Source organism: Endozoicomonas atrinae, from assembly GCF_001647025.1.
Lineage (GTDB): Bacteria > Pseudomonadota > Gammaproteobacteria > Pseudomonadales > Endozoicomonadaceae > Endozoicomonas > Endozoicomonas atrinae.
This window is the reverse complement of sequence record NZ_LUKQ02000019.1, coordinates 1-42,256: the sequence shown is the minus strand read 5'-3', so window position 1 is coordinate 42,256 and position 42,256 is coordinate 1. Positions and strand designations below refer to the sequence as shown.

The following is a 42,256-nucleotide window of genomic DNA, read 5'->3' as shown; positions in this document are numbered from 1 at the left end:
TCCTCTCGATTGGTCATGGCGCTGCTCCCTGCTTGATACCAACAGGAAAACAATCGGCCAGAAAAGGGTTAATCGGGAGGTCAAATTAAACTGGTGTTTTGAAGACTTATTACATCGGTGATGACACGGCTCAACCAATGAGTGAAAGCATGCTTCAGTACTGGTACAACCAGGCAGATGAAACCACCCGTGAACGATTCCTTAAGTGGGTTTCAAAAAGTAAAAAAATTGGGAAATAATACCAATTAAAATTTCTAAACCCGCTATGAGCATGATGGACGGAAGGGCATAAAGGCAAAGTGGCGAGTCATAGCCGTAGCGATGGTGAGGAGCTTCAACGCAGGAATACGCTTCAGGCCGTTGCCGCAATAGAGGGTTAGAAAGTGCAATTGGTATAATCAGGCCAGATCCTGATTCTGTGATAAACAGGTCTTGCCGCCCTGAGAAAATGAAGCTTCCGCTTTGATTGAGGATAACTGATGTACATCATTAGATATGGCTTAATACTCAGGGAAGGCATTATGCCCTTAATAAAAAGCCCTCATTCTGGGGATATGCATATCGACTATGCTTTTACTTGCTTATGTTCTAGTGCCATTTCAACATACGTTGCCAGCCAGATCATTTAATTTTTAGAAATTTTTCGAGGCTTTTTTACCTTGCCCATAGGCGCTGGAGGAAGTGGCCGACCTATATTTACAGTAGAATCTTCTTCTTGGAAGGCTTTATGCCTTGGAGTCTTATCAACACGATTTTCCACTTTAACTTTGGGCGCTGGAGGAAGTGGCCGACCTGTATTTACAGTAGAATCTTCTTGGAAGGCTTTATGCCTTGGAGTCTTATCAACACGATTTTCCACTTTAACTTTGGGCGCTGGAGGAAGTGGCCGACCTGTATTTACAGTAGAATCTTCTTGGAAGGCTTTATGCCTTGGAGTCTTATCAACACGATTTTCCACTTTAACTTTGGGCGCTGGAGGAAGTGGCCGACCTGCCTTTACAGTAGAATCTTCTTCTTGGAAGGCTTCATGCTTTGAAGTCTTATTAACACGATTTTCCACTTTATCTGCTTTATTTACATTTTTTTGTTTTAAACTATTATTTTTATATTCATTAAAAGAATAATCGAGATCCGATACCAGATATTTTAGCCTGTGGATCCTACCTCTCATCTTAGCTACTGTTTCTGAGAGGTAGATAGCACTGTATAATTGACCTAGAGCCTGACCTATGCGCACTATATAACTCCTTTTAAACGGTCCATGGTACTATTATAGGTTATATTCCCCCCTGCCACCTTTATACCAATCAAATTCTCTAACCCCATTGAAACCATATACCAGGACAAAGCGAAGTGACGAGTCATAGACGAAGCAATGGCAAGGAGCTTCAACGCAGGTCTACGCTTCAGGCAATCAGCGAAATAGGGACTTATAAAATTTGATTGGTTATTAAATGTGCCTCAGTCGATCAACTTCATAAGAACCTTTGACTGCCTTTTGGGGTTATATTTTGCTTTAAGCTCTCCCGGTAAATCATCATAGGCAACTTCAGCAAATTCTCGCTCAATAAACCAATGGGTAGTCTGGGTTGTCATGACGTAGATTTCGTTAATACCCTGCTCCTCCGCAAGCGCTTCAATATGCGCAAGTAAACGATCACCGCGCTGTGACTTGCGATATTCAGGATGAACGACAACACACGCAAGTTCTGCCCTGCTGATACCATTTTCATAGTATGGGTGAAGAGCAGCACAGCCGATGATCATGCCATCCAGTAAAACAACACTGAACAGCTTAATTTCCCGTTCCAGCTCCTTCCGAGAGCGACGACGCAGTATACCTTTTTCTTCAAATGGCCGGATCAGTTCAAGAATACCACCCACGTCCTCAATGGTTGCCCCACGGACTTCCTCGTAGTGATCTCTGGAAATGAGTGTACCAGCACCATCTCGGGTAAACAGCTCCATCAGAAGTGATCCATCATCCTGATAGCTGATGATCTGAGCCCGTTCGACACCATCGGTGCAAGCCGTAACCGCTGAGGAAAGCAGCCTTCTGGGCTCACCTGCCTGCGATTCAAGTTCTTTCTTGGCTTCATGGGGAGAAATTCGGTTGATCAATTTACCCTGATGATCAAAAATCCCCTGCTGCTCACCATAGAGTATTAATTTTTCAGCTTCCAGACTAATGGCGGTTCGAGTAGCCACTTCCTCGACTTCAATATTGAAAATCTCTCCGGTCGGTGAAAGCCCGAGACAGGAGAGTAACACCACATAACCGCTGTCCAGCAGATGATCGATAGCCTGACTGTCTATCTTTCGGACTTCGCCAGTATGCTGAAAATCGATGCCATCAAGCACCCCCAGGGGTTTGGCCGTCACAAAATTACCACTGACCACTCGAATCCTGGCACCATGCATTGGAGAGTTAACCAGACCTACCGAGAGCCTTGATTCGATCAAGGCTCTCATATTTCCTACGGCATCTTTGACACACTCAAGGCTCTGTCTATCAGTGACCCGTCGTTCATTATGCAGCCTTCCATTGCCAAGCTCACCTTGGTGAATAACCGTTTTAATGCCTCGCTCGCGTAAACGCTCATCAATCTGAGGGCGAGCACCGTGCACAAGCACCAGTCGGACACCCAGGCTGCTCATCAAGGCAATATCACTGATGATATTACCGAGGTTTAGGTGAGCCAGCGTTTCACCACTGAGCATGATCACAAAGGTTTTCCCCCTGTGGGCATGAATATAGGGTGACGATTGACGGAAAAACTTCACGTACTTTTCTGCGCTGTCTGCTGAATTATCCTTTTTTTTCACGCAAGCCACACTTGTTTACCCATTAAAGTCAGCCCTGAGAATCATATGCTCAGGCTAAGAGAACATCGCGTACTGCTTTTCTTCAAGATAAGCAGTACTGTCTGATCAACGATTTCAAAATATCAATCATTGGGTTGATTCGATCATGTGAGAGGTATTCATCTGGCTGATGAGCCTGATCGATGTCACCTGGTCCCAACACCACGGTATCCATGCCCAATCGGCTAAAGAATGGGGCTTCTGTTCCAAATGCAACACTTTCTGCCTGATACCCTGTCAGTTTCTCACAGGTAGCGACCAGCTCCGAGTTCTCAAGGCCTGCATAAGCTTCAATAGCAGGCGTAATCGATTCGAGCGAAATCTCAACCTGATCCGCTTCAGCAATTGGCTTAAGCCTCTGACGAATTTGCTGCCGCAGTTGTTCACTGTCCATACCCGGAAGCATACGAATATCAAAGTCCAGCTGGCACTGTCCACAAATCCTGTTAGGGTTGTCACCACCATGAATACACCCCAGATTCAAGGTAGGAATGGGAATGGTAAAGCCATGGTTCTGATAACGCTCTGCCAGCTCTATACGGAACTGCATCAAATCAGTAATCACCTTATGGGCTGTTTCCATGGCATTTCGACCCAGTGCCGGATTACTGGAATGACCTGATTGCCCAAGAATCTGAATGCGCTCCATCATAATACCTTTGTGCATATGAATAGGTCGCATCCCGGTCGGCTCTCCAACGACAGCATATCGCGCTTTAGGTCGACCGAGTTCAGCCAGTGCACGAGCTCCATTCATTGAGGACTCCTCATCAGCCGTGGCCAGAATGATCAACGGTGCTTTCAGTGGTGTGTTTAGAAAGCCTCGGACTGCTTCCATTACCAATGCAAAGAAGCCTTTCATATCGCAGACGCCCAACCCATAAAATCGGCCATCCCTTTCTTCAAGAGCAAAAGGTGAGCTTTTCCAAAGGCTTTCGTCATAGGGAACAGTATCAGTATGCCCTGCAAGCACCAAACCTCCCGGGCCACTGCCCAGGATTGCAATCAGGTTTGCTTTGTGAGGTGCATGAGGCAGCGGTTGGATCTCGCACTGAAAGCCCATCGCTTCAAGCCACGCTGCCAGCTCATTGATAACCGGCAGGTTACTCATATCAAGATCAGGAAGGGTTGAGCTGACAGAAGGTATCTCTATCAATCTTGAAAGTGCATGCTGAAATGTTGGCTGCTGGCTGCTCATAACCCTGATTATCACCGTCTACTGAAGGGAGTATCTATTGATGATAAACAGGGCAAGCCTTCTTGGAAACTAAATCTGGGATTTGTTGGCCTGTGAACCTAACCAAAAATCAACTTGAGGCAGTGGAAGAAAATAATAGCCAGAATCGCTCCTGCTGGCAGAGTAATCAGCCAGGACATGAAGATGGTACTGATAACACGGAGATTCAAAGCACCAATCCCTCTGGCCAGTCCAACGCCAAGAACCGCACCAACCAGCGTATGGGTAGTGGAGATCGGCAAGCCAGTGCCTGATGCCATCACAACAGTAGAGGCTGCAGCAAGCTCTGCAGCAAACCCTCTGCTGGGAGTTAACTCTGTGATATGAGAGCCTATCGTAGCCATAACCTTATAGCCCCAGGTTGCCAGCCCTACAACAATACCTACAGCCCCCAGCAGCAGAACCCAGGCAGGAACGGAAGACTTACCTACAATTTCACCACCGCTGTGAACCACACTGACCACAGCTGCCAATGGCCCCACCGCATTGGCCACATCGTTAGAGCCGTGGGCAAAGGCCATGGAACAGGCAGTAAAAATCATCATTACACCAAAGACCTTCTCCACACTGGAGAAATGAAATGATTTATCCGCCTGAACATCTTCTTTTATTTTTGAAAGCGCCATCTGGCCAATAAACATAATGACCAAACCGATAATGAGTGAGAGCACAATGCTTTCTGTATAATCCAACGGTAAGCCAATGTGCTTCAGACCTTTAATCAGCGTCACCATCGACATCATGAAGCCAACCAGAAACATATAAAGGGGCATATAGCGCTTGGCGTTTCTGAAGGGATTCTCGGTATCCAGAATCAGCTTCTGCACACTGACAAAAATCAGGAAGGCGAACAGTCCCGACATCAGGGGGGAAACAACCCAACTGGCAACAATGGTTGCAACTTTTCCCCAGCTGACGGCATCAGCAGAGATACCAACAGCTGCAAAACCAACAATAGCCCCGACAATTGAGTGAGTAGTGGACACTGGCCAGCCGTAATGAGTAGCTACCAGTAACCAGGTTCCAGCGGCCAGCAGCGAGGCCAGCATGCCATATACGAGCAGATTGGGGTTCTCAACCAGAAGGGGCATGGAGGGATCAATAATTCCCTTGCGTATAGTCTCAGTAACCGATCCCCCAGCCAGATAGGCTCCGGTAAACTCCAGCAGGATAGCGATAAAAATAGCCTGTTTTACCGTCAGGGCACCGGACCCAACCGAAGTCCCCATGGCATTGGCAACATCGTTGGCCCCAACCCCCCAGGCCATAAAAAACCCAAACAGGCAGGCCAGAATCAGGAGGACTGTGCCATATTCAGCGATAATACTCATCAGTCTGCATCCGGTTCAGTTAACGGGCCAGCAACAACTGGAGGTGACTACCAACACGGGAAGCCCGATCCGCAAGATCACCCACCCAGTCGATAATTTTGTACAGAAACATGACTTCAACCGGTGGCAGCGTTTGCTCAAGATCAAACAGCATACGGCGTATTTTCACCTGATCCTTGTCCGTCTCACTCTCAATGTTGTCCAGCTCTTCAACCATTTTTTCCACCAGATCCACTTCCCGCCCCTGAAAACCCGTTTCCAGAAGCTCATCCAGCTCATGAATAGCTTTCAATGCCTGTGCAGATGTTGCAATAGAACGGCGTACATAGGTAATAAATGCTTCGTGCATCGATTCAGGAATAACCATCTTGCGCCCTACCACGAGGCCTGCAATATCCTTGGCTCGGTTAGCAACCTTATCCTGAACGGTTACTATCTGCAGCAGATCGGTACGGGGAACTGGAAGAAAAAGGCTTTTAGGAAGGGACAGGCGGATACTTCGCTTGATTGCATCCGCTTCGTGCTCAAATTTGATGATTTTCTGCTGAATGTCATAAGCAGTCTCCCACTCTTCCGCAAACACTGCCTGAAAGAATGGCTCCAGCTGTGACGCACATTCATGAACAGTGGTGATATGCTTTTGAATAGGTCCTATTGGTGAGCGGCCAAAAACGCTCGCCAGTATGTTGCTGGTAGGCATTTTTCAAATCCATCCGGTTGAACGCCTGATTATAGAAGGCACTTTCACTTCTTGCACACATGCTCATAATCTGGCGAATAGAGCACATAGAACCGTTCACTCATGACTCTCTGATTTTTATATAATTTCTCAGTCATATAGAATTTAGCCATCATTATTGTGGATAAGAAAATGAGCCAGGAAACCGAGCTAAAGCTCTCTGTGCCTGCAGATCAGATTGAACAACTGAAAAGTCACCCCTTCTGGCAGGAACATGCGGTACAGCCATCAGAAACGCTTCACCTGGGAAATACCTACTTTGATACGCCAGACCTGAGGCTCAATAAGGCCAAAGTTGCCCTGCGGATTCGTGAAGTAAATGGACAATTTATCCAGACTCTGAAAACAAAGGGGGAGAGCGTTAATGGCCTGACCCGCCGTGGCGAATGGGAATGGTCACTGAATAGCAATGAACTGAACGGACAGGTTCTGTCTCCTGTCTGGCCTCCTGAACTCAGCGATATATCCGTAGAACAGCTCAAACCTCTATTTACTACCGACTTCTACCGTACTCGCTGGTTACTGGCCTGGCAAAGCCCCTGTGCCAGGGTTGAGGCCGCACTTGATCAGGGGTCTGTAAAGTCAGGAAATGCTTCAAGCCCTATTTGTGAGCTGGAGCTTGAGCTGATTGAAGGGGATGAATCTGCATTGATAGAAATCGCATCTGCACTGCAGCACTTCTTTGAGCTCAGCCCGTCTGACCAGAGCAAGGCTGAAAAAGGTTTCAAACTGATAACTACCAAGTAGCCTCCCAGCACTGAGCAGTACAATCATTGAGTCATATGGAATATTACCGACCGGGGAGAAAAACACTTAGTGCTGATAATTGTCATGCAGATTTACTCAGGAATATTTAAATAGCCTGCCCCAAAGCCCATCACCTCTACGCATTCTATGTACTCATTCCTGACATAGAATGCTTGAATGAGTAAATTTGATACTCCAGCCATATTCCTGCCAATGGGCTATGTTGCTTTACTGACTTGAGATAAGTTTTCCCAATCAGTGGGTGATAATTGTGAAAGTGATCTTTATTCACGGCAACGGTGGCGGTACTGCCGATATGAACTGGTATATTTCAGCAGAAGAACGGCTTCAGGAAAAAGGCTTCAATACCATAAGAGAAACCCTGCCAGACAATGACATCGCCCATGAACATATATGGATCCCCCATATTCGGGATACCCTTGGTGCTGATCAGAATAGCGTTTTGATTGGACACTCATCCGGAGCCATTGCCGCTTTACGATATGCTGAGCAGTATCCAATAACAGGCAGAGTTCTGGTCAGCCCGTACCATACTCACCTGAATCTAAAGGATGAAAAAGCTGGCGGCTGGTTTGATCGCCCCTGGAACTGGCAAAAGATCTCAGAAAACCAGCGCTGGATCGTTCAATTTTCTTCTGTTGATGACCCATGGATCCCTATAGAGGAGGCTCAGTACATCCACTCTAAACTCAATACAGAATACTTTGAGTTCACGGATCGCGGGCACTTTCTTCAGACGGATATTGACGACTTTCCCGAACTGGTGACAGCTCTGCTGGAAAAAAAGCAGCATTAATAGATTATTGATCAGTCTTCAAATTCGTCATCATTCATGACTTGGTGGCAGCACTATTTGCAGGTAGACATAAATCCATTTGTCCCCACGCCGAAAAAAAAGAGAGAATATAAAGAAATTCCACCCCTGCAGCTTCAAACGGTATTTCAAGTGAGCAATGTGAAAGCAAATGGCCTGCAACACAGGGAACAAATGCTGGATCTGGCAATGGTTGTGTCTGATCTGGTCAGAAGCATGCATATAGATCGGGCAACAGCTGATGATATTCTCAGTCGCACACGCACACCTGAACAAGTCCGCTTGCACCCTCTGGAATACCTTGCTCATCTGGAGCTGGATGACCCTGGTCGTCCGGGTAAAAAACTGGATATTGAGTACCTGTGTCAGTGGCTCGCCGAACTGGCTGGTCAGGAGTACTTCCACATTGATCCTCTTAAGATTGATGCTACGGCCATTACACCAATCATGTCCCATGCCTTTGCCATGCGACACCAGATCCTTGCTGTAGAGGTGAACAACACCGAGATTGTGGTAGCCTCTGCCCAGCCATGGCATCGCACCTGGGAAGACAACCTGCGCCATGTTAATCGCCGGGAGATCAAGCGGGTTGTTGCCAACCCAACCGATATCCGGCGTTATACCGTCGAGTTTTATCGCCTGGCCCAGTCAGTAATGGGGGCCAGCTCGGATGCTGGCGTCACTGCGACATCGCTCAACAGTTTTGAGCAAATGCTGGAGCTTGGCAACATGAAGGCTCCAGATGCTAATGATCAGCATATCGTGAACATTGTTGATTGGCTGCTCCAATACGCTTTTGAGCAAAGAGCCAGTGATATCCACATTGAGCCCCGTCGTGAACAGTGTAACCTCAGATTTCGTATTGATGGCGTACTCCACTCGATTTATCAGATGCCGACCAAAGTCGCAGCAGCCATGACCAGCCGAATTAAAATTCTTGGCCGTATGAATGTTGCCGAAAAGCGAAAGCCGCAAGACGGTCGGTTGAAAACTCGTAACGCCGATGGCTATGAGGTTGAGTTACGTTTGTCCACATTACCGACTGCGTTTGGTGAAAAGCTGGTCATGCGGATTTTTGACCCGGAAGTGCTGGTAAAAACCTTCAGCGATCTAGGCTTTTCCAGAGAAGATGAAAGGCGCTGGAAGGAGATGTCAGGCCAACCCAACGGTATCATTCTGGTTACAGGCCCCACCGGCTCTGGTAAAACCACCACACTCTATTCAACGCTGAAGCAGCTGGCCACGGATCAGGTGAATGTCTGCACTGTCGAAGACCCTATTGAAATGGTGGAGCCTGCATTCAATCAGATGCAGGTACAACACAACATAGACCTGACCTTTGCTTCAGGGCTTCGGGCACTGTTAAGGCAGGATCCTGACATTATTATGGTGGGTGAGATTCGAGACCTTGAAACAGCCGAGATGGCAATTCAGGCCGCCCTGACCGGTCATTTGGTCATTTCTACGCTACATACCAATGATGCCCCTTCTGCCTTAACACGTTTGCTGGAGCTTGGTGTTCCCCCTTATCTCATTAAAAACACCGTGCTTGGTGTGATGGCACAACGGCTTGTCAGAACCCTTTGCCCAAATTGCAAAGCAAAAGCACCGCTGGACAGCAGCGGCTGGAAAGCCTTAACAAAACCCTGGTCAGCCTCTGCGCCATCTGAAGTCTATCAGCCTGTTGGCTGCCTCGATTGCCGTGAAACCGGTTATCGTGGGCGTGCCGGCCTTTATGAGATTTTAACCATGAGCCCGCAAGTCAAAGCTCTGGTTAACGAAAGCCCTGACATTACACTACTCAGCCGGCAATGCATCAAGGAAGGCATGTACAGCCTGAGGCTATCAGGAGCACAAAAGGTTGCCGCTGGAATTACGACCATAGCAGAAGTGATGCGGGTCACTCCCGAGTGATCACTGACTGATAAATGCAACGCTTATGGAGCCTGTTGGACTTAGGGGCTATTTGATTTGACGAAAAAGATAGGATTTTCAGTACAGCCTTGAGCCCATCAGACTCCTTGGTTACTCTCAGGAAATGGCTTTCAGGGAAAACAATAACAAATCATTAACTCGGGGCCTTTAAATACATGAAGAGACACTCTTTTCTTTTACTGTTTTTAATCTTTCCTGCTTTTCTTAACGCGAGCAGCAAACAGTCATCGACGACAGCTATGTACTCCAATAAGGAAGGCCTGAAAATTATCGTCACAGAGGAGTCTGATTCATTTGCCCGGCAGATCACGGCAAACACGCCCAGCCAGGGCCGCAAGCAGGCGCTGCAGAACTATGTCAACAGCCTGCTAAAGGCCCACGCAGTCTATAGACAAAGCGAAAAGAATGAGAACCCCAGGCTGGTCTATCAAATTCATGCCAATCAGGAAGGCACCATCGTTGCTACCCGCAGTGAGCAGGGCCAATACGGTATGCAGATAGGTAACCGAAGTTTACCGGTATACGGCATTCACTATGAGCTTGAATCCGACTGCTCATGGCAGGAGCAGCTTTGCTGGGTGCTTTATCCTTCTTCCAAGGAACAAAAAGAACGGTGGCTGGAAATTGCTTATGCTCCCCATGCCATCGGGGAGTTGACTGAAGGTGTCAGTTTGCTGATACGAAACCTTCAGAAGTAATTACAGGCATCATTTTTTCATTAAGTATCGACAGGTAGTTATTGACAAAAAACTCTCTGTCAATTTCAAAGCCAAAATCAATTTATCGCAATGGATTTTTACCTGCCGTGTTATCGGTTTTGCAGTTGCTCGAAACGGTGCATTGCAACATTTCTGGATTCAACATTTGGAATTATGTTTATGTTATCTCTCAGGTCAGTAATTTCTTCAGGCGTTAAAGTTTCAAAACGATCCATCTCTACTTGTACGATGTCTACTAACTTCTCATATATTGAGTCCTTGAGCATTAGAGCAAGTTCATCAGAGTATTCTGCTCGATCATCCTGAAGTTGCTCCATCAGGTTTTCAAGCTCTTCAACAGAATGACTACGCTCAGTGCTGGCTCTGAGTTCAAGAGCCTTTTCTGGGGATTCTCCAACACCAGGATCTTGCTTTCTCATTTCATCACAAATGGCCGTCTTTAGACTCTGCCTTTGATCTTGCTCCAACCGATCCTCAATAACTGCGAAGTTTTCAAAGAACTTATCAAGCTTACCTGGTGACACCCCTTCTTCGTTACTGAGTTCAAGCATCATGACATCAAAATGTTTTAGTTCTAGCTGATCTTTTAAGCGATCAGAATCTTGACCTAAAATCTCATTAAGCGAATCGTTTTTATCATTCAGATCAATCAGATCCTGTGAGCTTTGTGCTCGTGAAATATCACTGGATAACGTTGGAGCGGCTAAGCGTTCAAGCTCACCCTCATAGCGCTGAACATCGTCAGCGGAGAGAATGTTTGACATATCTTCCCGCAACTCTGTGTAAAGTTCTTCCAACTCCTTCATGTTCGACGCATCATTGATTTTTTCTACAAATGCTTGAACAGAAGGATCCTCAGCTCCCAGGCCACCACCCCCAGAATCTGCTGAGTTACTGCGTTGGTTGACATAAGATACCGGATTGGCAGAGCTGGAAGTACGCTGAAGCAGAGTTTTTCCACCACTCGAATCTGAGCTTGGCAGAAAATTGCCATTATTTTGAGTTTCTTCCTTAGTCTCTCTGGTACCAAAAGCATTTTTTTCTGCTACATTGTCAGCCTCTGGAGTGGAGTCAGGGCGATCTGCTGACCAGTCCAAAGACACTGATTTTCCTACACTTCCCATTTCGCCTGACATCCCTGTCTCCTTGCGACGTTCGAACCTGCATTAAGAATAGCTCATTAACAGATTACACCGGCCTTTTCACTTTACTCTGTATTTGATTTTACTGGGGGAATGACCTCATGTTTGAACACTCCCATGAAAAGTCCGTACACATCACCCTCCAACAAATATCAACACGTTATCAGAAATTGGCGAAATTTAGTGGTAATAAACGAACTTTTTATAACAAAAAGACCTTTTTAATAAGCCTTTCATAAGCACAAAGCTGATACCCAGCCCTAGGCAGGGAACTATTTCCAACCAGATTCGTCAAATTATTAAAGTATGGCCCTTCAAGAAGATAGCTCGAAGTTTTAGATACCCACATCCAATGAAAACGCTGCAAGGACAGGCACGATGACACCACCAGTCATGCAAGCTCCTCAAACACATGGAGCCTATCTCCAAAGTGCTGTAAAGCAGGATGGAGATGGAGTCACAGCCAAAGTTCCCTGGTATAGAACCCGAACCTGCAAAGTCATTATGGTTGGCTTGGGTATTCTTGCTGCCGCAGCTGCAGTGGCTGCCTACATGGCAAGCGCCTTTGTTGCCACAGGAATACTGGGAGCTGTCGGGCTGGTTTTCTGGGGCATTCCGCTTTACCAAACTATTTTTGCTCCTAAACCTCTTGCACAGCGTACTGTTTCTGCTGCGCCGCAGCCACTACCAAAACCAATTCCGCCTATAGCCCCATTTATCAATACGTTGACGGATTACCATGGTCACACACTCAAACATTATGACCTGACCAGCGGTGGAGATCGTCAAATTCTGCAACATGTGCAGCCCTGCCGCCCAGTTCATGATCCAGCAAGACCAATAATTATCTCTCATCCTGAGGGGGCTGCTGGGCTCGCAAGAGATTATCTACTGAATAATCCAGAGGCTCTGATTGCTCTAGGCATTGCTGGAAATTCTGGGAAACCGGGCGGGGGTCTGCAAAACGCCTACTACCAATTTAATTCAGCACAAGTGAACAGGAAAGCCAAGGGTCAGGAAGAAGCCTTATTTTCAGAGTGGCTGATCAATGAGTGTGGAGCGGGGAACTCTGCAGACCAGCGAGATTTATTTGAAAATACAGTTCAAGGGCAGTGGGGCTTTACATATGGGCAGACAGGTAAAATAACGATACAGGGACGAGACTACACAACTCTCAATAACCCTGCTGGGTATAAGGATGCCTGGCCGCTGTCCAATATTCCGATTGACCAGTCCGGCCGAAAAGTTGGATACATTATTGTGGCTGGCCCTAACACATGTGCAAATGCAAATGACAAAACTGGCGAAGGCTCCATGGCCAATACGCTCAATGCACGGGCACTGACTGACTATGCTTTTTTCAAGGAATGTGTCAGACAAACATTAATTACTCTGTTTATTTCTGCCAGAGCTGAAGGCTATGATGTCATGCTTGTGCCACAGATCAGCTGTGGTATTTACGCAGGCCCCTGGAAAGATGCCATGACCGGCACCTGGCAAGACCCTGTAACCGGTATGATCCACAGCGACTTCAGTCGGGGAGACTTCTTCCGGGAAATACTACCAAGCGTGCTTAATGAAAAAATTGACAATAGTGGTCTTACCATAGGGCATCTCTTTAACGAGGTCATAGTTCCGACACTACCTCCAAAGGCTCCTAAAGCTCCAAAGGCTCGTGGCGGCAGGAGAGCTGCCGGTGCAGCAGGAGGGCACCATTAGCGGTTGCTCTCTTGCACATTGCGCTGTGTATAAATTCGATTTTATATATTTTTGATAAAGCCTTTATGACATTTAGCCTGAGTAGATAGCCACCTTAAGTGAACTTTAAAAGCACATTAGTATTTTAGTCCACACCAATAATACCTTATCCTCTGCAGTACCTCGGCCTATAACCTTTCCGGGCGGATCATTCCAAAATTAATCAGGGAGCAACTCATGAACGTGCGCCGCTTCGCACAATCAGCTATTGCCATGACAGTAGCTGGCTTTATCAGTCATTCAGCCATTGCCCAGGAAGTTGTTGATAAAGGCATTATATTATCGATTGGTGCAAGTTATAACGCACTGGACAGCTACCGGGAACTCGATAACTCTTTTGCCCAGGAAATAGGTGCAGGCTATCGATTTAACGACCGTTTTAGTATTGCTGGCGTCTACTCTCAGTACACAACTGATCATAAAAATAGTGGAGATGTTGATTTAAAAAGCTATCGACTGGATGCTTTTTATGATTTAACCCCATTAAATAATGAGTTGACCCCTTACCTGGTTTCCGGCATTGACGAGCTTCAGGAGAAACCGGATGCTGGCGAAAAGCGGGATGATACCCGCATGAATTTAGGGGTGGGCGTCAGAAAAATACTAACATCTAACCTGTCGCTACAGGGTGATGTCAGGGCAGTAAGAAGTCTGGATTACAACCAGACCGAGAGTATGTTTACTGTCTCACTCAACTGGACATTTGGCCGTGCTTCACAGCCAGAACCACAACCGGCTGACGTCACTCCAGTGACTCGTGAGCCTTTAGCAGCCAAAGAATCAGCAGCCTCTGTAGATAGCGATCAGGATGGAGTTATGGATACCGTCGACCTGTGTCCAGGAACGATACCCGGAGCAGTTATTGATCAGACAGGTTGTGTCCCGATGGAAGAGATTAACCTTCTGGTCACCTTCGGTTTTGACTCAGATAGTATTAGTTCTGGCGCTATGGCGATGATCAGTAAGATGGGAGATTTCATGAGCCGCCACCCAGATGTGAAGATTCGTATTGAAGGTCACACCGATAGTAGAGGACGTGAAGAGTATAACCAGATTCTCTCAACAAAAAGAGCTGACTCCGTTCGCCAGTTATTAATCGAGAAATACCAGATTGATGGCCACCGAATTGAATCTATTGGATTCGGTGAAATTGATCCGGTTGCTAGCAATATTACATCAGAAGGAAGGCAACAGAACCGTCGGGTAATAGCTGAAGTCATCCAGTAATATTAGCTCACTGAAAACACCAGCAGGCTGATCAATGTTATCTACTTGATAACCAGTCTGCTGGTTAGCTGACAATCGTTAACTTTCCGATTTGCTTTGCCTTCCTCCAAGAGAAAGAAGAGAAAAAATAATGGGAGCCCCTAATGTCAGCCATAATCCTACTATTGAATTCACGATAAACATGACCAGATAATATTCTCCATTCTGAACCTCTGGAAAAAAACTTCTGCTAGCCTTTAGATAAAAAACCAGAACAATCAGTCCAACCGCACTACGTAATAAGCGCTGCCAGATATTTCCAGAGCCACTGTAATGCAGGAATTGGGACGTAATCATATACCCCATGCCAAACCCAAGGCTTATAGCAACAAGCCCCGTCATGATTGGCATATCTAACATCCAATAAAGAAGATAAAGCCCCCCCAAGAACAACCACAAACCTCCAGCCAGAAACCAAAAAGTTTGCTTCTTCAACCATTGCGTAACCCTGTCTCCCCACACATAGTTCGCCCATAGCAGTAATGCTGCCAGAAGCCAACCTCCGAGAATATCTCCCGGAAAGTGGAGACCAAAGTAGACTCTTGAAAACCCTATCAGTAAAGCAATTGATAGGGCCACAGCCCAGAACCATCGTTTAGCGACGCTGATAGCCAGCATAATCCATAATAGTGCTGAGTTTTGAGAGTGACCACTTGGCATACCATAACCCCACTCCCTATCAGGTGTAATAGCTGGATCAACATCAAATGGCCTTGGTAAAGCGAATAAGTCCTTGAAACTGACATTGATAAAAAATGACAATAAAAACAGGGTGCAAACACGAACCATAAAATGAAAATTCAAACACCAGAGTAGAAACGGGAGGAAATAAATATAATACTTCCCCCCCAGATCCGTGGTGTGCTGCATGAATGTATCAGCTACTGGATTTCGGTATTGTTGTATCAAGGCAACAAAATCCAACCCCCACTGGAGTAAATCAGTCACAAACAGCTCCTTTCTTATTTTGGTTTGCAGCTTAAAAACAGAGCACTCATATCAGTCAATAACAAAAACGGCCTGAAGTTGCTCCATGAATCTTCTTTTATTTAAAATAAAACCATAAACTTACAAATTATTTCTATAACAATCTCCTGATCATACTCAATTGTTCGATAGTTAAATATCAGGATATTGCCTTTGAAAAAGGCTCTAGCTTGAATCCACCTAATGAAGTTTTGAAATCGACTAGCCAATTAACAAACATTACCATTTGCTTACTTAAAGCATTACCAAAACAAACAATAAAGGAGCATGGACAATCATATTTTCAACATCAACATTATTGTAAATGTTCCTACCACTACATATAACGACAAGGCAAAAGAGTATTGCTTGAAAGTTATTATCTACTGGTTTTCTATATAAAACTTCTGACGTATGGAAAGGTAGCAGTGAATTTCTTCCGAGTCACAGAAAACAACAAACAATGCTTTTATTCTAATAATTCAAGAGGGATATTTACCTATAAAGCAAAAGAAAACCGATAACCAAATTATGATTAGTAATTATGAATCACTTCATTTATCAAATAGCCTAATTAGCACATAAGCCTTTCCAAAGACCATCTATGGGGTGATAGCCACAGCCTTCTCCCTGACTATCTTTCTTTAATATTTCAAATTTGACTATAGGCTCAAAATCAAGAGCTTTAACATAATTATAATGCTCCCTTGAATTGGCAAACCAGCGCAGCTGGCCTCTCTCTGCATACTTGCTACCCTTTCCCTGAGCAAAATACCATCTCTGGGAAACGGCACTACCGGGCAAACAATGCTCCAGTGTTAATTTTCCCGATAACCAGCTTAAGCAAAACTGCTCCCCTGCTTGTTTATTAAACAGTTTTTTGGAAACAAGGTCATAGCGCCAGGTCTGGTGACTTACCGAGCTACAGGCACTTACCTGAACCTTTGCTCCACCAAAACAGTCGTACTGCCCAACACTATCCACATGACATTGCGTTACCGCAAGACAATGATTGCTTCTGAAATCACCAAGCTGCAGGTCTTCTGTCAGTTTTATTTGCTTTGACTGCCATGGCCAATGACCTGACCAGCTCCAGAATTCAACTTCCTGTTGTTGCAGAGTCTCTTCATCAACTTCAAATTCTGAACACTCCACCCTACCTGTAAAAGGGCTCAGATAGCATTGATCATCTCCAGTTTCAGAGCCAATAAAGCTAAAAGTGACAGGTGAAGGAGCATCAGTATTACTTTGCAATAGTTTTACAAATGCAAGAGTATCAAGAAAATCCACTCGACTGAAAAAATGATCCTGTTGATTAAAAAACCACAACTGCTTCAAACTTGCTGGCTGACAAATATCCATAGATAAGCTTTTCGACAACCGGGTCAAACACAGATCTGCCCTTCTTTCCAATGAGTGAATTCGTTTATTTTGAAAGTCGAACATCCACCTCTGCTCAGAATTTTGTTCGTTACACTCCTCGAGCATAACCCTATTGCTGTTAACACAGCCATCTATCAGCCTATTTTCTTCAGAGCTGCAGCCTTCCAGCTCTTCCTTCACCACGAAACACTGGCCTGTATCTTTCTGTTTTAAAAGAAAGTTATTGGCATGTATCTGAGGTTTAACATCATCAATCCCATAGGCGTGATTTCCGGAGATCATGATCAATAGATAGAAACATACCTGGTATAAAGGTCGATAGGCTGAATTGAGAATCATGTGTATACCCGAAATTTATTTCAGTAAAGATTCCGCGAACCAGTAAACACTCATTCAACGGAGAACCAGGATTTATCTATTTTTATTGGCCATGATCCTGAAAAATTAAGCCCCAAAAAACAAAAAAACCCCGCAAAGCGAGGTTTTTGGCAAGAACGATTGCTGCTTTCTATTAGAATTGATCAGGAGATAAGGTAAATAGTTCCTCAGTTCCCGAAAGGGCAGCTGCAGCTGAACTTTCAAAGCGAGGCATTAAACGCTTGAAATAATAACGAGCAGTCACCTGCTTGGCTTCCAGCCAGGATTGATCGTCACCACCTTCCGCAAGCTTGTTTGCTGCCGTTTTAGACATTAATGACCACATCCAACCATAGGCAACATAAGCAAAAGCATTCAAGTAATCGACACAGGCTGTATTAATGACGTTAGGGTCATTTTTGGATTGCGACAGAAGGTTGCGAGTAAGTTCCTCAAGCTTATCAACAGCAGTCAATAGTTCTTCAGCAAATTCATCATTTGAATCAACTGAAGCCCGAACTTCACACAGGAATGTTTCAAGGTAGGCACCGCCGCTCAGGGCTATTTTACGTCCAAGTAAATCCAGTGCCTGAATGCCGTTAGTTCCCTCGTAGATCTGAGTGATACGAACATCCCGAACCAGCTGCTCCTGCCCCCACTCTCGAATAAAGCCATGGCCACCAAACACCTGTTGACCTGCAACACAGCTTTCCAGACCAGCATCGGTCAAAAATGCTTTAACCACAGGGGTTAATAATGCCACCAAGGCTGAAGCCTTTTCTTTTTCATGCTCATCCTGACTGAACTTGGCAGTATCCAGTTGCTTGGCCACATAAGTGGAGAAAGCCCGACCACCTTCATTCAAGGCTTTCATATTCAGTAACATCCGCCGGATATCCCCATGAACCATGAGAGGATCCGCCGCTTTATCTTTTTGAACAGAGCCACTGGCTGAGCGTCCCTGGGTACGATCCTGAGCATATTCCAAGGCATTCTGGTACGACATCTCACTACTGCCTAGCCCCTGGATCCCAACAAACAGACGCTCGTAGTTCATCATGGTGAACATGGCATTCAAGCCTTTATTCAACTCACCAACCAGATACCCCTTAGCCCCATCAAAATTCATGACACAGGTTGCTGAGGCGTTGATGCCCATCTTATGCTCAATCGAACCACAGGCCAGAGTGTTCCTTTCCCCCAGAGACCCATCCTCATTCACCAGGAACTTAGGCACAAGAAACAGAGAGATACCTTTTGGCCCGGGAGGCGCATCGGGGAGCTTAGCTAACACAAGGTGGATAATATTCTCGGTAAGATCGTGCTCCCCACCGGTAATAAAGATTTTGGTACCGGTGATAGCATAGCTGCCATCTCCATTATCTTCCGCCTTGGTACGAATGATCCCAAGATCACTGCCAGCATGAGGTTCGGTCAGGCACATGGTGCCAGCCCACTCGCCGGAATACATTTGGGGCAGGTATGATTCTTTAAGCGCATCGGAAGCGTGAGCATCGATAGCCAGACTGGCACCGGCCCCCAGACTGGGATAGAGGGTGAATGCCAGACTGGCACTACAGACCATTTCATCAAACTGGGCAGCCAGCACCTTGGGCATCCCCATACCGCCATAAACGGGGTTACCACCAAGCCCGGTCCATCCACCTTCAGCAAACAACTTATAGGCCTCTTTATAACCTTCTGGAGTAGTAACCTGGCCGCTATCCCACTTACACCCTTCCTCGTCTCCCGAGCGATTCAGCGGTGCAATAGTACGAGATGCCAGTTTGGCGGCTTCTTCCAGAATCGCATCTGCAGTTTCCTGATCAACCGTTTCACTGACCGCAGGCCACTGAGACCACTGCTCTGCCACGTTGAATACGTCATACATTACGAAGCGCATATCACGAAGGGGGGCTTTGTACTCGGCCATTACTCTCCACTCCTGGAATTATTCTTCTTACTATAGGAATACAGCCATTATCCTACTGAGTTATACGCAGAAAGACCCAAAGTGGCTCATAGCTGTTTTACTGGCAACCTGTCAGATTTGAGTGTTCATGATAGTGTTGAGAAACGGTGATAAAAATGTCTGCTTCTGAAGAAAATAGCAGGGCTACTTGACGAAGAAGCGGGAGATTCAGCCCCATTTATCGCAACTACACCAGAACAGCTTTTAATCAAACAGGCTGTTGAGTTCCGTGGTGCTATTTTACCCGAAGAGTGCCTGTTTTTCAGCAAAAGACTGTGGTTCTTTGTGTTTAATTGTCGTATTTAGAAATTAAAGAAAACTTCAATGCCGAAGTAGCGGTCATCAAGGTCGAGTGACTTTTTCCGATAAGAGGAAAAGCTGAAAGCTGGAGGCATAATACTTAAGCGAATCGACAAGTTTTGTATTGCTCCTTCGTCACTGTCACCTCCGATCCACTGACTGATTTTTCCAACCGGGTCGAGCAGAAACAGAGCGGTAGAACCCAAAGTCCTGGAGCCCATCACTTCACTGTCATTATCCAGAATGTTCAGTTTTTTCTGATAAGCCCATTCTCCATATAGCCAGCCACCAACAGGCGTGACGATGATATCCTGAATAGAAGGCGGCTCACACATCGCCTCAATGCCATATTCATACAGAAATGTGGACATCAAAAAAGAGTAAACAAACGAGTTCCACTGGTTATACCCTGATGAACGAGCCATTACATAGTACACGCCACCAAAATAAGGGTGCCCGATATAATTGACGTACCATTCATCGGTGTCCCATACAGGTCCTGATTTTACATTGCTCCACCACTTTTTGATGGGTCTGATTTCTGACTTATCCCATTTGGAAACACTTTCTGGCAACAGAGCGATCACCCCCAGAACACCCAACGCCAATCCGAACGTTACTTTTGTTTGGTACCAAAGCTTAGCTTGATTCTCTTCCGGATACTTATCAAACAGCGTGATATCCCAGCCTTTGTCTTTATCTTTCAAAGACCAGCGCCAGTCGTCGGACGGCAATGGAGCGTGCTGCTCAAATGATTGAGGATAGTTGGCAAGATCATTTTGTGGCTGACGACGACTGTATAGTTCTGCCTTAGAGGCTGGTATTTGATCATCTGCAGCAGACAATGGAACCGAGAGATCAAGCTCCCTTTTGAAGTCATTAGAAAAAACAGGCTCCAGAAACCCCGAGAACAAAAAAAAGATGACAAGAAGAATCAACAGGCTTTTTATCGTTTGGGTATTCTTCTTCATAATGATGCGACATCAACACAGCGTTATTTGCTGAATTCAGCTCCAAGGTCTTAGAAAACAAACCCATTTGTATAGACCATATTCTCATAGCTGGCAAAGCACATAATGCTTCTTAATAACTGAACCCACACGCACCAAAATAGTGAGAAAGGGAGAAAAAACCATTTTCTGCTGTAATCTCCATCAACATCCATCATAAAAAAGTGCCAATTGCCGATGAAGTAAGCTAACTTAATTTTGATGTCTTCTTTATTGTTTGATCGTTTATCGGATCAAATCGTGTTGATTCGATTGCTCAGTCCAGGAAGATAATACCAATTAAACTTTGTAAACCCGTTATGAGCATGATGGACTGGAGTGTAAGACAAGGCGAAGTGACGAGGCATAGCCATAGCTATGGCGAGGAGCTTCAACGCAGGAATACGCTTCAGGCCTTCAGCGAAATTGGAAGTGAGAAAGTGCAACTGGTATAAGCTGTCCTGCTGTTCCGATATTGTTGACCAGATAGCCAGGCGTCTTATGCGATATCTTCTAGCCCTGATAGTGGCAATCCTGCAGATTTTTTTATCAACCCTGATTAACCAGCTGACAAGTTTTCTGGTTAAACCTCGCGCTCGAACCTTATCAAGAAAAGAGCGTATCAAACGCAACTGGGTAAGAACGATCTGGCTAGTGGCAAGTACCCTCATGCTATTTAATCCAGCACTTCCCGTTATTATGATTATTGCGTTACCTACGACCTTCCTGAGTTTTATGATTCTTGATGAAATGCAGTGACCCTTCTTGGACTGAGGCTGAAAAAGCGGGGCATAAAGCAATAAACCACCAATAAAAAAGGCTACCAACAGGTAGCCTAAAAATTAGCTTTCAGTCTGCCAGACAAGCTAATTAAACGTCGCCAAAGTCTTCTTCTTTCATAGCCAGAAGGTTGTCTGCACCAGACTCGATGCAGGCCTTGTGCATCTGGGCTCTTGGTAACAGACGCTGGAAGTAGAACTGCGCAGTCTGGATCTTAGCCCTATAGAACCCTTCTTCAGTGGTACCATTGGCCAGAGCTTCTTTTGCAGTCAGTGCCATCCGGGCCCAGAAGTAAGCAAGACAGGCATAGCCGGAGTACATGAGGTAATCAACAGAAGCAGCTCCAACCTCTTCTTTGTTCTGCATGGCCTTCATTCCGATCTGCATGGTCAGATCGCCCCATTCCTTATTCAGTGCAGTCAATGGCTTGATAAACTCCTGAAGCGCTTCATTGTCTGCCTGTGCCTGACAGAACTTATGAACCACCTTGGTGAAAGGCTTCATGGTGGCACCCTGAGTCATCAGAACTTTACGCCCCAACAGATCCAGAGCCTGAATACCAGTGGTTCCCTCATAAAGCATGGAGATACGGCAGTCACGAACATTCTGCTCCATACCCCACTCACTGATAAAGCCATGGCCACCGTAACATTGCACACCATGGTTAGCTGCTTCAAAGCCTGTCTCAGTCATGAACGCCTTAACAATAGGAGTCAGGAAACTCAATTCCAGATCCGCTTGTTTCCTGACTTCTTCATCAGGGCTGTTCATTAAGTCCGCAATTTGTGCCGTGTAGTAAACCAGTGCCCGGTTACCTTCCGCCAGTGCCTTGATGGTCAACAGCATGCGGCGAACATCAGGGTGAACAATGATCGGGTCGGCAGGGCCATCAGGATTCTTCGGACCGGAGAGTGAGCGCATCTGCAGTCGGTCACGGGCATATCGGACAGCGCCTTGATAAGCCACTTCTGCATGGGCGAGCCCCTGAATACCTGTGCCCAGACGCGCAGAGTTCATAAAAGTGAACATGCAGTTCAAACCTTTATTCGGCTCACCAATCAAATAACCGGTTGCATCGTCAAAGTTCATCACACAGGTGGCGTTACCATGAATACCCATCTTGTGCTCGATGGAACCACAGCTGACACCATTGGCTTCTCCTGGAGCATCCGGGCGACGGCGGGGAACAATAAACAGGGAGATACCTTTGGTGCCTTCAGGAGCTCCTGGAAGACGTGCAAGAACGATATGAACAATATTCTCTGCCATATCGTGCTCCCCGGCAGAGATAAAGATTTTGGTGCCGGTAATACGATAAGTGCCGTCTTCCTGAGGTACCGCCTTGGTTTTCAGCATACCCAGATCAGTACCACAGTGAGATTCGGTCAGACACATGGTACCTGTCCACTCACCGGAAATCAGGCGGGTAAGATACGTTTCTTTCTGCTCATCCGTACCATGAGCCTCCAGAGTATTCATTGCGCCATGACTCAGCCCGGGATACATCCCCCAGGACCAGTTGGATTCCCCCATCATTTCACTGAGAACCAGGCCCAGCGAAGCAGGAAGTCCCTGGCCACCATGTTCAGCATCACTGGCCAGTGAGGGCCAGCCGCCTTCGACAAACTGCTGGTAGGCTTCTTTGAATCCGGTTGGGGTTTTCACGCCTTCTTCAGTCCAGGTACAACCTTCCTCATCACCGACACGGTTTAGCGGTGAAAGTACCTGCTCACAGAATTTGGCGCCTTCCTCCAGGATCGCATCCACCATATCCGGAGTAGCATCCTGGCCTTCAGGGAGGTTCGCGTAATGTTCTTCGTAGCCCAGGACTTCATTACGGACAAACCGGATATCTCGCAGGGGGGCTTTATATTCTGGCATGACGCATCCTCGATATTCTTTTACTTATGGATGTAAATAAGTATAGCACTATTTCAAACAGTTGTTTGAAACTTACGTTTAGACAGGATTAATGTCAATACATGTCGACAAAAGTTATTGCAGGTGAATATTTGATAGACGAGTGGAAAGGTTATTAAATCAACCGGTGAATGATATGAGCCTAAAAGAAGAACAAAGATTGTAGTCTGTAAACGCCATGAAAATTATTGGCTGAAGGAATAGTGGACGTCGCTGTCGGAGGGGCAGGCAGCGACAGGACAGAGGAAAGCCTGTCGCCATTCTCTTCTTAAGATTGGTTGACCAACCGTCTGATCCGTCAAACCAGTGTTGAAATATCCAGATACTCCGCAACCCGGCCGGAGCTGGTATCAGAAAGAAATGGCACCACTCCAAGACATGGCGCCGGGATCATATTTTTCAGAGTCGCTAAGTTTTCATCATAACGACTCATATCAGGATCCATCTGATTTGCCACCCAGCCTGCCAACCTGACACCATCACGGAGAATGGCTTCAACAGTCAGCAACGCATGGCTGATACAGCCCAGCTTCATGCCAACCACCAGAATGGCAGGGGTATTCAGCTCTTTTGCCAGCCCGGTGAGCATCTCCCGTGAGTTCAGGGGTACCCGCCAGCCACCAGCACCTTCGATCAGGGCCAGATCATTTTTACGCATCAAGGCACCACGACAGTAACCCACCAGTCGATCCAGAGTCATACTAACTCCAACTTCAGCTGCGGCAATATGAGGTGCAATGGGAGGCTCCAGAGCCAGAGGGTTTACCTGTTCGTAAGGTAGAGAAAGCGTCATCGCCTCCATCAAGGCCAATGCATCCTCATTTTTCAGGCCGCTTTCCGTTTGGTGACATCCCGCAGAAACCGGTTTTAAGGCCAGAGTCGTTAATCCTTTTAATCGAGCCGCCTCAAGTAGCCCGCAGGTAACGACCGTTTTCCCGGCATCGGTATCTGTGCCGGTAACAAAATAAGTTTTCCCCATTAACTACTGCTCTCAATGTGGTTTCTGCAAAACGCCATAGATTACCTGATAGGTCAAAGGCAACCCTTCCGGCTGCCGCACTTGTTCATAAGCCTGCTTCAATGCTTCAAGCTTCCGTCGAGTCAACAGTCCACCTTTATCCGCTAATACGGTGTTTACCCCCAGGGACTTCAAACTGCGTAATAGCGTGATCATACCTGGATAGAAGAGTGTTTCAGTTTTCAGCGAAAAAGCCTGTCGAACCAAGTCACTGCCATTCAAACACTGTTTCTGAATTTCAAAAGAGTCAAAGCGGTTAACCCGACCTGTTTCTCCTGCCAGGCACCATGCTTTATCCAATTCTTTCAGACTGCCTTCAGCCAGGGTAGAAAATACAAAAGTCCCACCAGGCTTTAGCACTCTACTGACCTCGCAAAGCACTTTCTCAAAGCTGCACCATTGAATAGCCAGACTGGAATAAATCAGATCAACTGCATTGGACTGAAATGGGATGGACTCAATGTCACCAGAACACCAGCGAACACGGGGGTGGCTGGTATTTCTCTGGGCAAATTGAAGCATCCCCATGGCCAGATCCATACCGATAACCACGGCATCGTCATATCGTTCCGCCAACGCCGGTGAGTGCAAGCCGGTTCCGGTACCCAAGTCAAGAATGCATTGGGAAGGCTGCAAGCCTTTTGAGTTAAGTTGTTTTGATCTAAGTTGTGCCGGTAATCCAAGCATCGTCCGGGCAGCAACACGCTTTTGCAATATGGCCGCCTGATCATAACTGTCAGCAGCCCGGCTGAAGTTCTCAGCAATGCGCTGCTTTACACGAGTTTCTGCCCCGTCTGTTGTCACACTTCTGGCAGAAGAGACAGGTTGAAGATCTGTTATGACACCTGCAACTTCATTATGAACAAGGATCGAGTTCATGTTGTGACACTCCCTGTCCCACTGGAGAGTCTCCGCACCTCACTGACAACAGGTTCGGGATCATCCATAAAGAAACAATGCCCGCCATCCAGAACCTGCACTCGATGCTTCGGAAAATTTTGTTCTATGGCGTTAGCTGCCCCCGCAGGGACAAGAGCATCCTCTTTACCAAACAGATGTGTCACCGGGCAGCGAATATCACTAAATGCTGAACGAGTATCACTCTTTCCCAATATTTCCAAAAGACTCAACAGAGTGCTGTCTTCAGCCTGATGATCAAGGTCAGCATCAGCCATTAATGCCTGCAGAGCTTTTGACAGTTCTTTCCGTCTTGGACTGCCAGCGCTGCAGAGCAGAACAAACTGCTGCAGTGTCTTTTCACGGGACTGGGACATTCCTTGATAAAAGCTGGTAAACAGCGCCGGATCCATTGCCTGTTTCCAGTCGTCATTCTGCACAAAACAGGCATTAGCCCCCAGGTTAACGACAGCTGCCACATTATTTGGATACCGGCTGGCATACAGTGATGCCAGCATACCGCCAAGCGACCACCCCACCAGTACCGCTGGCTTTTCAAACAGCTGGTGATCCAGATAAGCCAGCAATGAGTTCCAGTCATGGCTTGTTTTGCAGGCTTCCGACTCACGAACCAATCCAGGCAACTCCACAATGGAAACCCTTCGATGGTCGGCATCCAGAGCTTCGGCCAGGGGTTCCATCGCACCGGCAGGCATTGCCCATCCACTGATTAAAACAATCGGGTACTGGCTCATCAGGACAACACTCCTGTCATCGGCAAAGAATCGGTCAACACGGCAGGTTCATCAGAAAAATCTACAGTACCTACCGACTGTGCAGCCATTTTAAGGGCATCCAGGAGGCGGTCGACATGATGCAACTCATGAGATGCGCTGAAGGTAATGCGTAACCGGGAAGATCCTTTCGGTACCGTCGGGGGGCGGATAGCCGTGACCAGGATTCCCTGCTCAGACAACCTTTTGCTCATTTCCATCGCCCGTCTTTCACAACCAATCAGTAACGGCTGTATCGGTGTTTGCGAAGGCATCAGGGGCAAACCCAGCTGCTCACAGCCAAACCTGAAATACTGAATCAGTGATTGCAAATGCTCCCTGCGCCAGTGTTGTTCCTGTAAAAGCAGCAGGCTGGTGCGGGTCGCCGAAGCCACCGCCGGAGGCATGGACGTGGTATAGATATAAGTCCGGGCAAACTGAATCAGTGTCTCGATCAGCGCGTCACTCCCAGCAACAAACGCACCGGAAGTTCCAAACGCTTTACCCAATGTGCCCACCAGCACGGGCAGCTCTTTCTGGCTTAACCCGTAAGCTTCAGCAACTCCACCACCGGTTTCTCCCAGGAAACCAAAGCCATGGGCATCATCCACCATCAGCCAGGCCTGATACTGCTCAGCAAGATCCGACAGTGCCTTTACCGGCGCCACATCGCCATCCATGCTGAACACACCATCGGTGACGATCAGCTTGCGTCGGGCACTGGTTTTCTGCAGTCGATTGTTGAGATTATCGACATCATTATGCAGATAACGCTGAAAACGTGCGCCAGACAGCTGCCCGGCATCCAGCAATGAAGCATGATTCAGGCGATCCTGAAATACCGCATCCTGCTTACCCAGCAAAGCACTGATAATGCCCAGATTGGCCATATAGCCGTTGGAAAAGAGCAAAGCACGCTCTCTGCCGGTAAATTCAGCGAGTTCTTCTTCCAGCTGGTGATGTGCTCTGCTGTGCCCCACCACCAGATGTGAAGCACCACCACCCAATCCATAGTTATCCGTTGCCTGTCGAAAGCTCGCTATGACATCCGGATGGTTTGCCAGCCCAAGGTAGTCATTGCTGCAGAACGCTAGATAGTGCTGGCCATTGATAATGACCTCAGGCCCCTGGGGAGAGTCCAGCGTTTTACGACGGCGATAGAGGCCTGCAGCATAACGAGCCTCAAGATCCTGTTCCAGATTGAAGCTCATCAGCCATGACCAGCCATATTTCGATCAGACTTGCTCGCTTCGGCCATCGCATCGTAATAATGATCATTGCTTTTTTCAGCATCGTACATCGCTTTGATCGGGCATGTTTGTGGCGCCAATAGCTCACCCCAGTCATGGCCTTTATTGATGCCAAGCTTTTCAAACAGCTGTCGATCCTTATTCGCTTCGGGGTTGGCGGTTGTCAGCAGCTTGTCTCCAAGGAAGATTGAGTTGGCACCCGCAAGAAATGCCAGAGCCTGAAGCTCATCACTCATCTGCTCCCGTCCGGCAGACAAGCGAACATTGGATGCCGGCATCATAATTTTGGCCACGGCAATGGTGCGGACAAAATCAATACCTTCCACCGCATCAACGTCTTCCAATGGCGTACCGGCGACTTTCACCAGCATATTGATGGGTACACTCTCCGGATGTTTGGGCATGTTGGCCAGCTGAACCAGCATCCCGGCACGATCGCGCTCGGTTTCACCCAGGCCCACAATACCTCCACTGCAGACATTCATACCCGCTTCCCGGACAAAAGACAGGGTGTTCAAACGGTCAGAGTAAGTACGGGTGGTAATGATGTTGCCATAGAACTCTGGCGAGGTATCAAGGTTGTGGTTGTAGTAGTCCAGTCCTGCCTGAGCCAGCTCCGATGCCTGATCCTCGCTCAGCATGCCCAGAGTCATACAGGACTCAAGGCCCAGTTCTTTTACACCTTTGATCATCTCAATGATGTAGGGCATGTCTTTGGCGGGAGGATTTTTCCAGGCGGCCCCCATACAGAAACGCGTAGCTCCGGATGCCTTGGCCCGTTGAGCTTCCTCCAGCACCTTTTTTACTTCCATCAATTTCTCTTTTTCCAGACCGGTGTTGTAGTGGCCACTCTGGGGGCAATATTTACAGTCCTCTGGACAGGCGCCCGTCTTGATCGACAGCAATGTGCTAACTTGCACCTGGTTTGGATCAAAATGTTCTCTGTGAGCCAGTTGGGCCTGAAAGATAAGATCATTGAACGGCTTTTGGAAAAGCGCTTCTACTTCTGAGAGAGTCCAGTCATGGCGAAGAGGGCTGGAGAAATTTTCTGCTAAAGCTGGGCTGGTACTGGTCATGACATCCTCTGGGGGAGCACTTCACTGAAACACCGGTCACTGGGAGCAAAACCCTTGTTAACGGAGACCTGAGTTTTATTAATTCTTTGAGTTAACAACCATGAAAATGACACTGCCAATAAGTACAACGACATTTTCATAATAAAGATGCGAAAGATGATAACGGAATTACAGTCACCGTCAATCTATGAAATTCTTAAAGGTTTACAACTGGTCTAATTTTAAACAAAAAATACAGATCAAATGCATTCTTTGCCGGGGCTTTACAACGCTTGCCCAACCGCTCTGCCATCTATGTCTGGCAACATGCCCTGCCCCGCAGTGCTTTTGCTCGTGCTGCGGCCTGCCCATTCAAGACAGTGAAACGGGCATTTGTGGCCAGTGTCTGAAGCAACCGCCATTATTTGACCACTGCCTTTCACCATTTCTGTACCATTTTCCTGTCAACCGGATATTACACATGGTGAAATACCAGTCCAGACTGGAACTGATAAAGCCAATGGCGTCATCACTCGCTGAATTGTTGATGGACTATTACCTTGATGATCAGTGGCCAGAAATCATGCTGCCGGTACCACTGCACCGCAAAAGGTTGCGGGAAAGAGGCTATGACCAGACGCTACTGCTGACCAAAGCCCTGAAAAAACAGCTCAACACCCAAGGCCTGAACATTGACCAACAGTTGATCAAAAGAATCATTCACTCAGCGCCTCAGCAAAGCCTGGACGCTACCGCCCGGCAGAAAAACATTCGCAATGCGTTTACTTTGAACCGTAAACCAGAGTGGAAGCACGTTGCCTTAGTCGATGATGTGGTAACCACAGGTGCCACCGTCAGTGAGATAACCCGACTGTTGAAAAAAAGCGGTGTTGAACGCGTGGATATCTGGAGTATTGCCCGAACACCAGAAGCCTGATCATCACTGACCATTATTCATGATGGCCAATCCTGACAGCTCGTGGCTAAGACCAGCAATCAACCGGTCAGTTGCTTTTGACAGCGCATTCACCAGTGCAGTGTAACCGTCAGAGTTCAGGGGCTCCTTGAAGCTGAACGGCTGAGATTTCAACAGCTCTCCCTGACCATCCAGCAAAGACCACTCCCCGGCTACCTCGGCATAACCCTGGTAGCTGCCATTAAATTTTTGAACATTAACCAGCAAGGTTGCCACTTCAGGCGTATTCATCTGAGGAGTGCTTTGTACTAACCAGTAGCGATTTTGCTCCTGTCGTAGCCCAACCAGAAGACGGTTCGATAACTGCGTCGAAATATTCTCTGCCCAAAGATGCTGTTGAGCAACCACCGCCTCAGTCGGTGACGTTTGGTAGACAATACCTTTACTGCCGAGAAGGTTATCCATGCCAACCGGTGCAAGAACAATGATGGGTTTCGACGCCTTATAGTCAGCATTCGCTTTGATTGGTACAGGTTCAAGAAGATAGCTTTTTGTCTGAGGTGCTTTCGCACCGCACCCTGCCAGCAAGGATAGGATAACCGTAACAGCGAGCAATACTTTCATGGGTTGCTTCCTTTGACAGGGATAGGATCAGCCACTCCTTTTGTGCCAAAAATAAGGGCGTCTGGCTGTTCATTTAAGGTTTTCAGTAAGGGATCCAGCTGCCCCAACGCCTGATTGATGCGCAACAGTACTTGTGCAATTTCTGCGTAGTTAGTCGAGTCGGGACTAAACCCTTTCAAAATAGACCTCAGATCGGCCAGGGTTCTATGGGCAGTCTGTGGAAGTTGCTGCGTCTCTTTCTGCGCCAGCAGGCTGTCGACGTCCTTCAGTGTTTTCTGAAGCTGTTGACCCGCCCCATCAAGACGCACAAGACTCTGGTTCAAATAATCAACCGTCTTATCAACAGGCAGTTTTTCCAGCTTGGTAAGAATATGTTCAATTTGATGCTGCAGCAGAACAAACTCACCCTCTATGGTCGGAAATACGTTATAACCATAATACGTTCTGACAGCATCGGGTTTGGAGGCGTGCACTTCATCGGGATAAAAGTCGATATCAATATACAAAGAGCCTGAAAGAAAGTTTGCCGTTTTGAGGGATGCACGAAGGCCATTTTTAAAGGCATCTGCAAAGCTCTGTTCCAGCTGATCAATGGTTTCCCGGGAAGATGCCAGGTGATCAATACGTTCAAGCTCGATATTGACCAGGACAGGAATTTTCATGGTAGCCACCGAGGCCTTTCCGCTCAGCACAAAAGGAACCTGCTTTACCGTGCCGATACGAATGCCACGATACTCAACCGGGGCTCCCGGTGAGAGGCCACGCACAGAATCAGCAAACAACATGGCATAGGGGATCAGCTTCTCATACATATTCGCCCGAACATCCTGGAGATTGTCATAGAGTTCAAACTCAGGCATTTCTCCATTTAACTGCTCCCCTTCCGGGGAGCCCTCAGGAACCGCAAAAGTGACTCCACCGGAAATCAACGTTTCCAACGAAGCAAAGTCGATACTGAATCCCTGGGCGTTCAGATTAATGTCCATACCCGAGTTGAGCCAGAACCGACTGCGGGTTCGAAGCAGACCACTGTATGGCTGGAAGATAAACAGCTGATAGGTAGCCCGGTGTTTATCCACATCAAATCCGGTTTTCTCAACCCGCCCCACCACATAACCTTCAAACATGACTGGATCACCGATGGCCAGTTTTCCCGCCTCACTGGCAACCAGTATCACCCGGGTTCCCTTGATGTCAGGCCCTGCAATGGGAGGGGCACTGAGCATGACAAAATCAGATCGCTTCTCTTTTGAATCACCGGGTTCCAGCTCTATATAAGGGCCTGAAAGCAGGGTTTCCAAACCGGTCACACCTTCAGTGCCAATGCGTGGCTTCACCAGCCAGAACTCGCTGTCTTTACGCAACATGCGATCGGTACCACTGTCCATTCGAACCGTCAGGTCAATCTGACTGTAGTCTTTACTCAATTTGACGGCAGTCACCATACCCACTTTGACACTGCGCACTTTAACCAGTGTTTTGTCTGGCACCACTCCCTCGGCAGTCTGTACGGTTAAATGGATCTCAGGTCCCTGCTGACTCATGTACTGATAGACCATCCAGCCGGCCACAATCAACGACACAATCGGGATGATCCAGACTGGAGAAAAATGCCGGTCCGGGGATACCGTTGCTGTTGGTTTTTGTTCGTCCATTAAAGCTCTGCCTTTTGGTCAAACCTCAGGCAGCCCTTGGAGGTCATATGTCCATTGTCTTGAGTGCAGGGAATGTTTTCCCAGAGAATTCGTGGATCGAAAAATCGTGTGGAGAGCAGGGTAAAGATCACCACCAGGGCAAAATAAAAGACCGCTCTGCCAGGCGTAACACGCATAAGCTCACCAAATTGAACCAGCGCTGCAAGGATCGCGACAACGAAGACATCAATCATCGACCAACGCCCAATAACCTCAATAAACCGATAGAGTTTTAGTCTCTCAAGAACCACCTTCGAGACCTCTTCTTCCCGCCTGCGCTGGGACCAGAGCAGGTGGATCAGAATCAGCATCTTGGTCAGTGGCAGAATAATACTGGCGGTCAGAATCACCAGCGCAACCGGATAAGAACCCAGCTTCCAGAGTAATATCACGCCATCCATGATGGTGGAGCCGTCCGAGTCACCAAAACTGGTGGTGTACATCATGGGGTACAGATTTGCCGGAAAGTAAAAGATCAATGACGTCATCAGTACCGCTGTCGTAAGCCTGATACTTTGACCGGGGTTGTATGGGTACAGTCGAAAATGGCAGCGCTGACAGTGCGGAACTTTATCAACGTTGCCATCTGTGGCGGGATTAATCTGGCCACACAAATGGCAAACCAGATGATTACCGGTCAGGTGACTGTCTCCGGGCTGAACATCTGCCGTACTGATCGGTGAAAAAAGATAAGTGCAAAGCCAGTGCCTGTCTGCCATGCGGGAGCATTTAACCACCAGCAGGGCAAAAACAAAGTAAGTCCAGAAAGCAATACCAATGCTGATATCGGACAGGGACGCCATTTTAATAATGCTGACCAGGGCGCCTATAAAGAAAATATCCACCAGCAACCAGGGTTCCACACAAAACACAAAACGAAAAAGCCGTTTAACCCACGTGGAATCACCAAGGTACTGTTGCGATGTTGCTGAGTACCAGGCCATGGCAAACAGAATCATCAACCCCATCAAGTAGAATGCAGGCAGAAAAATGATAGTCAGCAGCAATAATGAGGCCAGTGCAGCCTTATTGAAGTAGAAGAATACAATCAATACATCAATCAGTGCGACCTGCTGTGATATTCCCTCAACATCTATCGCCATAAAGGGAAAGAAACAGCTGACTCCCTGCAGTATCAATGCTGCCAGGCCATAGGCAAATACTTTGCTGTGGCAGCCTTTGATTCGTGTAACGAGCGAGTTACCACAGCGCGGGCATGATGCGACCTGATCTTCAAGTAAACTGGGTACTCGAGAAACCATGCCACATTCCTGACAGGCTGCAAGCAATGGGGAGTCGGAAGGCATACCTGATAACTGCTGGAGATATTGCTATGAAATTATAGAGTCCAACTCAGTTTCTGCATGTCTGGACTATTTTGAGGATTGATTGAGTCTTTTAGGCTCTGTTGACATAAGGTTGCAGGCTCAGCTCAAACCAGAGCGTTTGTGGCAAGGCGCAGGAACGCAGGAATACAAACGTCTTTCAAGTTCCTGCAACGACGTCACGGGCGCCCTGGTTTGAGCCCGAGGGCGGGACGCGCAGTCTGGCACGTATAGCCGCCTTCCAGCTTCGTTGGACTGGTTTGATGTAGAACCACTACACCTACACCAGTCCGCCTCGTGGAAGACGGCTATATGTGCCACTGAGCCTAATAAAGATAACTATTTTCAAACTCTTCGATCTCTTGAGTCATTAATCGAAGCGTTTTTGAAAAAATTTCTACTCCCCGGTGTCTGGATAACCCGGGATAAATCTGCAGATGATAACGGCAGGGATTCCGTATCTGAGCCGGTTGTAACTGGATCAGTTGCCCTTTCCTGATAGCATCCATCACCAGGGAAGTTCTTCCCATAGCGACACCATGACCAAGTTCTGCCAGCTGCAACGTAATATTGGACTGACTGTACTTTTGGACATGGCTTTTTGTCAGGTCAACACCCTGAGAGTCTGCCCAGTATGACCAGATATCAGGATGCGCCTGCCTTGCGGAGCTTATGTCGTATAACAGTGTCAACTCTGGCAGCCTATTGATAAACCGGCTGGCATCGTCCTTGTTACCATTCAAACCATGTGCCTCTGCAAAAGCCGGGGAGCAGACAGGAAAAATAGATTCACTGAACAGGCCAGAGTCTGAGCTGTCGGATGAAGATACTGCCTCATGGGTATATACAATTGCCAGATGGGCATGATGGAGAGAGAAGTCCATTGGGTTTGATATGGCATTAACGGATAACCGAACGTCGGGGATGACTTTCTCAAAATTAACCAGCCTGGGAAACAGCCAGCGAATAGCAAATCCCGGCAAAGAAGAAACAATCAATTCATCCTCGCATTGCTTGCTGCGCTCAGCATAAATCACTTCGGTAATTCGAGTTAAGCTCTCATTGACCACATGAAGCAGGGCTCTGCCTGATGGGGTCGGCACAATACGTCGACCTTCCCTCAGGAACACAGCAAAACCAAGCCTGATTTCCAGCGATTTTATGTGCTGGCTGACAGCCCCCTGACTGATATTCAACTCGCCAGCTGCCTTGGTGAAACTGCCAAGCCGGTAACAACTCTCGAAGGTACGCAGGGTTTGCAGAGATGGCAGTGAAAACTTATTCATTAGTTTTTCTAATGGGTTTGTTATTAGAAAGGGATGGGTTCACCGTATTTCTATTTGATAGTCTTCGGCTGCTTACAAAACTGATTGAATTTTATACAGATCAATCAATAAGAATTCTAATGATGCAGTGAGGCTGCCCAGATATAGCCTCCAAGGGAGCTATTTATGAGCAGCACGTCGAAAGAACCAAGTTTTCAACATGCCTTACTGACCTTTGCAGCCATCGTCTCTGTGATTGGGGTAGGACTATTCCATTTGCAGACCAGTCTACACAGCTTAATGCTTATCTGTCTGATTGTTGGGGCAGGGAGCGCATTAATTCTTGGTTACAGCTACAAAGATATTCATCAGGCCATGAATAACGGCATAAAAACAGCATTGTCAGCCATTTATATCTTTATTCTGATCGGTGTTGTTATTGCCGCTTTCATTGAAAGCGGCACTCTGGCGACATTGGTTTATTACGGAATATCATTCATTGATCCCGTGTTTTTTCTACCCGCAGGCCTGATTCTCTGCAGCCTTATGTCGCTGGCAACCGGAACCAGCTGGGGCACGGTCGGTACAGCCGGCGTTGTTCTGATGAGTATTGGTTCCTGCATGGGGCTACCGTTACCGTTGATCGCAGGCATGGTGATTTCAGGCGCCTGTTTTGGTGACAAGATGTCCCCGGTTTCAGATACCACAAACCTGTCGGCAATGAGTTCAAAAACCAGCCTTTATGCTCATATCAAAAGCATGAGCTATACAACCGGCCCTGTTTACCTCATCTGTCTGGCCATATTCACCTGGCTGGGAATGGGTTACAGCAGTAACACCATGCCAACCCAGCACCTGAACACGTTGATGACCACTCTTGAGAGTCACTTCTCACTGAGCCTTATCACGCTACTGCCACTTCTGGTTATGCTGGTACTTAGCATACGGCAGGTGGCCGCAGAAGTGGCCATGGTTGCAGCAGCGGCAACCGCTGTTCTTTTGGCATTGTTACTGCAGGGAACAGACATCAGTACAGTACTTAACAGCCTGTTCAACGGTGGCAGTGTTCAAACCGGTGTAGAGCAGCTGGACAGCTTACTGAGCCGGGGTGGCATCAATTCCATGATGGGGACACTGTCCCTGTCGTTAATGGCACTGGCCCTGGGTGGCATTCTTGATCGCTTTGGATTTCTCAGGGTATTGATTACCGGTGTCGTCCGACGGGTAAAACGCAGAGCCTCACTGGTAGCAACCACCATTATTTCCGTGTTTTTTGGCAACCTCGCAATGGGGGAAGCCTACATGTCAATCATTCTTGGGGGACAGCTGTTCGGTGACAGTTACGACGCCAGGCAGATTGACCGCTCAGTCATGAGTCGTTCATTGGAAGAAGGAGCCACTCTGACAACGGCACTGATTCCCTGGACAACCGGAGGTGCTTTCTTTGCTGCTACCCTGGGAGTACCTGTTCTCGATTATGCCCCATGGGCCCTGCTGAACTGGATAAACCCTCTGGTCTCCATTGTTTTTGCTTACATGGGAATTGCTTTATTCCGCTGTAAAGAAATTAAAGACAATGCGCCGGCCAGTCAGATAGAAAAATAAAAAATAATTCGCCTGTTCGACGTTATTGAATAGCTATCTCTTAGCTAAATCGCTGAATAACAATAAATGCTTTCACCTCTGAAGAGGCAGGTCGCGTTTGATTTTAAAAATTTCAAGAAAGAATGAATTCGAGAGGGAGAAGTACTCATGAGTAAAAGCGCACTGAATATGTTTGAAGATGTTTTTGCCCAAATGAGGGAGCTGCCGGCAGACCTTCGACAGGACCTTCCTGTTCTTCTGGTAAATCGGAAAGGTGATCATTGCTCTGCTTTTATGCGAACCGAAAATATCATTGGCTATGCGGAGCCTGAAAAAAACTATCGATTAACCTGGCAGGGTTTAGTACCTGAACCTCTGTCAACCGTTTCTGAATCATTAACAACACCTGCCACACCGTCTTTGGTTAATGCGAAAGGAGAGTGGATTAAGGATGTTGATTTGTCCACGAAGGATGCCAACATTCTGGGCGGTATGGGTAGTTTCTTTTTACCCGATGATGAAAAGGAACTGGTTATCCCTGTGGCACCAACCACCCGTGAGCACCTTGCTTTTTATGGCTGCCGGCTGATTAAGGTTGGAGAGGTAGTAAGCTTTGATTCGACCGGTAACTTACCAGTCACTATCACCTCGATTGGTGAGCGCTATGTTGATTCCTATTTAATGGATCAGGATAAGGGAGGAGGAACATACCTGGAGGTTCATGACCGGCCACATTTGCATATGCCATTAAATAAAGATGCCGAAGGTTATTTAATTATTGGCAAACAGACTCAGGAAGGCGACTATTTGATGTCCGCTTTTCAGGTTCCTTTTGGTTATGCCATTGTCATGGCTCCATGGGTTATTCATTCCGATGCTTATCTGGTTGGGCGCTATCTGGTTATCTATTCCGCGACACCTGACTTTTCGACAGTGATTCTGCGTAAGAAAAGCGGAGAGTTGGCACCTATACGTTTTTCAAAGAATGTCAGTTAAAGAGCAGCTGGCCTTATCAGCGGAAGTAAACCAGTTTCAACGGTTCATCTTCAATAAGGCCTTCTTTCAGTAAAGTCAGACAGTCTGGACAGTATACCCACATCCCTTAAGATCAGAATTCCATCCGGTGTCAGTGGCCAGTCTGTACTATTGGTTATAGAATCCCCTCCACAGAACTCAGACTCCTTCGGAGGCCAGCATGAACACGCCTACTCAACATCCATACGACCAGCTGCCCCCTGACCGGGTACTGGACGCCGTTGAGAGCGCAGGATTTCTGAGCGATGCCCGTATTATGGCGCTGAATAGCTATGAGAACCGTGTTTACCAAGTCGGCATTGAGGAAAGTGAACCCCTGATTGCAAAATTCTACCGACCTGAACGCTGGTCAAAGGACCAGATTCAGGAGGAGCATCAGTTCACTCTGGATCTCAAGGCGATGGAGCTACCGGTGGTTGCTCCGATCACGGATAAAGAAGGCAATACGCTGCATGAGTTTGAAGGCTTTCACTTTGCCCTGTTTCCCCGCCAGGGTGGTCATGCGCCTGAACTGGATAACCTCGACAATCTGCTGACGCTTGGCCGCACCCTGGGACGAATGCACAAGCTGGGATCAGCCAGTGACTTCCAGCATCGACCAGCGATCAACCTGCAGCGATATGGGATCGATAATGTTGAGTATCTGCTGGAAAACAACTTTATTCCTTCTTCTCTTCTTGAAGCCTACCAGACCCTGACCCGGGATCTGCTCCATCGTCTGGAGCGCATGAGTCAACAGCATTCGTGGCAATCCATTCGTGTCCATGGTGACTGTCACGGGGGAAATATCCTCTGGCGGAATGATGCCCCTCACTTTGTTGATTTTGACGATACCTGCATGGCTCCGGCAATTCAGGATCTCTGGATGCTCCTGTCCGGAGACCGCAGAGAACAAACCCTGCAAATGGCCGAGATTCTGGAAGGTTACACTGAGTTTATGGATTTCAGCCCTTCAGAGCTGAATCTGGTGGAATACTTCCGCACCCTGCGGTTGCTCAATTACAGTGGCTGGCTGGCAAAGCGCTGGGATGACCCGGCCTTTCCAATGGCGTTTACCTGGTTCAACACCGAACGGTACTGGGCAGAGCATATTCTGGAATTGAGGGAGCAACTGGCAGCTCTGGACGAGCCACCACTTTCGGTCTTTGGACAGGTATAACCACAGAGCACGAAGAAATGCGGTTTTCTTTCTTCGTGCTCTTTGTGTACTTTGTGGTTAAAAAATCAGTCTTCTTCAAACCGGTAAGCATCCGGTGCCAGATTCTCAAATCGGGTGAACTGACCAATAAATGCCAGTCGGCAGGTACCGATGGGGCCATTACGCTGCTTACCGATAATGATTTCAGCAACCCCTTTGTACTCTGTATCCGGGTTATACACCTCATCCCGGTAGATAAACATGATAACGTCTGCATCCTGCTCGATGGCTCCGGATTCACGAAGGTCAGAGTTCACCGGGCGCTTGTTGGGTCGCTGCTCGAGAGATCGGTTCAGCTGAGACAGGGCAATAACAGGGACATTAAATTCCTTGGCAATCGCTTTCAACGATCGGGAAATTTCCGAGATCTCGTTGGTTCTTCCCTCCCCAAAACCGGGAATCTGCATCAACTGAAGGTAGTCGATCATGATCAGGCCAAGATCACCATGCTCCCGGACCACCCGGCGAACCCGTGAGCGCATTTCCGAGGGACTGATACCCGCCGTGTCATCAATAAACAGCTTCTTGTCTTTGATCCGCTCAACCGCTGACAACAGCTTTGGCCAGTCCTCTTCTTCCAGCTGACCACTTCTTACCTTGGACTGGTTGATCCTGCCCAGAGATGACAGCATACGCATCATCAACTGCTCACTCGGCATCTCCAGGCTGAATACCATTACGCCCTTTTCACTGTTCAGCAGAGCGTTTTCCACCAGGTTCATGGCAAACGTAGTTTTACCCATGGAAGGACGGGCAGCAACAATTACCATATCGGAAGGCTGCATACCTGACGTCATTTCATCCAGGTCTTTAAACCCGGTGGTGGTACCGGTAATGGCATTACCGGCATTGAACATCTCATCAATTTTCTTGACGGTGTTCTCAAGAATCTCCCGCACCCCCATCGGGCCACCGGTGTTTGGACGTTCTTCAGCAATATTGAAGACCAGCCGCTCGGCTTCATCCAAAATTGCCTGACTGTCTTTCCCTTCCGGGTTGTAGGCACTGTCCGCGATCTTCTGGCCGGTATTGATCAGCTTGCGCAGAACCGAACGCTCATAAATGATCTCGGCATAGGCTCGAATATTGGCCACACTGGGAACGCTGCCCGCCAGCTCAGCCAGATAAACCAGCCCTCCCACTTCATCCAGCTCACCCCGGTTTTCCAGAATCTCAGCAACCGTCAGAGGGTCAAAAGGCTTGCTCTCATTACTCAGTACGCTGATCGATGCATAGATACGACGATGACCCGGATTATAAAAATCATCCGAGGTCAGCTTATCAACCACCCGATCCCAGGCCTGGTTATCCAGCATCAGCCCCCCCAGAACGGACTGCTCCGCTTCTATGGAGTGGGGCGGTGTTTTAATGGCAACTGTGGCTTCATCAATGGGAAGCTCCAGGTCACGGGGACTCGCATCCAGCATAATGGCAATCTGATAGAAATTAATAACTGGCTGGTCAGTGATACTGACCGGAAAGATGGACAAAAAACACAGATTAAACTGTATGCTTTCAATCACCATCAAGAGCTGTCAATGCAAAAGCCTGCATCAGCTCATGTTATACACTTTACCCCCCTATCCCTCTGTCTTCAAATGGTTAGGAGTACTGACCACCCCGTCATTTCCTTATTTCTCTGTGTTGTTTAGTTTAATCGGAATAATACGTCGATATTCGCAGGTAAGTGCGCACTGACAGACAACAAATTATTCAGAAATCCATGGAGGGTTCGGTTATGTCTCTTGAAACTACCACAATAAGTCAGAACAACCTCAACCATAAGCATATTCAAGCAGATCCCGTTCATAAAGGGTTTATGGAGAGCCTGAACAAGACCGTATCTCCTACGGAAGCCAGACCTTTTTTTAAATCTGTCAGTGACGTCTTATCTTACTATCACCTGGAAGAAGGCGCAGAGCTTGGCTCTGGTACCTATGGATCTGTAAGAAAGCTGACTTCAGCAGAAGAAAAGATGACCTATGTGCTGAAAAAGCCTGTAGAACCATATAAGGCGTTGAGTTCCGGTGAACTCAATGGTCAACTGGTCAGCAATCAACATGTAGCTGAAACGCTGGCAGGCATTGTAAAGAACGTTGATACTGGCGAAGTTGAGGTGCATGCATCAACTTCCAAACTCGTTGAGGAGCCGATGACCTACACTCTCCTGGCGGCTGTCTACGAGTATGTTCCAGGTGAGGACTTGTTCTCATTTCTTAGAAACCTGGATGAAGACCTTACACCACATGAAATAAAAGATATTGCCGCCCAGATCACTGAAGGTATTGCTGCATTTAATGAAATTGGTGGTATTTACAATGATATGAAACTTGAAAACCTGATGCGTGATAAAAATGGTGTGATCAAGCTAATTGATTTTGGAGAAAGTAAAATCCTCAAGAAAGGAAGTAAAATCAAGCAGAAAGAGAAAAGCCTTTCTCCTGGAACACAAGGTTACCAAGCACCGGAAGTCTGTTTGGGTCATGATTACGACCATTCTGCAGATGCATGGAGCCTTGGAGCAACGTTACTTGACTTTATTTGTGGAGACTCACCAGACAACCTTTTCGCTCCTCACTCTAAACAATTAAGCCGGGAAAAGAAAAAGGAAATAGAAGAGGGTAAATCTGAATTAGGGCTCACTGATACCGTACGTCTGACTAAAGAGCTTTCAGAACTTGATGTCGAAGAAAGGAAGACTTTAATCCGGAGCTGGGTTGAGGACGCAGAGCTAAATGCAGATGAACTTGAGGAAGAGATTCAAACGATCTCTGAACTTCTCTGCTTTGACACAACTGAAAGATTGAGTACAGCCGAGGCCTTCGCAAGGCTCAGTAAAAACAGGAAAAGCCTCGATAACCAGAAACAAGACGAGCCAAAGCAACTGCTAATGCATGAACCTACTGAGATGACTGAAGAGTTCGACACTGGCGAACTTGAAGAGATTTCAGCCATACCACAGATTGAAATAGAATTAGAAGCCACTCCTGATTCAACCGTAGATCAGGCAGAGGTTGTCACTACGGTAACGCCAGATACACTGCTGGCAGAAACCAGAAAGTTTGAGAGTCCAAAGAGCTCTACGGCACAACGCCCCGACTTGAAGGTATCAAACGTTCAGGACAGTGATAAAGCTGAGGGTAATCTACAGCTGGCAGTGAATAAGTATGCTCCAGGCCAGGACTTATTCACACTGGGTGATAATCTGGAAGAAAACCTCAGCTCTGATGAAATATACGATATCGTGACCCAGGCCACAGGAGGCATTGCTGAATTTAATGCCCGTGGCAGTATTTACGGTAACGTTCACCCTCAGAATTTCATAAGTAACCAACAGGGTGTATTTGAGCTGAAGCAATCGGGAGCAGGCACCGTTGTATCCTCCAGTGGCTGGCGTGGAGGTATGGGCACACAAGGGTTTCAGGCACCAGAGGTTTGTTTAGGCCATGATTATAACCAGATGGCTGATGCCTGGAGCCATGGAGCAACGATGCTTACCTTCCTGCTGGGTGGTGAAAGCCCAGATTACCTGTTTGCCCCACACTCAAAGCAATTAACTCCTGCCAGGAAAAAGGAAATAGAAGAAGGAGACACATTAACTCTGACGGAAACCGTGAAACTGACAGAAGAGTTTTCAAAAATAACCGTATCTGAGAGGAAAGAATTGATCAGAACCTGGGTTAAAGAGGCAGAACTTGATGCAGAAGAACTTGATGTGCTCATTGATGTCATCTCAGAACTTCTCTGCTTTAACCCTGATGAAAGAATGGATACAAGTAAGGCCTTAGCAACACTGAGTGAAAAAAGGGAAAATCGCTACAAGCCTGAACAGCAAAAATTAAGCAAACCATCACTGCCTGAAGGCACAGAGAAAGCGAAGAGTGATGATGGTGAAGCTCAAAATATCCCTGAGAAAAAAAGCAGGTCTACCCATGCTGAACTAACAGTAATGGCTTATGGATACCCTACCATGAATAAGAGTTGGTGGGATTCCAAAAAACCAGCGTTATTACCCGTTTCTGACGTGAAATCTGACGTGAAATCTGACGTGAAATCTGACGTGAAATCTGACGTGAAATCTGACGTGAAATCTGACGTGAAATCTGACGTGAAATCTGACGTGAAATCTGACGTGAAATCTGACGTGAAATCTGACATGAAAGATTATCCAGCCAGTGTGTTGTTAACAAAGGTAAATATAGGCCCTTCACTAACCGAGGTTTTCAGGATGGATGACCTTTAAAATAATAGGTTATACCAATTCCATTTTTAAATTATGAAATAACAGCCCATGAACGGGAGCATAGACTTTTCAATCGGCCAACTTCAGAAAGTAATTCATTCCATGCCTCACAGCATTTATTGATAATATCTTCATAGT

Annotated in this window: 34 protein-coding genes; 13 read left to right on the top strand and 21 right to left on the bottom strand. The window is 47.2% G+C overall.

All coding sequences use genetic code 11. From position 1 onward, the window contains the following. Positions 1–137 precede the first annotated feature (137 nt). Positions 138–239, top strand: coding sequence for a DUF2057 family protein (locus AK963_RS36825; protein WP_420795594.1), 102 nt, complete (start codon positions 138–140; stop codon positions 237–239). Positions 240–625: 386 nt separating this feature from the next. Here AK963_RS36825 and AK963_RS04520 read toward each other — a convergent pair whose 3' ends face one another. The 5 genes from AK963_RS04520 to AK963_RS04500 form a co-directional block, all read right to left on the bottom strand. After that, positions 626–1,237 carry a hypothetical protein gene (locus tag AK963_RS04520; RefSeq protein ID WP_066014285.1) on the bottom strand — a complete coding sequence of 204 codons (612 nt, stop codon included), beginning with the start codon at positions 1,235–1,237 and terminating at the stop codon, positions 626–628. A gap of 224 nt (positions 1,238–1,461) precedes the next feature. Further along, on the bottom strand, positions 1,462–2,826 hold the full coding sequence (gene argA / locus AK963_RS04515; RefSeq protein ID WP_066014284.1) for an amino-acid N-acetyltransferase: 1,365 nt from the start codon (positions 2,824–2,826) through the stop codon (positions 1,462–1,464). Positions 2,827–2,908: 82 nt separating this feature from the next. Next, a complete protein-coding gene (argE, locus tag AK963_RS04510; RefSeq protein WP_066014283.1) occupies positions 2,909–4,063 on the bottom strand; it encodes an acetylornithine deacetylase in 1,155 nt (384 codons plus the stop codon). A 98-nt stretch (positions 4,064–4,161) separates the two neighbouring features. Beyond that, positions 4,162–5,433 (bottom strand): inorganic phosphate transporter, encoded by a 1,272-nt coding sequence (locus AK963_RS04505; protein ID WP_066014282.1) that lies wholly within the window; start codon positions 5,431–5,433, stop codon positions 4,162–4,164. 19 nt (positions 5,434–5,452) lie between these two features. Continuing rightward, positions 5,453–6,133 carry a TIGR00153 family protein gene (locus tag AK963_RS04500; protein WP_066014281.1) on the bottom strand — a complete coding sequence of 227 codons (681 nt, stop codon included), beginning with the start codon at positions 6,131–6,133 and terminating at the stop codon, positions 5,453–5,455. Positions 6,134–6,304: 171 nt separating this feature from the next. Here AK963_RS04500 and AK963_RS04495 point away from each other — a divergent pair, with 171 nt between their 5' ends. The 4 genes from AK963_RS04495 to AK963_RS04480 all read left to right on the top strand — a co-directional run bounded on the left by AK963_RS04495 (position 6,305) and on the right by AK963_RS04480 (position 10,387). After that, on the top strand, positions 6,305–6,919 hold the full coding sequence (locus tag AK963_RS04495) for a CYTH domain-containing protein (protein ID WP_066014280.1): 615 nt from the start codon (positions 6,305–6,307) through the stop codon (positions 6,917–6,919). Positions 6,920–7,190: 271 nt separating this feature from the next. After that, the gene (locus tag AK963_RS04490) at positions 7,191–7,736 is read left to right on the top strand and encodes an RBBP9/YdeN family alpha/beta hydrolase (protein ID WP_083232457.1); all 546 of its coding nucleotides are present in this window, start codon (positions 7,191–7,193) and stop codon (positions 7,734–7,736) included. A 192-nt stretch (positions 7,737–7,928) separates the two neighbouring features. Further along, positions 7,929–9,668, top strand: a complete 1,740-nt coding sequence (gene tfpB, locus AK963_RS04485; RefSeq protein WP_066014288.1) for a type IV pilus assembly ATPase TfpB — start codon at positions 7,929–7,931, stop codon at positions 9,666–9,668. Positions 9,669–9,928: 260 nt separating this feature from the next. Next, entirely contained in the window at positions 9,929–10,387 is a 459-nt protein-coding gene (locus AK963_RS04480) for a hypothetical protein (protein ID WP_066014279.1), read from the top strand. Positions 10,388–10,497: 110 nt separating this feature from the next. Here the strand turns inward: AK963_RS04480 and AK963_RS04475 are convergent, their stop codons facing one another. Then, positions 10,498–11,544: a hypothetical protein gene (locus tag AK963_RS04475; protein ID WP_066014278.1), complete on the bottom strand. Its 1,047-nt coding sequence runs from the start codon at positions 11,542–11,544 to the stop codon at positions 10,498–10,500. A 384-nt stretch (positions 11,545–11,928) separates the two neighbouring features. Between AK963_RS04475 and AK963_RS04470 the strand changes: the two genes are divergently transcribed. Beyond that, positions 11,929–13,269: a hypothetical protein gene (locus tag AK963_RS04470; protein ID WP_066014277.1), complete on the top strand. Its 1,341-nt coding sequence runs from the start codon at positions 11,929–11,931 to the stop codon at positions 13,267–13,269. A gap of 216 nt (positions 13,270–13,485) precedes the next feature. Further along, positions 13,486–14,535, top strand: a complete 1,050-nt coding sequence (locus AK963_RS04465; protein ID WP_066014276.1) for an OmpA family protein — start codon at positions 13,486–13,488, stop codon at positions 14,533–14,535. Positions 14,536–14,613: 78 nt separating this feature from the next. On the opposite strand, the gene AK963_RS04460 is transcribed toward AK963_RS04465, so the two are convergent. The 4 genes from AK963_RS04460 to AK963_RS04445 form a co-directional block, all read right to left on the bottom strand. Further along, positions 14,614–15,522, bottom strand: a complete 909-nt coding sequence (locus AK963_RS04460) for a phosphatase PAP2 family protein (protein WP_066014275.1) — start codon at positions 15,520–15,522, stop codon at positions 14,614–14,616. Positions 15,523–16,110: 588 nt separating this feature from the next. Then, positions 16,111–17,262: a ricin-type beta-trefoil lectin domain protein gene (locus AK963_RS04455; protein WP_139117242.1), complete on the bottom strand. Its 1,152-nt coding sequence runs from the start codon at positions 17,260–17,262 to the stop codon at positions 16,111–16,113. 172 nt (positions 17,263–17,434) lie between these two features. Further along, the gene (locus AK963_RS04450) at positions 17,435–19,213 is read right to left on the bottom strand and encodes an acyl-CoA dehydrogenase C-terminal domain-containing protein (protein WP_066014273.1); all 1,779 of its coding nucleotides are present in this window, start codon (positions 19,211–19,213) and stop codon (positions 17,435–17,437) included. 341 nt (positions 19,214–19,554) lie between these two features. Continuing rightward, positions 19,555–20,523 (bottom strand): DUF3943 domain-containing protein, encoded by a 969-nt coding sequence (locus AK963_RS04445; protein ID WP_066014272.1) that lies wholly within the window; start codon positions 20,521–20,523, stop codon positions 19,555–19,557. Between the two features lie 519 nt (positions 20,524–21,042). On the opposite strand from AK963_RS04445, the gene AK963_RS04440 reads away from it, so the two are divergent. Then, positions 21,043–21,300, top strand: a complete 258-nt coding sequence (locus AK963_RS04440) for a hypothetical protein (protein ID WP_066014271.1) — start codon at positions 21,043–21,045, stop codon at positions 21,298–21,300. Between the two features lie 111 nt (positions 21,301–21,411). On the opposite strand, the gene AK963_RS04435 is transcribed toward AK963_RS04440, so the two are convergent. From AK963_RS04435 to bioB, 6 genes are all read right to left on the bottom strand, one after another. After that, positions 21,412–23,202, bottom strand: a complete 1,791-nt coding sequence (locus AK963_RS04435; RefSeq protein ID WP_066014270.1) for an acyl-CoA dehydrogenase C-terminal domain-containing protein — start codon at positions 23,200–23,202, stop codon at positions 21,412–21,414. A 337-nt stretch (positions 23,203–23,539) separates the two neighbouring features. Further along, positions 23,540–24,220 (bottom strand): dethiobiotin synthase, encoded by a 681-nt coding sequence (bioD, locus tag AK963_RS04430; RefSeq protein WP_066014269.1) that lies wholly within the window; start codon positions 24,218–24,220, stop codon positions 23,540–23,542. 12 nt (positions 24,221–24,232) lie between these two features. Then, positions 24,233–25,138: a malonyl-ACP O-methyltransferase BioC gene (gene bioC / locus AK963_RS04425; protein ID WP_083232456.1), complete on the bottom strand. Its 906-nt coding sequence runs from the start codon at positions 25,136–25,138 to the stop codon at positions 24,233–24,235. After that, on the bottom strand, positions 25,135–25,911 hold the full coding sequence (locus AK963_RS04420) for an alpha/beta fold hydrolase (protein ID WP_066014268.1): 777 nt from the start codon (positions 25,909–25,911) through the stop codon (positions 25,135–25,137). The genes bioC and AK963_RS04420 overlap by 4 nt, the downstream gene beginning before the upstream one ends. After that, positions 25,911–27,140, bottom strand: coding sequence for an 8-amino-7-oxononanoate synthase (gene bioF, locus AK963_RS04415; protein ID WP_202969718.1), 1,230 nt, complete (start codon positions 27,138–27,140; stop codon positions 25,911–25,913). The genes AK963_RS04420 and bioF overlap by 1 nt, the downstream gene beginning before the upstream one ends. Beyond that, entirely contained in the window at positions 27,140–28,255 is a 1,116-nt protein-coding gene (gene bioB / locus AK963_RS04410; protein ID WP_066014267.1) for a biotin synthase BioB, read from the bottom strand. The genes bioF and bioB overlap by 1 nt, the downstream gene beginning before the upstream one ends. 460 nt (positions 28,256–28,715) lie before the next feature. On the opposite strand from bioB, the gene AK963_RS33105 reads away from it, so the two are divergent. After that, positions 28,716–29,171 (top strand): ComF family protein, encoded by a 456-nt coding sequence (locus AK963_RS33105; RefSeq protein WP_175404435.1) that lies wholly within the window; start codon positions 28,716–28,718, stop codon positions 29,169–29,171. Between the two features lie 3 nt (positions 29,172–29,174). Here the strand turns inward: AK963_RS33105 and AK963_RS04400 are convergent, their stop codons facing one another. The 4 genes from AK963_RS04400 to AK963_RS04385 all read right to left on the bottom strand — a co-directional run bounded on the left by AK963_RS04400 (position 29,175) and on the right by AK963_RS04385 (position 34,079). Next, positions 29,175–29,774: a PqiC family protein gene (locus tag AK963_RS04400; protein WP_066014265.1), complete on the bottom strand. Its 600-nt coding sequence runs from the start codon at positions 29,772–29,774 to the stop codon at positions 29,175–29,177. Beyond that, positions 29,771–31,429 (bottom strand): intermembrane transport protein PqiB, encoded by a 1,659-nt coding sequence (gene pqiB, locus AK963_RS04395; protein ID WP_066014264.1) that lies wholly within the window; start codon positions 31,427–31,429, stop codon positions 29,771–29,773. Before pqiB ends, AK963_RS04400 begins: the two co-directional genes overlap by 4 nt. Next, positions 31,429–32,775, bottom strand: coding sequence for a paraquat-inducible protein A (locus AK963_RS04390; RefSeq protein ID WP_083232455.1), 1,347 nt, complete (start codon positions 32,773–32,775; stop codon positions 31,429–31,431). The genes pqiB and AK963_RS04390 overlap by 1 nt, the downstream gene beginning before the upstream one ends. Before the next feature lie 344 nt (positions 32,776–33,119). Further along, entirely contained in the window at positions 33,120–34,079 is a 960-nt protein-coding gene (locus tag AK963_RS04385; RefSeq protein ID WP_066014262.1) for a LysR family transcriptional regulator, read from the bottom strand. Between the two features lie 165 nt (positions 34,080–34,244). On the opposite strand from AK963_RS04385, the gene nhaC reads away from it, so the two are divergent. The 3 genes from nhaC (at position 34,245) to AK963_RS04370 (ending at position 37,836) form a co-directional block, all read left to right on the top strand. Then, a complete protein-coding gene (nhaC, locus tag AK963_RS04380; RefSeq protein WP_066014261.1) occupies positions 34,245–35,663 on the top strand; it encodes a Na+/H+ antiporter NhaC in 1,419 nt (472 codons plus the stop codon). Positions 35,664–35,810: 147 nt separating this feature from the next. After that, entirely contained in the window at positions 35,811–36,638 is an 828-nt protein-coding gene (locus tag AK963_RS04375) for a hypothetical protein (RefSeq protein WP_066014260.1), read from the top strand. Between the two features lie 199 nt (positions 36,639–36,837). Next, a complete protein-coding gene (locus AK963_RS04370; RefSeq protein WP_066014259.1) occupies positions 36,838–37,836 on the top strand; it encodes a serine/threonine protein kinase in 999 nt (332 codons plus the stop codon). A gap of 65 nt (positions 37,837–37,901) precedes the next feature. Here AK963_RS04370 and dnaB read toward each other — a convergent pair whose 3' ends face one another. Beyond that, positions 37,902–39,302 carry a replicative DNA helicase gene (gene dnaB, locus AK963_RS04365; protein WP_066014286.1) on the bottom strand — a complete coding sequence of 467 codons (1,401 nt, stop codon included), beginning with the start codon at positions 39,300–39,302 and terminating at the stop codon, positions 37,902–37,904. A 311-nt stretch (positions 39,303–39,613) separates the two neighbouring features. Between dnaB and AK963_RS04360 the strand changes: the two genes are divergently transcribed. Next, positions 39,614–42,118 (top strand): protein kinase domain-containing protein, encoded by a 2,505-nt coding sequence (locus tag AK963_RS04360; protein ID WP_175404434.1) that lies wholly within the window; start codon positions 39,614–39,616, stop codon positions 42,116–42,118. The last annotated feature ends 138 nt before the right edge of the window (positions 42,119–42,256 follow it).

Bases quoted from the DNA above. Each gene is read 5' to 3' on its own strand.
- AK963_RS04470 (WP_066014277.1), top strand. From the start codon at position 11,929: ATGACACCACCAGTCATGCAAGCTCCTCAAACACATGGAGCCTATCTC.
- AK963_RS04500 (WP_066014281.1), bottom strand. From the start codon at position 6,133: ATGCCTACCAGCAACATACTGGCGAGCGTTTTTGGCCGCTCACCAATA.
- pqiB (WP_066014264.1), bottom strand. From the start codon at position 31,429: ATGGACGAACAAAAACCAACAGCAACGGTATCCCCGGACCGGCATTTT.
- AK963_RS04420 (WP_066014268.1), bottom strand. From the start codon at position 25,911: ATGAGCCAGTACCCGATTGTTTTAATCAGTGGATGGGCAATGCCTGCC.
- AK963_RS04385 (WP_066014262.1), bottom strand. From the start codon at position 34,079: ATGAATAAGTTTTCACTGCCATCTCTGCAAACCCTGCGTACCTTCGAG.
- AK963_RS33105 (WP_175404435.1), top strand. From the start codon at position 28,716: ATGGTGAAATACCAGTCCAGACTGGAACTGATAAAGCCAATGGCGTCA.
- AK963_RS04360 (WP_175404434.1), top strand. From the start codon at position 39,614: ATGTCTCTTGAAACTACCACAATAAGTCAGAACAACCTCAACCATAAG.
- AK963_RS04480 (WP_066014279.1), top strand. From the start codon at position 9,929: ATGTACTCCAATAAGGAAGGCCTGAAAATTATCGTCACAGAGGAGTCT.
- AK963_RS04505 (WP_066014282.1), bottom strand. From the start codon at position 5,433: ATGAGTATTATCGCTGAATATGGCACAGTCCTCCTGATTCTGGCCTGC.
- AK963_RS04375 (WP_066014260.1), top strand. From the start codon at position 35,811: ATGAGTAAAAGCGCACTGAATATGTTTGAAGATGTTTTTGCCCAAATG.
- AK963_RS04370 (WP_066014259.1), top strand. From the start codon at position 36,838: ATGAACACGCCTACTCAACATCCATACGACCAGCTGCCCCCTGACCGG.
- AK963_RS04465 (WP_066014276.1), top strand. From the start codon at position 13,486: ATGAACGTGCGCCGCTTCGCACAATCAGCTATTGCCATGACAGTAGCT.
- bioF (WP_202969718.1), bottom strand. From the start codon at position 27,140: ATGAGCTTCAATCTGGAACAGGATCTTGAGGCTCGTTATGCTGCAGGC.
- AK963_RS04495 (WP_066014280.1), top strand. From the start codon at position 6,305: ATGAGCCAGGAAACCGAGCTAAAGCTCTCTGTGCCTGCAGATCAGATT.
- nhaC (WP_066014261.1), top strand. From the start codon at position 34,245: ATGAGCAGCACGTCGAAAGAACCAAGTTTTCAACATGCCTTACTGACC.
- dnaB (WP_066014286.1), bottom strand. From the start codon at position 39,302: ATGCTGGATGCGAGTCCCCGTGACCTGGAGCTTCCCATTGATGAAGCC.
- tfpB (WP_066014288.1), top strand. From the start codon at position 7,929: ATGCTGGATCTGGCAATGGTTGTGTCTGATCTGGTCAGAAGCATGCAT.
- AK963_RS04400 (WP_066014265.1), bottom strand. From the start codon at position 29,774: ATGAAAGTATTGCTCGCTGTTACGGTTATCCTATCCTTGCTGGCAGGG.
- AK963_RS04450 (WP_066014273.1), bottom strand. From the start codon at position 19,213: ATGGCCGAGTACAAAGCCCCCCTTCGTGATATGCGCTTCGTAATGTAT.
- AK963_RS36825 (WP_420795594.1), top strand. From the start codon at position 138: ATGAGTGAAAGCATGCTTCAGTACTGGTACAACCAGGCAGATGAAACC.
- bioC (WP_083232456.1), bottom strand. From the start codon at position 25,138: ATGAACTCGATCCTTGTTCATAATGAAGTTGCAGGTGTCATAACAGAT.
- AK963_RS04455 (WP_139117242.1), bottom strand. From the start codon at position 17,262: ATGATTCTCAATTCAGCCTATCGACCTTTATACCAGGTATGTTTCTAT.
- AK963_RS04475 (WP_066014278.1), bottom strand. From the start codon at position 11,544: ATGTCAGGCGAAATGGGAAGTGTAGGAAAATCAGTGTCTTTGGACTGG.
- bioD (WP_066014269.1), bottom strand. From the start codon at position 24,220: ATGGGGAAAACTTATTTTGTTACCGGCACAGATACCGATGCCGGGAAA.
- AK963_RS04440 (WP_066014271.1), top strand. From the start codon at position 21,043: ATGCGATATCTTCTAGCCCTGATAGTGGCAATCCTGCAGATTTTTTTA.
- AK963_RS04445 (WP_066014272.1), bottom strand. From the start codon at position 20,523: ATGAAGAAGAATACCCAAACGATAAAAAGCCTGTTGATTCTTCTTGTC.
- bioB (WP_066014267.1), bottom strand. From the start codon at position 28,255: ATGACCAGTACCAGCCCAGCTTTAGCAGAAAATTTCTCCAGCCCTCTT.
- AK963_RS04435 (WP_066014270.1), bottom strand. From the start codon at position 23,202: ATGCCAGAATATAAAGCCCCCCTGCGAGATATCCGGTTTGTCCGTAAT.
- AK963_RS04390 (WP_083232455.1), bottom strand. From the start codon at position 32,775: ATGCCTTCCGACTCCCCATTGCTTGCAGCCTGTCAGGAATGTGGCATG.
- argE (WP_066014283.1), bottom strand. From the start codon at position 4,063: ATGAGCAGCCAGCAGCCAACATTTCAGCATGCACTTTCAAGATTGATA.